Source organism: Paenibacillus sp. NAIST15-1 (assembly GCF_001894745.1).
Taxonomy (GTDB): domain Bacteria; phylum Bacillota; class Bacilli; order Paenibacillales; family Paenibacillaceae; genus Paenibacillus_B; species Paenibacillus_B suaedae.
Window position 1 is genome coordinate 1 of record NZ_BBYF01000019.1, and the last position, 57,671, is coordinate 57,671.

Sequence of the window (57,671 nt, forward strand, 5' to 3'; positions counted from 1 at the left end):
TATCGTAGCCGCTCTTCTGCTTACCTTGATCCGCAATCCATTCCCGCACGAACTGTGCCTCGTCAGATAGAAGCTCCTCACGGGTCAAGAACCAGTTGGACTCCTCTTCCGCGATAAGGACACCAATAAGCTCTGCTTGATGTGGATTGTCTCCATGCGCTTCCACGATGATTGTATCCGCGGAAGCAATTATCTGCTTCAACCCACTGAAATCGCCATTCACGAGCTGCACGTTCAATGTATCCTCAGACAGCTCTTCATCAGCAGGTGCTGATGCAACCGTGCCGCCCTCGATCAGCCCGATCTTCTCCATACGCTCAATAATCGACTTGAACTCGAGCTTCTGCAGCATCGGAATCGCCGTGTCCGCCTTAATGCCATGATACGCCATCTCCTCATGGCTCTTCTCCAGCGGCACCTCACGGAAGATCGTTGCAAGCTTCTTGCTCATGCGTGCGTCTTCAGCATGATTGATGAGGTTCTCCTTCATCTTGCCCTTCAGCTCGTCCACATGCTCAAGCACACTCTCTACGCTGCCGAATTGATGCAGCAGCTTAAGAGCCGTCTTCTCTCCAATACCGGGCACACCCGGAATATTGTCCGAGGAATCGCCCATTAGGCCCTTCATATCAATAATTTGTAATGGCTCAATGCCATACTTCTCCTGCAAGGCTGCCGGTGTATATTTCTCAATCTCCGTCACACCCTTGCGCGTGAGCAGGATCGTAACCTGATCAGAAGCAAGCTGGAGCATGTCCTTATCCCCGCTCACAACCGCCATCTCAATTCCTTGCTCATTCGCTTCGCGAGTCAAGGTACCGATAATATCATCCGCCTCGTATCCGCTCATCTCGAAATGAGGAACACCAAGCGCATCAAGGAGCTGCTTCAAGACAGGGAACTGCTCTGACAGCTCAGAAGGCGTCTTCTCCCGACCGCCCTTATAGTCCTTGTAATCTCCATGTCGGAATGTCTCCTTGCCAGCATCAAATGCAACCAGCAAGTGGGTCGGCTTCTCTTCTTCAATAACGCGAAGAAGCATCGTTGTGAATCCGTATACAGCATTTGTATGTAATCCTTGAGCATTCGTCAGAGGAGGCATTGCAAAGAAAGCGCGGTAAATAATATTGTTGCCGTCAATAATGATCCATTTATCCATTGATTCATGCACCTCAATCCATTCTCTACCTTCATGATAGCATAGCCAGTACTAGAAAAGAAAATGATGATATTATGGGAAAAAAATAACCGACCGGGTGATCCGCGGTCGGTTGGAGGATGGAGAATAAGATGACATATTCATCAATGATTCCGTAAGATTAATTATTCAGATCAGGGCGTTGGTTCGTCACAAGATAGACGACCGCCTCACCGATGTTAGTCGCATGGTCGGCAATCCGTTCGATGTAGCGTCCGACGAAGGTAAGCAGCATCGCCTGAGATGCATTTTGCGGATTCTCCACAACGTACGTCAACAGCTCTCGGAAGATCTGGCTGTACAACTGGTCGACGAGGTCATCGTCCTTCGCCATTTTGTAAGCAAGATTCACGTCTTCCTTAATGTAAGCTTGAATCGACTCCCTGATCATGAGCTGTACCGTCTCCGCCATGCGAGGCAAGTCGATCAACGGCTTCATGAGCGTCTGGCCTTCCATGCGCAGCACAACCTTCGCTACGTCAATCGACAGATCTCCCATCCGCTCCAGATCATTGGAGATGCGGAAGGAAACGAGAATGCGGCGCAAATCCTTCGCAACAGGCTGCTGTGTCAAAATCAACTTCGATCCCAGATCGATAATTTTCTCCTCAATGCGATTCAGCTCAACATCCTCGGAAATGATCCGCTTGGCACGCTCGACATCCATATTTTTCAACGCTTCAATTGATTCCGACAAGGCACGCTCTACTCGCGTCCCCATCTCTTCAAGCAATGTACTTAGTTCTTCTAAGGCCAAGTCGAACTCTCTCCGCTTGATCATTTGCAGCTACACTCCTTATCCTTCTTATCAAATTTAGCCGAAGCGACCTGTAATGTAATCCTCTGTCCGCTTATCAGTAGGATTCGAGAACAATTTCTCCGTATTATCGAATTCAACGACTTCTCCGTTCAAGAAGAACACCGTCTGATCCGATACACGAGCAGCTTGATGCATATTGTGCGTAACCATAACAATCGTGTACTTATGCTTCAGCTCTTGAACAAGCTCTTCAATCTTCAGCGTAGAGATTGGATCCAAGGCCGAAGTTGCCTCGTCCATCAGCAGAATGTCAGGGTTGACTGCCAATGCGCGCGCGATACAGAGACGCTGCTGCTGACCACCAGACAAGCCGAAGGCAGAGCGCTTCAAGTAGTCCTTTACTTCATCCCACAGCACAGCTTGCTTCAAGCTCTGCTCAACAATCTCATCCAGCTTCGCTTTGCTGCGAATGCCATGAAGACGCGGGCCGTAAGCAATGTTGTCATAAATCGACTTCGGAAATGGGTTCGGCTGCTGGAATACCATACCTACTTTTTTGCGAAGTGTTTCCACATCAACTTCGTTGCTGTAGATATCTGTCCCGCCAATCGCAACTGTGCCTTCAATACGCGTGCCTATGATCATGTCGTTCATGCGGTTCAATGTACGAAGCAACGTGGATTTCCCGCAGCCGGACGGCCCGATGAACGCAGTGACTGCCTTCTCCGGAATCGTCATAGTGACATTTTTCAAGGCATGATACGTACCGTAGTACAAGTTTAAGTTCTTAATGTCGATTAACGTCTGTAAGGCAGTCGCTGTGCTCATACTATCGTCTCCTTAAATATGTTTCTGATATTTATTGCGTAGAATAACTGCTGAGATATTCATAATGATAAGCAGCGCCAGAAGCACGATGATGCCTGCTGCAGCCAGTTCATGGAATGCAAGTTGCGGTCTAGATACCCAGTTGAAGATTTGAATCGGCATAACGGTAAACTGATCCATAATGCTCTCTGGCAGAAACGCAACGAAAGTCAATGCCCCAATCATAACGAGCGGTGCTGTCTCCCCGATTGCCCGGGACAATGCCAAGATAACGCCTGTCATAATACTGGAAATCGAAGACGGAAGCACAGAACGGGATACCGTCTGCCATTTCGTTGCACCGAGAGCGAATGAAGCATCCCGGCGCGCCCTAGGTACTGCACGGATGGCTTCCTGTGCAGACACGATAATAATCGGCAGCACGAGCAGCGTCATCGTAAGCGCTCCGGAGAGCAAGCTGCGTTCCAGAGCCAATCCGCGTACGAAAATTGTTAATCCCAATATCCCGTACACAATGGATGGAACCCCGGCCAACGTACTAATATTCAGTTGAATTAACCGTGTTAGCCTATTCTTCTTCGCGTATTCCTCAAGATAGATCGCCGCTCCTACGCCGAGGACGAACGAGATAGGAGCCATAATAAGCACCATGTAAATGGAACCGACAATTGCTGATTTCATCCCAGCCTTCGCAGCCATTCGCGAAGGGTAATTCGTAAATAGATCAAGGTTCAATCGAGACAATCCATCCATCATTATCTGAATCAGCAAGGCCATTAGCGCAATAATACCGATAGAAGTTGCCACTAGGAACAGGATATGAAGCACAAGGTCTACCTTCCGGCGGGTACCAATCTGTTTGCGGTTTGCATCTTGAAACATACTCATTAGCTTAGTACTCCTCCCTGAAGCGTCTTGCCACCCACAGCGCCAAAATATTAAGCAGGAACGTAATCACGAACAAGGTCATACCAACAGCAAAGATCGTTCCATACTCAATGGATCCATGCGGTGTATCTCCCATGCTGACCTGTACAATATAAGCCGTCATCGTCTGGATGCTCTCCAGCGGATTCCAGGTCAAATGCGGTGTTGCACCTGCAGCAATCGTTACAATCATCGTCTCGCCAATTGCGCGCGAGAAGGCAAGTACAGCGGATGATACGATACCCGAGAAAGCTGCTGGAACCACAATTTTCAACGCAACCTCAAATCTTGTTGCCCCGAGTGCATATGCCCCATTTCGCAAGCTGCGCGGTACTGCCGACATCGCATCCTCAGACAAGGAAGAGACCATCGGAATAATCATAATCCCGACAACAAGACCTGCGCTTAACGCATTGAACATTCCCGTCGATGGGAAAATAAATTTCAATAATGGCGTAACGAAGGTCAGAGCAAAATAACCGTAGACAATCGTTGGGATACCAGCCAATACTTCAAGAATCGGCTTCACAATTTTGCGAACACGAGTAGGTGCATATTCGCTCAAGTAGATTGCACTTGCAAGTCCAATCGGTATCGCAACCAGACAAGCAATAACCGTAATCATTAACGTACCACCTAGCAGCGGCAGGATGCCGAAGGACTTCGGTGATATGAGCGGGCTCCACGTTGTACCGAACAAGAATTCTGTAATCTTGACTTGCTTCAAGAAAGAGAACGTTTCAGAAAAGAGCGTGTAAACAATCCCGATGGTTGTCGCTACAGACAAAGCGGCACATAGAAATAATAAAATCGGAACAATTTTATCGGTTACATGTACTTTGCCATTTTTGAATGATATCGTCGTCTCTCGCTGCGGGAGATTACCCTGCATAGCCCTAACCTCTCTTTGCGTTCTTTTACAATTCGTTAACATTGACTTCGTGAAAATGTGATGCCTCAAACATCTGTTTTTGGAGAGACATCACATTTCACTGCTAGTATGATGCTGACTATAACCGAAATCGAAGTCAGTACTTCTCTTATTTCAACAAGTTCATTTGCTCATCGTATTTTTCTTGTGGAAGTGCAACGTATCCAACTTCCTTCGCGATGTTGCCTACATTTTTCATATAGTAATCAACGAATGCTTTCACTTCTGGCTGCTCCAGCTTCTTCTTGTTCACATAGATGAAGAGCGGGCGGGATAGTGGTGCATAACTTCCATCTTTAATTGTCTCTTCAGAAGGAGCGATTGCGCCTTTGCCGCCGTCAACTGGTATTAGCTTCAGCTTGTCTTGGTTCTCTTCGTAGTAAGAGAATCCGAAGTAGCCCATAGCGTTCTTATCACCAGATACCCCTTGCACGATAGCATTCGTATCGGCACTGAATGTGATTTGCTTGTCATTGCGGCTCTCTTGTGCTTTGCCGTTGATTTCTTCAGTGAAGTAGTCGAATGTGCCGTGGTTTGTATCCGGCGAATAAATTTTAATATCTTCTGCTGGCCATCCTGCACGAACGTCAGCCCATGTTTTTACTTTCGAGTTAGGCTCATAGATTTTCTTCAGTTCATCTGTTGTAATGTGATCCACCCAAGTGTTGTCCTTATTCACTACGATGGACAAGCCATCATAGGCCACAGACAATTCCAAGTAGTCGATCCCTTTTTCTTTTGCAGCAGCTGCTTCTTTTTCTTTGATTGGACGAGAAGCGTTGCTGATTGCTGTCTCACTATTAATGAAGCGTTTGAAACCGCCGCCTGTACCTGCTGTACCAACCGATACGCGTACTTCGCCGTTCTCTTTGCCGAACTCTTCTGCAATCGCTTCTGCGATTGGATATACTGTGCTGGATCCATCTATTTCGATCGTGCCTGTCAACTTCTCAGGGCTAGTCGTTTCCTTCGCCGAATTGTTCGTTTCCGTTGTTGCCGCGTTGTTTCCTTGATTTGCAGAAGCATCATCCTTCTTGCCTCCACAAGCAGCCAATACTACTGTCAACGCTGCTACGAGCGTGAGCATCATGATTTGTTTTCCCCATTTTTTCAAGACAATCCACTCCTTTTGATTGATTCCCATGTGTTGTGTTGTAATGTATTCGTTGTTTGTCTCACATCTAGTATGTTAATGGCTGTTTGTTAAGACTGTTTGGTTTATTTGTTAACGGAATGTAAAAAATCAATCTTGCGCTGACATTGTCTGTAACTGTCGATTTGCCTCATTCGCTGTCACAGCCATGCGTGCTGCGTAAGCATCTACCTGATCCAATCGATTGCGATTTTCTGCTATGGCACGGAACAGTTGCTCGAACTTGGACAAGGCAGCGTTCAAGCCTTCAAGCGTCGTATTCACTTCGGAATGAGCTTGATCGCCAGTCGTAATCGTCAGCGTTAAAGCTTCCATCATCTGATGGAGCGTCTCATCGATTTGCTCCGTGGCTGCCTTGGTTAACGAAGCCAACTTGCGCACCTCGGACGCAACCACCTCGAACCCGCGCCCATGCTCCCCTGCACGCGCAGCTTCAATGGATGCATTGAGCGCCAGCATATGACAAGAATCCGACCATGAGCGAATAACGCTGACGGCATCCGCCACCGCTGTTGTATGCTCTGTCAATTTCTTTGTTTGTCTTGCCTGGCTCTCCACACGTATTGACACCTGTTGAAATGCTGAAGATACCTGATCAAGCACAGTCTTTCCCGTCAATGTTTCGTCGATCATCCGATCTGCGTGCGATTTGCCATCTGCTGAAGCTTGGCGGACATGCTCTGTTTCTGTTAATATGCTGTGCAATGCTCCCCGCGTGGACGTAATAACCTCCGATTCCTTCTGCTTCGCTTCGAGTCGTATTTGATTGGATAAGGATGACAGCTGCTTGGAGGTGAGTATTCCGACATATTTACCCCCACGTGTGACCACAATACTGTCGTACATTCGTTCCTCAGAACGGGACGCTGACATATCCAATAGTTGTTCAGTTTCAATACCGCATTCGACAATGAGTGCCTCATTATCCATTACGCGTACAATTGGTTTTTCGTAATAAAGTGCAGGAGAGAATCGCTTGCTCATTTTTTCATGGAATCTCTCGCGCATCACAATGCCAATCGGTTCAGAATGTTCATTTCCTATGACAAGGCAGCGCAGCGAGCCATCCTCCCGAAATCGATGATCCGCTTCTTCAATGGTGGTGCTGGCAAGAATGATCGGTGCGAATTGAATGAGATCCTCATACTCTCTCTTCATTATGGATTGTCGATTCGCTCCCTCTCGTCTTACTTCCATCTTCGTTAGCAACATCGTCATAAGCTCCCACTCCTACTCTAGTCCTGTTATCGGTCTTTAGTCCCAATGTAGCACGGTAATGTTAATGCTGCCATATTGCGTGTTTTAAGATTTTGTAAATCGACTTTTCCTCATTTTCATATCTTGATAAGACTAACTTTCACGATTTCATCATAGACATCGAAAAAACGGGCATCATTTCACTAGGAGCTTTTTCAAGGGCAAACCTATTTTTCGGGGATCGTTCTCTCGGGATAAAAGGGAGGGACTATGAATGGGATCTGATAACAACCATATTGAAAAAATAAGAAAGCAAGAAAAAATGCTTATCATCGTCTGCTTTGTTGTTGGCGCGATCATGCTGCTGTCCTTCTTGCGAAGGCTATTCTGAACGATCGGAACTTATATTTGAAGGAGTGTTGACCTCACATGCTCACCTATGATCCGGTTATTTTCAGCCGCATACTTACCGGGCTAACACTGTTCGTACATATCGTATACGCCACTATTGGTGTCGGAATGCCGTTAATGATTGCACTTGCGGAATGGATCGGCATTAAGCGAGGCGACTCTTATTATCTGCTTATGGCGCGCCGCTGGGCTCGCGGGTTCACGGTTACTGTAGCTGTAGGCGTCGTAACAGGGACATGCATCGGTCTACAATTGAGCTTATTGTGGCCGAACTTTATGAGGGTTGCAGGACAGGCTATCGCTTTGCCTTTATTCATGGAGACATTCGCGTTCTTTGTGGAAGCAATCTTTCTAGGCATCTATTTATACACCTGGGATCGCTTCCCGAACCGCATCTATCATTTTCTTCTGCTCGTTCCGGTCGCTATAGGCTCCTCAGCCTCTGCCTTCTTCATTACGGCTGTTAACGGCTTTATGAATGCACCACGCGGATTTGATTTGGTGAACGGGAAAATGACGAATATTGAACCCATCGTAGCGATGTTCAATCCAGCCATGCCGACGAAAGTTGGACATGTGCTCGCAACCGCCTATGTGACTTGCGCCTTCATTATGGCAGCCATCTCAGCGATGTCTCTGCTGCGCGGCCGCACTCACGCGTATTACAAAAAAGCGCTCCGCATGTCGATGGTGACCGCCCTGCTCTTCTCTGTCGCAACAGCCGTCATCGGCGACTTCTCAGGCAAGTATTTGCATGAATATCAGCCCGAGAAGCTGGCGGCAGCAGAATGGCACTTCGAGACGAAGTCTCATGCTGAGCTCGTCTTCGGCGGCATTCTTACCGAAAATAATGAGGTGAAATACGGATTTCATATTCCATTTGCCTTGAGCATATTAGCGGGCGGCACCCCTGATACTGTCGTGAAGGGATTGAACGATGTGCCCGTTGAGGAGAGACCTCCGCTTAAGGCATCCCACTACTTCTTCGACTCCATGGTGTTTATCGGCATGTATTTAACAGTCGTGTCCCTATGGTATGTCATCTGGTTCATGCGCAATCGCCGGCAAAGTCTGAAAAAGCCGCATAATCGTCTGCTGCTAAGAGCCGTTGTGCTTGGCGCTCCGCTCTCTGTGTTGGCTATCGAATTCGGATGGATGTTCGCTGAGATTGGACGGCAGCCTTGGATTCTATGGAAAGTCATGACCGTAGCCGAGGGCGCAACAACATCCAATCACGTGGATACAATGCTGTGGCTGTTCACGCTGCTCTATCTTGTCATTACAGTGACAGCCATTCGGGTGCTCATTCGCATGTTCAAGCACAACCCTGCTGAAGACGAAATTAAGGCACTTGGCTGGGAAGGAGGAGGGAAGAAATGAGTTACGAATTAGTCGGCATCACCGTTCTATGGATCTTCCTGTTCGGCTATCTGCTTGTTGCGTCCATCGACTTTGGGGCAGGATTCTTCAGTTATGTCAGCTCGGTAACGGGCAAGCGCCATATTATCCATAACGTGATTGAGCGCTACTTGTCCCCAGTATGGGAAGTGACGAATGTGTTCTTAGTCTTCTTCTATATCGGCTTGGTTGGATTCTTCCCAGATTCCGCGTACTACTATGGAACAGCACTGCTCGTCCCAGGCAGTCTAGCGCTCATTCTGCTTGCCATACGAGGATCGTACTATGCCTTTAGCACATATGGGATTAAGAGTAATCGTATCTACCTGTTTCTATATGGAGTCAGTGGATGGCTTATTCCCGCTGCGTTATCCACCGTGCTCGCGATTTCTGAAGGAGGGTATATCACGGAGAGGGCTGACGGCAGCATTTCATTCCAGTTCCTGAGCCTGTTCACTAACATCTACCCCTATTCCGTTATCGTGCTCGCCCTGGTCAGCGTGTTGTACATTTCCGCCATGTTCCTGACGTACTATGCATCCAAAGCTGAGGATGAAGGGGCACTCAACATTGTGCGCAAATATGCCCTGATGTGGTCCGCGCCCACCATCCTAGCCAGCTTGTTCGTGTTCTACGCCATTCAGGGTCATAATGCGGAGCACTTTGCCAATATGTTGGATCGGGCATGGATGTTCGTTCTGTCCTTCCTGTTCTTCGTCATCGCCGTCTATTATGTATGGAGAAGACGCCGTTATGGCTTAGCGTTTCTATGTGTCATCTTACAATTCGGGTTCGCATGGTTTGGATACGGTTCGGCACATTTGCCTTATGTGCTCTACCCCTACATCAATGTCTATGAGCATGTCACGAATCCGGCCATGGCCTATGCGCTGATCGTTGTATTCGTCCTTGGACTGCTCATTCTGCTGCCTTCCCTCTTCCTGCTTCTTCGCCTGTTCCTGTTCGACGCGAACTATGTGAAGGGGATCAAGAATGGCACAGGTGGACGGTCGGGCAAGAAGCATATTTGATAGGATGAGAAGGCATTCATGCAATGCATGCAGCGGATGAAGCGACAGATATGAATGTCGCGCAGTGCTATGTTAAATATAAAGGAGCACAGAGCAGATGAATCAATTTTTAATCTTTTATGCCCCGTTCATTATTGTTATTGCTTTCGTCATTGCCCTATTTTATTGGGGCTCACGAGACATGAATGAGGATGATATTTAGATCGCTGTCTCTCGCATCATCCATGGAGAACCTTGCCACCGTACGGGCAAGGTTCTTTTCATTAATGGAACTGATTAGTCCCCTACGCAATATATCGTCATTTCGACATTTTTTAACTTTTGATCCTATTTAGACAATCCAAACATTCCCGTTCGACATATTGTATGGTAAAATATAGGAGGTTATGATTGAAAATGAGAGTAGGTGCATACAGGATGGCACAGATATTGTCCATCGGCGAATTAATACATAGTTATAGGCGTAATAGCGGCATGACTTTAGCGCAATTATCAGAAACATCCGGCGTTCATAAAGGCACAATATCCAAAATTGAAAACGAAGACGTCAAGAGGCCGGAATATACGACGCTCCGTCCGCTTGTCGAAGCACTGCACATCCCGTTGGATACGGTTGTCGAACTGTACTTAAGCGTGGACAAACGAGCAGAAATGCGGCTGCATATACTGCAGGACGTGATCCAACATTCAGGCTCCGCCGAACTGGCACGAACAGTAGGAGCCAAATTTCTGGAATCACCAAGCGACGACAGCCACTCCTTAGTCGAACGCCTATATAGCTTCACAGCTTCAGTGGAACACAAGGAAATTCGATTGGCCTTGTACCAATTGATCGTTGACTACTCACGCGATCACGGTATTATGCCTTTTTTAGCAAAAGGCTTGCTACAGGTGTACCTCATCGAACGAGATGATTTTACTCGAATGCGAGCAGTTTACAATGGACGCAAATATATTGTGGAATACGCCCATTTTTTAAGCTGCGAGGACAGAATTATTCTGTATTACAAATTAGGAATTCACGCGTTTAATTTATTTTTATACCGGGAGAGCATTGATTTCTGCCTTCATGTACTCCAAGAAGCAGATGCAGACAATTGGTACTACATCAATGCGCTTGGCATATTGCGCGATTCTTATTTCTATCTTGAGGATTACGACAAGTCCGAATATTACTCAATACAATATGAAAAATATGACTACCCACACATCAAGGCGTATTCACTGCTTATGAAGGCATCATTAAACGCAAGAAGGGGAAACTCCGAAGTAGCTATCGAACTGCTTAAGAACTTTCTAAAAACATGCAACCAGGATGATGCTCTTCTAGCAATCAATCAGTTATTAAAAATATATTTTAAAGGAAATCGGTTATATGAAGCCGAACAATTACTTTCATACCCAATATGTCCAAAATCCATTAGTACGAATAACCCCAACATAATCTCGCAGCTAGCCGAATATTATTATCACCGAGCTGAATATTTCATTGCCGTTGACGATCTCGATAAAGGGATATCTGATTTTCTGGAGAGCGCGCTGCACTATTCAAAAATTAATGACACTGATCACGAAAAAGAATGCATAAATCAAATCGTGCATAGCCATCTGCAACAAAACCTTGACATGCCCATATCCACATTAGCTAAATTGAATACATTTTATAAACGCAGCGCAGCTAAAGAACATAAATTGGAGGGGTTCATGTGAAACGTTTCAAAGCAAAGCTATACAATGGTCTCCTTTTCACCGTTATTATCGGACTAACAACATTTTTGTCGACATTGGGTAGTGATAACGGACATCACCCATGGTAAGAGTGCCAACTTGGTACTCTTTTTTTATTTTAAAAAGTTTCCCTTTAATCCCTTTTATTAGAATTCAATAGACACACTATATACTAATAGTTAAGACAGGGCGCCCCATTATTCCCCCTAATCCGAGGTGACGGACTATTATATACTGTGATGATCTATTAAATAAAATCGATGGACTCAGGCAAGAACTAACCTGCCTCGTGAACCAAAAGAATAATCTTATCGATGACGAAGTCGTCCAAATTAGCCAACTTCTAGATATTTACATACTGGAACATCAAAAGAGATGCATGAAAAAAAAAGCATAGGTAAGGTTTAGTTGGCGACCAATTAAATGTGTATTACAAAGCGATGACGAAGTAGCTTCCGCCAATTGCGATTATACCTGTCCTTGAACAAATCGCAGAGTAGTTCGAAAAATAGGATAATGCCAAATCGGCGTCGTTCAGATGCCGGGTTTTACGTATTTTCACAATACTCTTGTCTGGTTCTGCCACAGCTAATGAGCGGGCCGATCAGAAAATTATGAGATTTATAACCACATGCCCTTTTGCCCATGCCACGTGCATGAAAATAGAAGCGTCTTGAACATTATCTGACGGATGTTCAAGACGCTTTCTCATGTCATCTCACTTTATTAGATTAATGCTCTTCTTTGCTTTGGGAGTGTGACAAAATTAAAAGGAAGCATTTTCGCCTGAAAAGTTTCGACTGCCAATCTGCAGATTGATTTCCTCATAAGTAATTTTCTTAGTCTCGTTATCTCCAAACTTACGAACAACAGGTGTAGGATTTTGATTAAAATTCATACTTAAGCTTTGGTTAGAATAGTGACCCGCAGGATCGATGTAATATTTATAATCAATTATTTTCTCTATATCTATATCAGCATAAGCGATTCCTTCTGTTTCTGCAGGGATCATATCGCTAATTGGTTCTCCATCAGGTCCATAAATACAAGTATGTCCGCTCTTGAATGTATCGAAGTATTCTTTTTGTTCAGGTGTTAAACAAATCATATTTTTCATTTCTTCCGAATATATAGATGATGTCATTAAAACAAAGGTTTGAGTTGAAATAGCATAATATCGACTTGAGATTTCATCATCAAAGTACCCTGGCCAGGAGGCTACATGTACTTGTTCATTTTGTGAATTCATTGCAAGCAGATTTAAAGGAACCTGGTGTTCCCAGCACATCAGTCCACCCAAATTACCAAGCTCCGTTTTAAATACTGGCATCAAGCTTCCACTTCCGTCTCCCCATATAAGTCTTTCAGCAACAGACGCTCTCATTTTTCGATGTTTTCCGATTAAATCCCCCTTGGGATTAAACCATAGTTGAGTTAAATATAAAGATCCACCATCTTTTTCACTACAAGAAATACATACGTAAGTTTCGTGTTTTCTAGCTGCTTCACTTATTTTTTGAATAGCTAAGCTAGGAATCTCAACTGCATTTTTGTAGAGATCATGATAGAATTTTCTTGTATATTCTGGATGACCAATAAATGCAAACCAAGGATAACCGGGAAGAAAAGCTTCGGGAAAAGCAACTAATTTTGCATCATTAGATGCTGCTTCAGCAATCAATTTGCAAGATTTTTCAACTGTTGCATCTAAATCCAAGTATACAGGTGCAGCCTGGACAGCTGCTGCGCGATATTTAGGATAATTTCCCACAATAAATTTCTCCTTTTGTAATTATTTATAATTATTTAAGTTCAAATAATTATTTAACTACAAATTAACATTTAAGAATCCATTTGTAACCATCCACTATTTATCGACTTGACCATCCACTTTCCATTTTTGTTAAATTGATTAAAGAGAAATACAAATAGCCTTCAGCATAAACTGGAGTTAATGATTATGTGAACGGGTACAATAAACACCGAAGTCATGGAACACAAGGCTATATGAGCCCAGTTGATTAAAAAAATTGACCCTAAAAAAAGTTGTCTAGTTTGGTGTTGACAGTCCATACAGCCATTTTAGAAAATTTTCATATGGTTGAGGGGAATAAAGGTTAAGTTCTTTCGGAGCGTGACGACCGATTCATTCGTCACTGGGTGTGGATCACAATCAAAAAAAGGAAAACCACATGGAGTTGTTGAACTTGTAACCCGTAAGTGACCTCTTACGGGTTACAGTTCATAGTTACACTCGCATGTGGTAAGAGAAATAAGTACATATTTAATCATCTGTAGTTAATGTTTAAATATTGAAGGAGATACTGAGCTGTGAGAATTACGACCACCCATGCAGATCTACGGTAATTGGTGACAATAAAATTAGTTGATTAACTAATACATCTAAATCCTCTGACTCATTACCATAGTAGTTCAAATCCATTATTTTTCCTTTGTAATAGATGGGCACATCCCACCCATCTGCAATTAATTTTTTTGTGATATTATCGCTCGTTTCTTCGATTCTGTTTGCTGCGTCGAGTAGAACCTTTGATTCTTCAGCAGTCAGTTTCCTTCTTTTTATATCTATAACTTTTCTTAAGTGAAAATCAAACGTTTGATGCTTCCGAACACCTTTTGATACCTCGAGCATTTTATCTGACCTTACTTCAAACAAGTATGTTTCATCGAGTGCTGCTGTAGGATATATTGAAATTTTCATTATTATATTATCGTCAACATCTTTCGAAGTATTCCTTAAAAAATATAATCCTATCAAAAGACATACGATAATCAAAACTAACCCAAAAAGCATATTCTTTTTCACTAGACTAATATGCTCCTCTCAAAGGTAATCCATGCTCTGCTCTTATTTTGTTTTCAGTTATATCGCCATTTCTTACATCTGATAAATATAAGAACCCATCGTTTTATATTCGTATTGCGCTCCACGCATTGCTCAATCAGCGGATTAGATTTAGGATTAAAAAAGACTGTTGCATCAATTCCTACAGTTGTTACACTCGCATGTGGCGACTTTCTTTCATTCATGGCTCACTTTTTTGTCGAAGAAAAATTATTTCTAATTGGTTGGGTGTAATCCCAACTAATTAATTTTATATTGTACTTATTTAGCAACTCATCTGCTAGAATAACTCCCTTCGTTCCGCTTCCATCTTGGTATTGTTCTGAGAATGAAGCGTTTGGGTAAATTGGCTTGTACCCACTACCGCCTTCATCATCACCCATATAATACCAAGCGGGTCCGAGGTCGAAAAATATCTCTTGATTTACGGTTTTTTTGTTTCCGAATGCAATCCCTGAAGTACCATCGACCTTTAATAGCAGAATCTTGGGATTTCCGCTTGCAAAGCGTTCTTTCCATTTGCGATATTTCCCAGTTCCTTCATTTGAACCAATCCCATCATATTCACATATTAAAGTATCTTGAACAACCTTACGTTCCCCGTTTATTTCATATTCCAAACGAAATGGAAATTCACCATAAGTAATTGCAGGGCGCGAAGGATTTGGTTCTTATTGAATGCCAAAGAGCATGAGAAGCCAAGGCAAAGCAAAATACACTATGATTACAATTGGCGGACGACTTAGCTTATAGTCATTCGCCAATTTTACATCCGCAGGTCATTACTCTATTAACTTAATGACATTGACCGCAAGGGGAGCATATCAAACATGTTGGTATCTGATAAGTTCGGGTTAGGTTCTTTCGAGAAATACCGCCCCAAGGTCAATTAAGAAAACATTGCATCAATGCTGCCACGATCATAGTCCAATATCCAAGAATTATACTGCTTGTATACTCCTCTCAATGTTTCCTTGCTTTCAGCCACAATGTCCAAACCTCTATCGTCGTAAAGGTGGAAAATTGTCTTGCTCGTTATGTTTAATAGGTAAATGTCACCATCAACAGTAGGTTCTAGACCTAATATTCGATTAGCAATAGCTTCTACCAAACCTTCCAACTTTAAATGTTGAGATTTCACATTAGCACAGTATCTAATAGTTACTATTCCATCACTTTCATTCGAATCTTTGTATCGGAATTCCTGCTCTTGTTTAATTACACGTCTAAAATCTATCTTGCTGATATAATTGCTAAATACTTTAGTGACAGTATTCTCTATGTCATTAATTGACTCATTGTCCCATTTATCTATAAATAGCACAAAGTAAATATCATCATTAGGTTCATGTAATGCATTAAATATTTTAACCGCTCTCTGTTTCACCTGTTCTACTCTTTTTTCTGGTGTGTCAACATCCCCTCCCATTTCAAATCTAATTGCTATTGAAGCATTGTAAAACAAAGGTTTTTTCAAATAAATTCCTTCAAAGTATTGCAACAAGAAATCATCTAAATATTTTCCATGCTCCATTCGACCATCCCCATCATTTAGCCGTAAAGGGAAAATGACATTCCCTTTACGGCATATTTTTAAACGTATCTATCTCAGCTTTATGACTGTACCCGTTAAACTTTTGTGTTTCCTTTTTATGAAATTCCCATATTCATCTGCATCAGCAAACCAATGAAGTTCATTGCCTCTCCTTTCAAATACCTTAAAAGCGGAGCCACCATGTCCGGTTGTATCTTTTGCCCACCAATAACCTTTCTTCGTATTATCTTGGTAGGCTGTGATTGTATCTCCATTAAATTTATAGGTAACTTTTGCTTTGGCATTTGTTTTTATATCCCATTTTGTTGTTTTATTTGCTCTTACCTTTCCACCGACTTCTCTAGCTTTTCCTATGCCCCAGATTATTGTCCCCAATGAAGCCAAAGCTTCCGCAAAGGAAATTTCCTGATGCCATTTACTGTAATCCTTGGCTAATTCCGCTCTTGCCCAGTCCGCATTTCCTGCACTATTCTTGTATGCACTTGTTTGCGTTAATAAACCAAACAAATAATTAAAACGATTATTATCATACACATCTGCGAACTCTTGACTTAACAAGTTATAAGCGTATGAATATGCTCTACTTTCGGTAGAAGTTATCTTCATAGTCGCTTCGAGAATGGAATTCAACTCTGACGGTATATATCTGTTCCCACTAGGATCGATATATTTCAACGGATTATTTTGCACATACGTATACAGATTCAGCGTCAGCGGGTTACCCAGTTCCCCTTCATACGTATCCTCATTAATAAACCGCCCTATACTTGGATCATACCATCTTGCGCGCAAATATTGCAGATTCGTTGTCGCATCCCAGTATTCGCCCGAGTAACGGAAAATGTTCGGGACTCGCTCCTCCTGAGCCAGTGGATTGCCCCAGATATCGTACGTATAGCGGTTCAATACATTGCCTTGTGCATCCCGAATCTCCGTAATGTCGCCGTGTCCATTGGATACGTAGTACTGCATACCTTGTCCTGGAACCTGACGAGCCAGAATCTTGCCGTAATCGTCATGGACATACGATGCTGTAATCGTGATGCTGCCGTTCCCTTCCACCTTGCCTTCGGCTACGATTTTCGCCCGATCATCGTAGTAGTAACGGGTCGTCACACCGTTTTCGGCGCGCTCCATCATCAGGTTGTCGCCGTTGTAGCGGTAGCTGACGGCTTTGCCGTCTTCCGTCGTTACTTGGGTCAGACGGTTGCGGCTGTCGTATGCGTAGCTGGCTCCCTTGATGTTCGGTACCTGATCGCTTTGTAACGTACTGCGGCCGGAGATTGTACGTATCGCATGTCTCATCGAACTGGCTTGAGGTCGTGTTGTTATGGAACACAAAAGGAACCTTGAACGGTATGAAACCTTTCAAGATCCCCAAGGTGTTTGTTTCACTTTTATGCATTTATATAATATTTAAGTATGTCATGGCGTAATTTATCAATTAATTCATCTTCTTTTAATGAAATAGGGTATAAATCACCATCCTCAAACACAGTATTAGACGCTTCATCATAACTATTTGCAAATTCAATAACAAAAGATCTTAGACCTTTTACAAAAGTTATTTTGTAATATGTTCCTCCATATAATAAAAGCGGAGTACCATTTACGAGAACCTTTTCAAATTTCAACTCTTGAAATAAATTATCGATTTTCTCCTGTATCTCCATAGATCCTCCCTTACGGCTTAAACAAGTTTCCTTCCATATCATAGCGTTGCATACTGTTTTACCTGACGATAATTGAAATATGGTATATCTCCATGATGCCTACTTCTAGGATGATACTGTAATATCCTGTCACCACCCCCAATTTGCTTTAAAACCACCACCATGGGCGATGACTGTCTTCTAATCACCGCTTCCCACTTGTACGTCCACATTTCAGAAAACATTATACGAAGTGGATGAGGGTAAAATTCTTTCGGAGCGTGCCGCCCGATTCATTCGGCACTGGGTGGGTTAAAAAGAAAGCCTTGAAGGACTTATCCCTCAAGGCTGAACATGTGTTACATTGTCATTTATTTACTAAACTTCTCCAGTCTATCTGATTCAAGGAATTGTAACGAAGACTTGTTCACTACACCGAATTTAATAAAGTTTTCACGGGCTTGAGCAAGTGTCATGTGGTTGGGGGAACTATAATAGCTTGGGTCTGTACTTCCATCATCTTCCCAAAAGCATACTGGGCAAATATCGTATTCACCCTTTGTTGGAAGTGTCTTAAATTCACAACACGGACAACTATAAAATTCTTCCTGCACCCCCTCAACCTCCTGATTAGAATCCAGGATAGCTGTCACTCTCTTCGATAAATACTCGTTTCTGACCCCAAGATACTTTTTTCTTAAAGCTACAAGTAACAATGCACTGTAAACTTCATTCATTACATCTTTCTGAGGTTCATCATAATTGAGTATCTCCGATTGCAAAGTTTCCGGCAACTTATCAAATTCGGGATCGTCTTGGTCTATCCCCCACCAGTCAATTAGGATTCCTTCCCGTTCTTCCTTAGATAAATCTTCAATCGTTGTTTTTAAGATAATAGCTATTGCTTCATCTCGATTCATTTTATCACCTCACTTATTAACCGCCACCGAGTGATTTAGCGAGATCAATTGCGGCTTGGAATGGGTCAACAGATCGTCCATCATCTTTGTAAAATGTCCTTATTTGTCGATCTTTAATGTGACCTACAAGTACACGGCCTGATGAAGGGTCATATTTAACAAGGAAATTACCTACAACCTGTTCTTTGAACGAGGAGTTGGTTTCAGAAGAAAAGCCCTTCGCAAGTTTTAGATAATCGTTTTGGGAAATATCACCGAATTCATGTCCATGCTTTTCCCAATGGGGCTTTAATTTGCCACTACTAAACCCTTTCCAGTTTATCTCCGCACATGAGATATTATGAACCCATATTCCCAAACTGCTAACATAATACGTATGGAAATCACCAACAGTAAATTGTATACCTTAACCATCTCAGCATGTATTACTTTGTTGACTTTGTCGATTTTCAAGGTATTCCCGTTACTTTGTTGTAACTTATCCCCCACCTGTAAATCAGCCGCAAGCACCCAACCTTTTCCTTCAACCCAAAACGGATGGTTTTCGGTTGTTTCGATGAGTTGAACTCCTACCGTAAGTTCATAGGTGATCTCCTTATCATTTCGATACAGATGCGTTACTTCCTTGTAAGCCTGTTCGCCTGTTACTTCATTCTTGGAAAGAACCTTATCTCCGACTTCAAGGTCTTCGATATTCTTCTCCCCTTCGTCTGTTAATACTTTCGTCCCTGCAGTAAAGCAATTGCACTTTGCAAGTGCTTTTGTAACTTTACTAACTTTAGTTCCTACTTTAATTAATTTTGCCGGAGGCAAAAATCCCAACAACACAAGTCCCTTATCTGCTAATGAGCTATTAGGATCCAATATGGTATTTACATCATCTAGTACAAAGAAATTAGCGCCTTCAACTGCCAATGTTTTACCTGCTTCGGTCTGTGCTTTTAGAATCGTCTTGCATTGCCCCGGACTCGCTGCACACGTCATTGCAGGTGTTGGTGCCATCGGTATCCCAATATGTCCACTAGGATCGTTATATTTCAGCGGATTGTTCTGTACATACGTATATAGATTCAATCTCAGCTACAGCATTGATGAGCATTAGGTTCTTTCTAGACATTCCGCTCGATTCATTCGGCACTGGGTGGGGGTAAAAGAAAACCCTTGAGAAAGTTGCGTATTCCCCAAGGGTGTAACCTATTACTTATTTTCGTCTAGCTTTGATAATATATCTTTTTCCGTATAGAACTGGATATTGTCATACTCCCAGTTCAAATGACGATTAATAGCTTTTGCGGCTTCTTCCCAAGTAGGTCGAATACAATCTTTGAGTATTTCTTTTATTTCTGTTTCTAACAATTCTAGCTCAAAGTTTTGAACAATGAATGTTGCTCTACAATTTAACATCTTATTTTCATTAAGACTTTTTATCACATACTCAGGTGTTAACACTTGAAAATGAAAACAATCAGAACCGACATCATCTTCTTCAGCAATATAAGCTGTACCTCTTAATTTAGAGCCTTTCAAACCATCTTTAATTTCAATGAAATCAATACCTTTGAGTACGGGAACAACCAACTAATATCTCCACCTTTTTATCATTTGACCTTGATATGAAAATTGCCACCCGTCTGAGTATCCTCTAAATTCAACTCAAGTCCTCCATTTTTCTTAAAACCATACCTTGCTACATATCTGCCATCGGAGCTTACATAAGTTGTATATCCGTTACTAGCAGTACCTTTTGTATAACCTTTTCCTACAAATTCAGTAGCTGCTGTTTGTGCTGTACTTTTTGTTATATAGCCAACTTCTAGACCTGCGTTTCCTGTGTTTGTTTTACCCATAGTAGCGAGAGTTTTAGGGCTTAAGTTACACTCTGTATTATGAACCCAAATACCCAAATCCGTCACATAATACGTATGGAAGTCAGCTACTGTAAAGTTATAAACCGTAACTGGCTCATTCAGTTTAATGAACTCAACCTTTTCAATCGTCAGGTTGCTTCCGTCAGATTTTTGGAGCTTATCGCCCACTTGGAGTTCATAGGCGAAGACCCACCCTTTTTCTTCTACCCAAAATGGATGGTTGTCTGTCGTCTCTATGATCTGCTCCCCAACGTTCAGCTTAATTATATCATCACGTTGGTTGCGGTATAACCCCGTTACTTCCTTATAAGCCAACTCTCCATCAGGGTTATTCTCATCCTTGGAGAGAACCTTATCTCCGACCGCAATGTCTTCGATATTTTTCTCTCCATCGTCTGTTAGAACCTTGGTTCCCGCTGTGAAGCAGTTACATCCGCCAATCGCTCTAACCTTTCCACCAACTTCTCTAGCTTTTCCTATGCCCCCGATTATTGGTCCCAATGAAGCCAAAGCTTCCGCAAAGGAGATTTCCTGATGCCATTTACTGTAATCCTTCGCTAACTCCGCTCTTGCCCAGTCCGCATTTCCTGCGCTATTCTTGTATGCACTTGTTTGCGTTAATAAACCAAACAAATAATTAAAGCGATTATTATCATATACATCTGCATACTCTCAACTTAACAAGTTATAAGCGTATGAATATGCTCTACTTTCGGTAGAAGTTATCTTCATAGTCGCTGCGAGAATAGAATTCATATCTGAAGGTATATATCTGTTCCCACTAGGATCGATATATTTCAGCGGATTGTTCTGTACATACGTATACAGATTCAGCGTCAGCGGGTTACCCAGTTCCCCTTCATACGTATCCTCATTAACAAACCGCCCTATACTTGGATCATACCATCTTGCGCGCAAATATTGCAGATTCGTTGCTACGTCACAATATTCGCCCGAGTAACGGAAAATGTTCGGAACCTGTTCCTCTTGTACCAATGGATTGCCCCAGATATCGTACGTATAACGGTTCAATACATTGCCTTGGGCATCTCGGATTTCCGTAATGTCGCCGTGTCCGTTGGATACGTAATATTGCAGACCATGTCCTGGTACCTGACGAGCCAACAGCTTGCCGGTCGAATCATGGACATACGCAGCTGTAATTGTGACGCTGCCGTTCCCCTCTACCTTGCCTTCCGCTACTATCTTCGATCTATCGTCATAGTAGTAACGGGTCGTTACGCCGCCTTCGGTGCGTTCTACCATCAGGTTATCCCCGTTGTAGCGGTAGCTGACGGCTTTGCCGTCCTCCGTCGTTACTTGGGTCAGGCGGTTGCGGCTATCGTACGCATAGCTAGCTCCCTTGATGTTCGGTACCTGATCGCTTTGCAGGGTTCTGCGGTTATCCCGATTATCGTATGTGTATGCCTCGTTGAACTGGCTTGAGGTCTTGATTCGGTTCAGTTTATCGTAGCTAAATAGATAACCTGCTCTATTATCATTTTTAGCCGTAATATTTCTGTTGTTATCATAGGTATAGCTGTAGTTCGCGAATGCTTTTTAGCACTTGTGCGTCAGTTCGTCCTGACTGTTTCCACTTTCAGCTTTGTTTCTTATTTCTCTATCGAGATAATAACACTCAGCTATCTGTTCTCTAACCGATTCATACTATGCTTGAACTTGTAAAATTAAACCTTCTTTTCTCTCTACTTACTGTACATGCTTTTCCATTTTTCTTATCCTCTTTTGATTTAGGAATGCAAAAGTAGGCTTATTCCTCCTTATCATTCAAGTAGAAATAAGCCTTTGAGAGAGTTTGTCAAGTTGTTGTATTGTACGATCTTCCTCTATGTTATTGATTACATTCAAATATTGTTCGATCACATTATGAATCAGCTATTTCATACCTCATTCTATTAATCAGCTCATCCTCACCTAATGATACTGGGAACAAATCCCCATCTTCAAATAGATTTTTTTCTGCTTCATCATAACTATCCGCATACTCAATTACGTATGATTCTAGTGTTTTAATGAAGGTTACTCTACAGTATTTCCCATCACGTACAAAAACATTTGTGTTGTTGAGTATTTCCTTCTCAAATTGTAATTCTCTAAATAACCCCTCAATTTTTTTCTCAATTGAATTCATTTCACACCTCGCCATTTATTCAATTAGATGGCCATTCATATCATATCTCTTTGTTCCTGACTTACCTGAGGATAGTTTATAGTAAGGAATATCACCATGATGTCTACTTCCCGGATGATATTGTAATATTCTATCTCCTCCCCAGTGAACTCTAAAACCTCCTCCTTCTTCAAAAGGTATTCCTTTATATTTTTCACTCTTATTTAGCGCTGTTGGATTATACCCGTTATCCTTTAGATACTTATGAAGCTCATCTGGTTTAATCCCTTTTAGTTTACTTGGGTCATTCAGGATATCATCTAAACCATTAATATTTCTTACTGCCTTTCCACCAACTTCTTTACCTTTTCTTATGCCCCCGATTATTGGTCCCAATGAAGCCAAAGCTTCCGCAAAAGAGATTTCCTGATGCCATTTACTGTAATCCTTGGCTAATTCCGCTCTTGCCCAGTCCGCATTTCTTGCACTATTCTTGTATGCACTTGTTTGCGTTAATAAACCAAACAAATAATTAAAACGATTATCATCATATACATCTGCATACTCTCGACTTAACAAGTTATAAGCGTATGAATATGCTCTACTTTCGGTAGAAGTTATCTTCATAGTCGCTGCGAGAATAGAATTCATATCTGAAGGTATATATCTGTTCCCACTAGGATCGATATATTTCAGCGGATTGTTCTGTACATACGTATACAGATTCAACGTCAGCGGGTTACCCAGTTCCCCTTCATAAGTATCCTAGTTTATAAAACGGAACTTAGAATAAAGAAGGTGGCAACTGGCTCTCTCAACCAATTACCACCAATTATATCATCCTACTTGCACTCTCGGAATCGTTGGCATCTCATAAGCTGATTTCTTCTTCATCATTGCGTAGATGATATTAATCAGCTTCCTCATGATACATATAATGGCTTGCTGCTTTGTTTTCCCCTCGGACATCCGCTGTAAATAGTAAGCATGAAAATAGGGATTCCTCGGCACTCTTTTAGTGCGAGTAACGGCGATCTGACGGATAGCAAGGCTTTTGATGATGTCATGCAACTCTCGGTTTCCTTGCTTACTTTTATAGTTGCGCGACTTATTTCCTGAACCAACCATTACTGGAGCAACACCAGCAAAACGAGCCAGCTTATCCGCTGTTGGAAAACGATGAATATCACCAATCTCTGCCACAAGTTCCGCTGCTGTCACAATATCTATCCCTGTCATGGATTCTAGTTGGAAGCCAAGCTGTCCCATCAACTGCTCGATTTCAACTTCAACCCTAGCAATCTCTTTCTTGAAAAAGCTAGCTGACCTCACCTGACTGACCACAACCGAATCACGTGAATCTTGAAAGTCACGATACGTATCACCATCAACGGAAATAAGAGATAATATTTGACCAGCCTTCTTATGGGAAAGCCCATTATTGCTATGGCTTCGCAGAAACTCAGCTAATTTTTCCTCTGACAAGTCTTTCAATTTGTGCGGTGAAGGATAGGCTTCCCAGAAGGCTAACGCCGTTTTACCATCAACTTCAGAGAAGAACTTCTTATAGCTTGGATATGGGTAACTAATCTGTTGATGTAGTTTCTTTACCGTTGCTGTCAGGCTTTTGGCAAACCATTTCCGCTGCGTGACAAGCTGACTAATCGCCCAGTACAAATCGATCGGCTTAGCATCAGGTAATCGCTCCAGTTCATCTCTCAATACCTTTGCAACACATTCAGCGTCCCAACTGTCAGACTTCTGAACCGTCACATGGCTCTGTCTTCTAGCATTTGCTAGTTTGGCATTGACCTCTTTCACCCAGCATTGATTTTCTTTAAGATAGACAGCCAACCCTCTGCCGTAACCTCCTACATCCTCAAGCCCATAGACAACCGACAATCCTTTTTTGGCATACTTCCTAACTTCCTTAACGAGTAAGGGAAATGCAGACGGCTTATTATCGAATTTAATTTCTCCTAACTTTTTGCTCCAACAGTCAATAATGACGGCTGTATGATGCTGTTTATGTAGGTCAACTCCTACATAAACAAGATTCTGCTGCTCAATCATTTTCCTCCGCTCCCTCTGTATTTGAATTGTTACTAATGAGTTTGATTCCAGTTCAATCAAGACTCGTTGCTACTCAGACACTTGCTCCGTATGTATCAGCCCATTAGTAACCACTCAAACGAGTGGCTAGAACAACAATGGTTAAATAAGTTTGCATCCTCAGTTCGAGCGGTCACTGCCGCAAAGACACGTTAGCAATATCTCATTTATCTTCAATGCGTTCCTTGACTAAATAATTGCTTGATGCACTCCATCTGCTTCGATCTGTCCGTAACGATACTTTCCCTGATAAAATGCTTTACGGTCTAGGATTCGCTTCACCTGTACCTTGGTGAACATCCTTCCTTGCTCCGTAGAGAACCCTTCTTCATTCAATTTCTCAGCTAATGCCGATAATGACCATGTAGGATACTGCTCTTTAAGACAGAATAATCGTTGAACAATGGCTGCTTGCTTCTCGTCAATAACGATTTTCTTTGAACCTCGTTTCCCCTTATAACCAAAAGGAATGCCGCCACCTGCAAACTTGCCTTCAGATGCTTTCTTATTTCGCCCTCTACCTAATTTCATTGAGATTTCTAATCGCTGGTATGCATCCAACAACTCCATAAGACCGTTAATCAAAAAGTCTGATGGGTCTTTCTTGAATATGCTGTATGTTGGCTGCTCGATGCTTTGGATGTCAATGTTGTGCCTTTTCAATTCACGATGAACAAGCACTTTAACTAGATCACTTCGCCACAATCGGCTAGTGTTTAGAACAACCACGTAATCAACCTTATTGCTAGCTATGAACGACATCATATCTTGAAAACCCTCACGTTCGACTTCTAAGGCTTCTTCATCCACCTTCGCACCGCTTATGCCTTCATCGGTAAAGACATGAACCAGATGCCATCCTTGTCGCTCACAATAGGCTTTGATCTCATCTTGCTGGTAAGACAGGCTGTAGCCATCCTTCGCTTGTCCTTGTGTACTAACCCGAACATAACCTATGACATTCATTGGATTACCTCCCTGTTAACCCTAGCGTTACACGAATTAGAATTAATGTTACGCTAAAGAGTTATACCCTTAAAAGTATATAACTATTGTATTACCTTTAAGCGTATATATCAATGCTAGGATGGATAGAATATGATATAGTACGGTTAACAGTATGATGTATTTAGTGGAGGATTACTTTCCCATGAGATTAAAAATTAGATTGAAAGAAATACTAGCCGAAAAAGGGATTTCCCAGCGGCAACTCTCTTTACAGATGAATATTCGACATGCAACGATTAACCATCTATGTTCCGACTCTGTTGATCGGGTTTATATCCGAACGTTAGAAGCCGTTTGTGAAGCTTTAGACATTTCGATTCATGAACTAATTGTTGAAGATCAGGAAGCATAGACATTTGAAAATGCAACCATAGTCGGTCGCTGGATGTGCTATGCCCTTTACTCCAATTCATTTCAAGCCTTTGGGTATAAACCATCCCCCCGATAACAGTTATCGTGATGGTAAACATTTTTTATGTAGTGGATTGATTTCTCTTAGTTTTCACGTACAATTATAATTATGTTATTTTTATTTCATCCATCATCATGGACTTTTTATCGTTATCGGCAAAATAACGTGTCCCTGTCTGAGAGGATGTGTTTCCTAGCTGTTTATAGCTAATGGACTTAGGCAGTTCCCTTTGGGAATTGTCATTTTTTTTGCCGTGCTCTTGCGGATGGCATAGGTTGACGGTTTATATATCTGCCTTAGCGTTGATTCATCAAACATGTGTTGCAGCATTTGGAAGCCAAGCATGGTTTCGATCTTGGATATGTTCCCTTTGTTTTCCATCAACCAAGATAAACCTATGTTACTAGCTTCTGCTGGATATTCGATCTGACCAAGCACCTTGTCTGTCATGTAGTTAAAGAATGGCTTGGCAATCAATTCAATGGCTTTCCTTGTAGGTGCATACTTTTTCATATCGCTATCGCTCGGATTGACTTCAAGTCGCAATATTCCTTTGGCACGCTCGATAATGTCACTTGACTCCTTAGCTTTCGTGACTTGCTTATGCTTGTCATAGAACATGATTCCACTACTTTTATTCCAATATTTTACAGTTTGATCTTGGTTGTACATAGTCGTGTTCTTATAGGCTAACTGTTGTTTGCTTAGTAACCTCACGTAATCACCAACATTCTTACCAACTTGAAAATTCCAGCAAACATCACATCGACTGACCGTCCATTCGAAATGTGGAATATGAATATAAAATAACTGCTGTATTCTTTCTTGCAACCTATCGAAGAATAGTGGTATATCTTCTTCTTCTAATATTGTTACATTGTCTCCATATAAGAACTTGGGAATAGAGACTTGGATATGTAGGGTTTGACTACTCTCGATATATTTCATATATGGAATTTGTTTATCGTGAAACGTATAACTTGTATTTAACGCACCTGTTTCCTTGCTTAAAAATGTAACAGCCTTACCAGTGAGCTGATTCAATGTGCCTGAATCAATGGCAACGGGTCTTACTTTCAATCTTACGGTGTCAAACATATGTAACCTTCTTTCTATTTTTAAGATAATCTAGAATCTTGGATGTAATTAGATATGTTATAAGAATGGGCGACATTAGTCCTCTTTCGGCTGAAACTTGTTTTTATGCTTCTGATAGAACAATTCTACATCGTCCAAGAAGCCATTCTCGCTCAATTGCTTGTACTTAGGCTTGTAACCTCCAAACATACTGTTTCGTTGAGCTAAGTGATACACCAAGGCTTTCATCATCTCTGCTTCTTGCTTTCCTTGACACAGAAGCTTAACGACATCTTGGAAGACTTCAGAATTTTCACCATACTCGTCTTCATTAATAGCTTTTCGAATGCTGTCTATTAACTTGGTTTCTTTGCTTTCCTCAAGATAGTCAATAATTCCCTTGTTCTGAGATACAACCTCTGATGTGGTGAACTCTTCACCATTTTCATCAATGCGAGATACCTTAACCTCATCAAATACATCCATTTCTCGGAAGTATTGAATCTGAATATCGATCTTTTCGGATTCAGTAAGCTCCTTCTGAAACAGATCAAACTCCTTGATTCCAAAGAGATCAGATAACCGCGCTAAACGCTGCTGCGGTATCTTCCTTCTGCCCTTAATCCAATCTTGAAACGTTTGCTTAGATACTCCAACTTTCTCGGCAACTGTCTTATACTCCATTTGCCATGTATCTGATATAAATTGTAGTCCAACCATCTCATCACCGCCATACTAAGTATGTCTTACGGTAATATTATATTATTGCATACCAAGTATGTCGACAACAAAAAAGGCCACATGGAGTTGTTACACTCACATGTGGCACCTATTGTTATTATCAAGAGCTTAATATTTTCTGTTCGAGCAACTTCCGCAACTTCCCGATCCGAATGATGTGAAAGCACTGGACAAGCTGCTTCCGTGGTCGCCATCGCTCCCATTGACTTATCATGTCTTCAAATCCTGACAATAGTATATCTGGTCCTCATCTGTATAACAAGGTGTGGGCTATTTGACGCTTACGGACATGCAAAAAAAGCTCATTCCTACTCATAAAACAAGTGGGAAAGAGCTTTGAAAGTTTATCAAGTGTTTAAGTTATTTAGTGCTTGGTTTGTTGGTTGTATTGTACGAACCAATTGTCAAGAAGTAAATCCTCTGCTCTTTTGTAAGTGTTATTCGTTTATTGAGGTGATATTTCATGCTGTTAACCCTAAATTAGGTATGCAGACCTTAAAGTTTCTGAATGAAAATTACTCAATATTATTCCTTGGTAATTCTTCTTCCAACGGCTCTCTAACCATATTTTTATATTGAAGTTTGCATACGCCAAATTGTTTATAATTCTCTCTGGCTTGATTCAACGAAATATGGTTTGCTCCTATGTTTATGTCGGGCTTAGCATGAGCTACAACATCAAACTGCCAAAAACACACATCGCAAATATCTACAACCACTTCATCCTCACTTTCAATAGTAAAATTACAGCAACATGGACACTGTAATCTCTTCATATTTCCACACCCTCTCTCACTTAGGAGCATACAATCCGATTTGCTCCTTCCAATATTTAATTCCATCAATTGGCTTATAGTAAGTTGATATTCCACCATACTGATTTATAATTCCAAATTCATTCGTTGCTGTATCATACCTAAAATATGTGCCTTCTTTTGAAACAAAAGATTGCGTTGTTGAGGTTGGAGATTTCTCAAGAAAATTTCTTGCACCTTTAAGATATTGAGCCTCAGTAGTAAAACCAAAATCACCTTTATGGTCATTAAAGTGTTTTGTTAGAGTACTCTTACCATTACCTCTCGTAAAATCAGAAGCGGTATTTCTTGTACCTGAATATGACTTTCCAATATAACCCGTTCCCTTAGGCTTCAATGCTTTTTCAATATTCAGTTTGTTAAATGATTGTGCTTGATTCCATGAAACTTCAAATTTCACATTGGGCGAAGCACGTGTTATTTTCGGAGGAGGTGCAGAGTTACCTCTAACAACTGTACTTCCCACATAGCCGTTACTGGCAGAACCACCTCCACCACCTTTGCCGTTCCCAACGCATTCCATTGCAGTTTCTGTAAATGCACATTTGCTATTACCTGTAGGATCAATGTACTGTAACGGATTATTCTCCACATACGTATACAAATTCAAACTCAGCGGATTCTTGATTTCCCCTTCATACGTATCCTCATTAATAAACCGCCCTATACTTGGATCATACCATCTTGCGCGCAAATATTGCAGATTCGTTGCTGCGTCCCAATATTCGCCCGAGTAACGGAAAATGTTCGGGACTCGCTCCTCCTGAACCAGTGGATTGCCCCAGATATCGTACGTATAGCGGTTCAGGACATTGCCTTGTGCATCCCGGATTTCCGTAATGTCGCCATGCCCATTGGAAACGTAATAGTGTATGCCCTGTCCTGGAACCTGACGAGTCAGTAGCTTGCCGTAATCGTCATGGACATATGATGCTGTAATCGTGATGCTGCCGTTCCCTTCCACCTTGCCTTCGGCTACGATTTTCGCCCGATCATCGTAGTAGTAACGGGTCGTGACGCCGCCTTCGGTGCGTTCTACCATCAGGTTGTCTCCGTTATAACGGTAGCTGACAGCTTTGCCATCTTCTGTTGTCACTTGGGTCAGACGGTTGCGGCTGTCGTAAGTATAGCTTGCCCCCTTGATGTTCGGTACCTGATCGCTTTGCAGGGTGCTGCGGTTATCCCGCTGGTCATACGAATATGCCTCATTGAACTGACTTGATGTCTTGATTCGGTTCAGCGGATCGTAGCTAAATTGATACGCCGCTCCGTTATCATTTTTAGCCGTAATATTTCGGTTGTTATCATAGGTATAGCCATAATCCGCAAATGGTGCCTCGCCTAGCTTCTGCTGGATGCCGACCATGTTCAATCCGTCATAGGCATAGCTTATATTCAAGCCCTGCGACGATTTCAAGTCCGTAATCCGATTATAGGATTCATCATACGAATAGTCGAATCGGGCCAGTTCTCCTCCGGCTCCTTCCACTACTTTCATGCTCCTTGGCGCTGAAATCGGGATGAATCGTTCCGTCTGGCTTGCCAGGCGGTAGCTGCCCGACGTTAAGGCTTGCTCTTCGCGCAATCCCCGCTGATCGTAATTGAATGACAACACCGTCTTATCTGGATACGTGATGGATGCCAGTTCGCCTGAAGGATAGTACGCGTAGCCCGTCGTCCCTGTCTGATCCGTCATTGCCGTCCGCTTGCCCATCGCGTCGTAGCTGTACGTAATCCGCTCGTCCGGAGCAGCGACGGCCGTCAGGAAATTCCGGTTGTTGTATTCGTATTGTTGAACCTGTCCTTTCCGGTCGATGCTTTTGATCACATTGCCGTTACCGTCATAATAGAAGCGTTTGCTTTGCTTGTTCGGATCGGTTTGCTCCAGCAGGCGGCCGATGCCGTCATGCCGCTTCTGAACCGTATTTCCGTCCGCATACTTGACTTCGACCATATCACCCGACAGATTATACCGATACCGCGTCGTCTTCCCTTCAGCATCCGTAACGGCGATCAATCGTCCCAGTACATCATACTCGTATTTCGTCGCATTATGGTTTCCATCGTAAGCAACCTTGACGTTGCCCGCATAGTCGTATTCATAACGAGCCAACAAGACTTCTTGACCCGACGGCTTGATTTCTTCCTTCTTGATGACCCGATTCATGATGTCATACGTGTCGCGAATGCCGTTATTCGTCCCGTCGAAGATCGTTTTCGAGTTGGCCACATCGTCATAGACAATGCGCTTTATTCCATTCAGGGGGTTTTCCTTTATGACCCGATCCCAGGCGTCATATTCATATTGAATTTCGGATCCATTAAAGTCCCCTTTGCGGATCAGCCGGCCGTTCTCGTCATACGTGTGCTGGGCCATGCCTCGTCCATTCGTTTCAGCGATCAGGTTGCCAAGCGGATCGAAATGCTTCTCGATTTGCAGTCCATTCGGATCGGTAATGAACATCTTGTTGTTCTGATCATCATAGACGACTGCCGTCTTCGTTCCGTCGGGATGAATTTCGGCTGTTATTCGTCCCAGCTTGTCATACGTATAGGAGATGCTGTTGCGGTTGCCGTCCGTATATTTCGTCGGGAGTCCGGTCTCTGGAATATACTCCATCCGGCTTTCCACGAATTCATTCTTGCCGTCAGCGTTCTGTACCCCTACGCTTTGTCCGCTTAGATACATGCTCTTGAATTGAGAGCTGAATTCTTGGGAAATGACCGTGTCCGCCGTATCTCCCTTTATCCGAATCTTGACCGGATTTCCCACATAATCATACTCATAATTCTGCTGCTGAACGATGTCTCCCCTGCTATTTTTGGAGACGGCTTGCTTTAACTTTCCGCGAATTGTCTCGTACTCGTACTCGGAATGCAGGGTCATATCCCGATCTATCGGCACGCTGCTCTTTATCATGACGAAGAGTTCGTTCGGCAATATGTCTTTGTACTCATAATGGCTTGTCGCGCCGAGCGGATTCGTTTCTGAGGTCAGTTGCCCCCGATAATCATACTCCCGCGTCGTCACGCGAGGCACGGACGCGCGTCCCCCCTGATAATTCGCCTCCTCGATCTGGGTCGGATTCGGATTTCTTAGGTCTCTATTATACGAGTACTTAAATACCTGACTATCATTTGTCTGTTTACTTCGAACTTCCGTTTTCGTGTTATAGATTGCCGAAGGCGCATCATACGCAACAAACTGCTTTTCGTACGTATAGGTCGTTGTTTTGAAATTATCGTACACGTCCACGGAGAACTCGAAATTCCGCTCGATGTACTTACCGCCATCCCCGATTCCGTCTCTATCTTGTTCGTTATTCATATCTTTCGTATATCTTAGGTTCAACTCGTTTTTTCGGGTATATCTCGGCGAACTATAGTAATTGCGGCGCGATTTATATCGCACCACATTTTCCTTTGCGAAATCTCCGATCGTTCGTTCAATTGCGCCGTCAAATCCGAATTCCGTAATGGCCTTGGTCGGGTGTTCGATGACGCCAAGCGCGATCATCTCGTTCTCTCCCCAAAATATTCTGCGATCATTCGAATATTTAGGAAGATTTTCATAAGACCGGACCAAATTGAATTGCAGGATGTTCCATACGCCATACTCATACTTGGTCGAGCGGCCCAGCGGATCGATCACTTCCGTTAAAATATCTTGCTCCCGGTACAAATAATCGTTCTTTATTTTTTTAACCCTTTCTTTCCAATAGATCACCCTTCGATCCCCGTTTTGAATCGTAACTGCACGATTACCGTGGTAGGTAATATTCATCTCATTACTATAGCGGCGATCGCTGGTCCAGCTTTGGATCCGATGCAGAACTCTACCCACTTCAGATTCATAGGTATACGAAAATTGAATCCAGTTTTTGTCTTGATCCTCGATCAAGATGAGTTCGCCGATATGATTAAAATATTGCTTGACTCCCGTCGTTCTATTAATGAGTTCATATGAGGCCATCTCGCCGGACGGCAATAATTTGTTCGATTCCCAAAAGTCGATATCTCCAAGGGGGTAGCCTTTTAAACGGTTATCTTCAAGCGCATAGGTGCCTGCACCTGAAATATAGATGTAGTCATTATGATTATTTATCGATTTAATATATGAAATATCCCAAATCCATCCCTTGCCAAGATGGAATCTCTCCTCTTCCTGGGTCTCCCGCGTTCTATTTCTACCATATTCGTTCACATAAATATCGTCCTTCGCCAAGTTGCTGTCATAAATTCTCCGCAGCGCGAAATCCATGCCGTTTGGTCCAGGCATTACCATATCCGTTACTTCCACGCGCAAGGAGCCGTCGACAGGCGAGATATGGTCGCTAAAGGATCCGACGGAGTAAGGCGCTTGATCCAACCGGATTGGACGATTGCGGAGCGCTTTCTCATCGTATAGATTATTCCCAAGGAAGGCTAACGAGCGCTTCTCCCATAATCCATACACTTGATCCGTCACCGACGGTTTCCCTTTCCCGTAGACCTGCTCCGTTACGCTGGCTTGATACACAGCCTCCGATACACTTTTCATTTTTTCCTGATGCTCAATTAACGGATCTGGAGCAGGCTTCAAATAAGTGCTGTTCATGAATTGCTCATAGTCTCTTCCCTGCTGCTTGGCTTTTAGACCTTGATAGATTTGATGAAGCTCGTAGCCCTTGAACAGCTCCTCCGTTACCCAATCCCTCGTTACGCCAAAGGTTTCGGTTAGGGAGGTAATCGTAATAAGCTCGTCTGGATTAAAATCCGTGAACGTTGCGTGCGGACCATATACACTGGAGGTTACCGATGGATAGATTTCTTTCACCGATTTCTTAGATGCAATAGCTTCTTCTGCAGAAGCGAAAGGCACGCTTGTAATCAATAGTACACATGCGAGAATAAGTGATAGCCATCTTTTCAACATGATCTCTCCTATCAATTATCTTTCCTTGCACATCAATTAGACATCGGTTGAAAAAGCCTTCATCTGATGTATGCTCCGTCTAAACTCACTTCATTTCATTCCATCTCTTCCGGAAGGAACATTTCTACCGGCCCTGAAGGGTTGTAGGTCGGGTTAAATCGTAAATTATGAATTACGATGTTTTCTCCCCATGCCTCGTTGCGAACTATCGGCAATAAACGGACAGAAACCGATATTTCTCTAGTATTTGGTGCAATATCTCCTCGTATAGTAATCACTTGTCTACCATTGCCTAATATATAAGTCTCTTTATACGTTTTTTGGGGAAAACTACCGATTCTCTTAGGAGGCCCAACCTCAACTTCCAATTTTGCATTACTGCTGCTTAGAATCGAAATCTCGCCGTATAAGGCGAATTTCCCTTTCTCAGAACTCGGCTCCAGTGAAATGTCTTGGTAAATTTCAGCCGAAAGATTCCCCCATATTCCAAATGGTACGGATATGTTTTGGCCTCCATCACCACTACTCTTCCCATAAATAGCTCCTACATCCGCTCCACTACTTCTTTTTGCCCAGCCTTGTGCGATATCGCTTTTTCGATCAAACAACGTAAATAACGAGTTCCATAATGCCTGCGGTTCAGTACTATACTCAATTGAAACCTGAGCAATGTAAACATTGTTGATGTTGATGTTGACATTGCTTACTCCACTGTAACGCGCTCCCACGTACACAGTTGCATAGACTGCACCTTTTGGAATATTCCCTCTTAGTGATGCAGTCTGGTCAGTTATACTATCTGATGTTGTATAATTCGTTCCTAGCAATGTCCCCTTCTCATTAAAAAACAAAATTTGAAAATGAGTATTTACATTGCCAAGTCGATTAAATATCCCTCTCAATTGATAATTTCTCGAATCATCAATTAATAGATGCTGTATCAGGTATGATTCTTTACTAGTGCCGTTAGAATTATAAGAGATGACCTGCCTTTTCTTATAGTCACTAGTAGTCATCAAGTTAAACTTAGCAGAACCATTATCCCCTGAGATTTCCCAATAATCTGGAATTGTTCCCTCCGCGACTTGAATTTCTCTGCCCTGAAAATCATGATTCATGAGCAAATTAAAATAATAATCTAAACCATAGGAGACATCGACTCCCTTAATTACTATCGTGCCAGCCGCATTATTGCCACTTGAATGGATCGCGATTTGCACAATCGCTCTTTCTGCTTTTTGAGGAATACTCTCTCTGAGGCTCATCGTGAAGAAGAAATCTCTCTGCAGCGTGCTTTTTTGGCTCGCATTACCGATAACCTTTCCTGTGTTATCTACAAAATCGACCATCATCACAACCTCTGCATTCTGTAGATGTTCAATCTTTAAGGAAGCTTTCAGATCAAACCCACGGCTGGATTCCTTCGTAATCCACAGTGCCTGCTTGATTCCAATGAAATCTCCTACTGGAATATTACTCGCTTGAATCTGTTGATGATTTCTTGATCCTATTTTTTGGATGTTAAAGCTCGATGCAGCCTTGTCATCCGTCATATATGACCAGCCTACCGCTTTGCCACCATTGTTTACTTCATGAAAATCTCCGTTTTTCAGCTTATCCTTATATGTCCTCTCTCTTAAACTTTTACTTGTCAGATTTCCATTGCTATCTGCCTGATAGACGACTTCCTTTTCATCTTGCGTGATCACCGATAGATTCCCATTCTTGTCATAACGATATTCCGCTTGATGAGCACTTACGCTAGTTACGGAAAACGTCAAAAATGATAGCACTACGAACACAATCGCACACCTCATGTTTCGCCCTTCCTTTCTAAAATATATGACCGTCCCTCTCTTTCAAAAAACCGTTCTCCCCCCTTCATTATTCTAGGACTTACAATAATAATATCCTATTTTTCCTTGATTTTACTATTTTAAATTTTGGGGAAACTTTTTCTCCGTGAAATTTTGAGTGAATATTTATCTGCCCCGAATAAAAAAAGACTTACTCGGTTAGAGTAAATCTTTTTTGGCAATTTATTTCGGAAGACAGCCGGAATCTGCGCTTCTTCGCATGACGAAGTACAATTTCCGCTGCTTGCAGGCGATGCTCCGCATGTTCGGATTCCATCATCTCTTGCATGCGGCTCACTTAACCCGATCTCCGGTTCCAAGTCCGAATCATCAAATAACGACTCATCAATTTCAACCTAAATTTCCCCTAAAGGAATCTCTTCTCATCAGCACGTAGACTTCGTTCAATATAAAAAAGCTGTCTCCTATGTAGTGATCCACTACAAGAAAACAGCCTTCGAACATCCTGCTCTTGAGGCGTTGCTTCATCATGTCGTACGATTCCAGGTATCGTATATCAGCGAGGCCTCGTCAAAATCGCGACTTACATCCCCGCCATTCTAGGAAATACATATTCGTATCTCCTACATTCCCTAACCGTCGATTAACCGTTACTGAATAAGCCAGCTCTCCGCATCTGCTCGCGTTTCAAAAACCCCGAAATGATTGCTGCGATTGGATTCTCCCACCATTTCCTTAAAGCGGCCTCTATTTAACGATGGATGGGGAATGATGACAGCTGTCTTCACATGGTAGTTCGTAAACTTTTGAATCATTCTTCCCGCTACGCCCGTTCTAAGACTAAAGAACTCCCCAGCAAGAGCTTCCCCGTGCACCAGAAGCAGCTCAACATCATTCTCCTTGCACAAGGCAATCAAATCTACAGCATCCTGCTCCGTACTTAACGGCGTGTCGCTTGCAATCAATTCGATATATGGCTTCGTTTCGTTTTCGACGAGTTTATAGTTCATAGTCATTCTCTCCTTCATTTGTTTTCTTGCCTTAAGCTCCTTGCGAATTCCCTGCACCCATTTCAATTCATTGAGATAGTTGGACAATAGATTCTCAGAAATTTTATTCCACAAAAAGGCTTCCCGCTCATTTCGATTCGGCTCTTGGAGTCCACGATTCATTTTTTCTTGCTGATAGACGAGCTGCATGTTGATCCTGTCCTCATACCGATCCAGCAGATCATCTAATTCCTCGTCGTCTAGTTGGTCTGCCCATGCCAATTGGATAAGGAATGTATTCTTAAGCTCGGGAAGTTCAGGTTCCTCGAGCACCCATTCTTTTAATCGGAGCATTCCCTCATCTGTAATGCTGTAAATTTTTTTGGATGGGGAACTTTCCTGATGCTTGATTTCGTTTGTGACTAGGCCATCATCCAATAGCTGAACAAGCGACTTATAGATTTGATTGTTATTGCCGGACCAATACATCGCTGATGAGTCCTCAAAAATCTTCTTCAATTCATAGCCGGAAGCCGGCTTCCAGCTCAGAAGCCCCAGAATGGCATATTTGATCGACATCGAAAAACACCTCATTAGGTTACTAATAACATAGGTTAATAATAATCTATATCATTGATAATGTAAATACTGGATGGTTGATTAGATCAATAAAAGAAAAATAGGGCTGCCCCATAATCACATCGGATGTGACGGGACAGCCCTACTATATTAAAAATTCCATATTCTCATTTTCATGCAACCTAAGATGGAAGCACACCCTGCTTCTTATGAACGACAAGCTTGTAGCCCACGCCACGAATCGAATCAATCTGCACAGATTGTTGATTCATCTCCAGCTTCTTGCGAAGAGAGCTGACATGCACATCTACTGTCCGCTGTCCGCCAATATAGTCAAACCCCCATACGGCGTTCATCAGGTCATCTCTTGTTACTACGGTTCCAGGGCGCTGTACTAAATATAACAATACTTCAAATTCCTTAGGCCGCAGTGGAATGAGATCATTATGAAGCGTAACCTCATACTTCTCTGGATAAATCCGCAGATCGCCAAGTGCAATCATCTTGTCATCAGACTCTTCGGACAATGTCAATCCGGTTCCGTCACTCGATGTCCGTCTTAGCACCGCTCCCACTCTTGCCAACAGCTCTGCAACACCGAAAGGCTTCGTAATATAGTCATCAGCACCACACTTCAGACCTTGTACGACCTCTTCCTCCGCATTTCGAGCAGTTAGAACAATCACTGGGGTACGAATCCCTGCCTGTCTTACTCGCGACAATATTTCGAAACCGTTCATTCCCGGAAGCATAATATCTAGAACGATAAGATCAAATTTGCGATGGAGCGCCATCTGCAAGCCCTGAGTCCCATGATCGACAACCGTTGTCTCATACCCTTCCAAAGTCAGGTTGTAGGACAGCAGTCGCGCCAGTGTCGGTTCATCTTCAACTACCAATACTTTAATCTCTGACATAATCTTCCTCCGAAAGTCGAATCGATTATACGTAATCGTCTTTCTTCATCGTTTCTCAACATTATCGTAACATATATCATGTGATGTTGACCAAGCATTTTTTGAAAATGTTGAAAATTAATGAAAGGCAGCCGATCTCATCGCGTGGCCTACTTTACACTATTCGATAGCATCTGAATATCTTGCACGACTGGCAACTCGATCGTGAACGTCGTACCCACCCCAAGTTCACTGTCTACGCGAATTAATCCATGATGAGCATCAACGAGATGCTTCACGATGGACAAGCCTAGGCCAGTTCCTCCGGAACTGCGAGACCGTGCCTTATCAACACGATAGAATCGTTCAAATATGCGCGGCAAATCCTTCTTCGGAATACCGATGCCAGTATCGGATATAGTCAGACGAATCCACTCTGCTTCCCCGTTCTCGCTATGTTCAATCGGCATTGCTATAATTTTTACGTGACCGCCTTCTGGCGTGTAATTAATCGCATTCGACAAGAGATTCAGTACAATTTGACGGAAGCGATCCTCGTCAGCCTCTACATACATATCTTGTTCTGTACTCAGAAGAACATCTATTCGCTTCTTGTCAGCTTCCTTCTGGAGCATCTCCACCGTCTTCTCCAAGAATAGATCGACCTGAACCGGGGAATATTGCAGCGGCACCCGCTTCGACTCTATCTTAGACAGCTCCAATATATCGCCGATTAGGCGATTCAACCGCTCACTCTCATCATGGATGATCTGCAGGAACGACGTTGCTATCTCTGGGTCATTCATCGCGCCATTCATTAAGGTCTCCGCGAATCCCTTCACCGCAGCAATCGGTGTCTTCAATTCATGGGACACATTGGCCACGAATTCACTTCTCATTCGTTCAAGACGCCGAATTGTAGATACATCCTGCATGACAAGCAGTACACCTGCCCATTCATTGTCTGTGAAGTAAACGGGCACTACACTCACATCAAGCAGACGTTCTTCTGGATAATACAGTGTAATTTCATCATGACTCGCTACTTTGCGTTCCAGCACCTCTGCAGTCATTTGCTGCATCTCATGTGGCGCTCGAACATCCTCGAAGGTACGTCCGATCCACTCGGTGCTCTTAATGCCCAATATATGCTCCGCCTTGCGATTCAACAGACCAACTTGGCCCTGAGCATCAATCATAACAATGCCATTAATCATATGTTCAAGCACTGCCTGAAGGCGGCTTTCCTTCTCGCGAATTTCCGACATTTGAACCTGCAGACTATCAGCCATCGCATTAATCGCAGATCCAAGCTGCCCGATCTCATCTTTCCCGACAGATTGAGTTCGTGCCCGATAGTCCATCTGTGCGATACGCATCGCGACGCGGGTCATATTCTCAATTGGCCGTGTCATGTTATACGCTATTCGATAGCTGACAATAGCTGCGACAAGGAACAATATAGCGAGCCCTATCGACAGATAAGCCCACAACTCTCGTACACTGCTCTCTACATCTGCCAGACTCATCGCTAAGCGTACGTAGCCATCGAAGTCTGGAGTATGAACAGGACTAGCAACATACAGCATATTTTGCCGAAGGGTATCGCTATAGCGAATTTTGGAGCCTAGTCCATCCTTCTTCGCAGCAGCGATCTCCTCTCTGTTCAAGTGATTATCCAACTCAGCTACTGGACGGTCAGAATCTCCGACAACGGTTCCATCCTTCAGTATGAACGTAACCCTTGCATCAGCACTATCATGAAGCTTGCGAGCCCAGTCTGTGTAGTAGCTGGCAAGCTCTTCGAAGCGGTTTCCCTGCTTCCAGACCAAGGTCTGTTCGATGAGCATAATTTCCCGGGACATATTTTGCTCAAGCTGCCGAATATGACTCGTCTTGAATGTAGATGCCATATAAATGCCCGCTGTTAGCACTGAAATACCGATAAGCAAGACAAACACAAAGGTCAACCTTGTGCGAAAACGTGACATGGTTCTACTCCTTCTCTCTGCTTCAATTCATTGTTGTTACTGTCTACGTATTAATCCTACTTATCCCTTTTCCGTTTGACCAGCAGAAAGTTTATTAATCTTTTGTAAAATTGCGTGATACACGGTGGCAGCTGGCTGCTGAATCAATATGGCGAGTACAACAGCAACGGCTGTTTCCGGCCCGAAGTACCTCATCGCTAGCACTAGACCAAGAGAGATATTGCGCATCCCTGAAGCGAAGCCCAATGTCCCCTGAATTGCTGTGCCGCTGCGCTTGAACATAAAGCTCAATCCCCAGCCTAGTGCATAACAGACGGCAACGAGCAGCAGCACGACGAAGAACAGCCCTATTGCCTCACTCCCCCATGCCCGCACATAGGGGCCAATCGCTGCTGCATTCAAGAGTACAACACCAACAAATGCAGCCTTCGATGCAGGCAGAAGCACGGGCGCAGCAGATGCCTTGGCCTTGCCTCCTGTCCATTCATATATGCAAATGCCTGCTGCGGTCGGAACCACAATAATCCACAGCAAATCAAGCAGCATCGCCCATACATCGAATGCAATGGTAGCCCCGAACATCGCAGACAGCGATGCGGGAACAACGATGGGGCTAAGCAGTGAGTCCATGACCACTAGAGCCAACATCAGAGGGACAGATTCTCTCGCCATCTCCACCCACAGCACAGAAGATATCCCTAACGGGATAATCGTGAACAGAACGAGTCCAGCCGTATAAGATGATCCTGCACCGAACAGAAGCGTGCCTATCCCATAGGCTGCGATCGGTGAGATGATATGCGTCAGAATGAATACGGCCGCGAATAGAACCGGATGCCGAAAGGCTCCCATCACATCACGGCGTCCACATCCTAGCCCCATAACGAAAGTAACAAGTCCGAACATCCACGGAACGTAGGGCACGAACGGAAGCAACGGCTCACTACAAAGAACCCCCAGCACCAAGCAGCTGGGGATAAGCAAGTACATATACCGTTCGAACCAATCGTTCACGATCAGACCGATATTACGATCGAACTTTATTTTTCGATTCATTAGAATACTGGAGCCTTGAACTGAGACAGCTTCTCAAGCGAACTCCGATCTACATCTGCATGCAAGCTGTTCCCATGGGAATCCATCGTAACAATTGCTGCAAATCCTTCTACGTCCAAATGCCACATCGCTTCTGGAATACCAAATTCCATATAGTCAACGCCATTTACACGCTTGATGCACTCTGCATAATATTGCGCAGCACCGCCAATTGCATTCAAGTACACCCCGCCATGCTCCTGCAAGGCGGCCAGAGTCTTCGCTCCCATCCCGCCTTTGCCGATAACAGCACGGATGCCGAATTTCTTCATAATATCACCTTGGTAAGGCTCTTCGCGAATACTCGTCGTCGGACCAGCAGCCTTGACATGCCAGCCTTCCTCATCCTTCAGCATGACAGGACCGCAGTGGTAGATAACTGCCCCATTCAAATCAACCGGAGCATCATGATCCATCAAGTACTTATGAAGGGCGTCACGGCCAGTGTGCATCTCCCCATTTATAATGACAACATCGCCCACACGCAAGGAACGAATCGCTTCCTCCGTAATTGGAGTTGTCAGCACGACTTGACGACTCTCTCCTTGCTCAGAGGCAGCTGCGACTTGTCCAGAGTTCTCTGATTTCTGTGAAGCTGCCATAGCTACCTCTGTTCCGCGCTCATATATCCATTCGCGGATCGCTCCCGAATCGCTGTCGATAATCACGCCCTGACGACGGAATGCCCAGCAGTTGTACGCAACAGATACGAAGAAGCTTGCTGGAAGACGGTTCATCACGCCAATTTTACATCCGAGCAGGGTGACCTCACCGCCGAAGCCCATCGTTCCAATCCCGAGTTCGTTAGCTTTCTCCATAATATATTGTTCCAGCTGTGCCAAATCAGAATGAGGATTCACATCATCTGCCTTGCGGAACAGTTGATGCTTCGCAAGCTCGTATCCAGTCGTTCGGTCGCCACCGATGCCAACACCGATGAAGCCTGCACTGCAGCCCTGCCCTTGAGCCTGATAGACAGCATGCAGGATACACTTGCGAATGCCGTCCAGATCACGGCCTGCCTTGCCGAGCCCTTCCAATTCCGCAGGGAGGCTGTATTGAATGTTCTTATTCTCACATCCGCCACCCTTGAGAATCAGCTTCACTTCAATATCTTCACGATCCCATTGCTCGAAGTGGATGACCGGCGTGCCCGGTCCTAAGTTATCTCCGCTGTTCGCTCCTGTTAAGGAATCAACTGAATTCGTACGAAGCTTGCCCTCTTTCGTTGCACGGCTAATCGCTTCGCGAATGTCTTTCTTCATTTGGATTTGATTCGCTCCAATGGGTGTATGTACAATAAAGGTTGGCATGCCTGTGTCCTGACATATCGGCGACACATTTTTCTCAGCCATGGTGATATTCCGAGCGATTGTGCTCAAGGACAAGCCGGAACGCGTTGCAGCATCCTCTTGTGCCTGTGCCTCTTGAATCGCGCGCCGTACATCCCCTGGCAAATTTGTAGACGTTTCTACAATTAAATCATACACACTCTGCAAAAATGATGTCATCATGAACTTGCTCCTCTCATCTCTAATCATCCCGGGAAATGAGTGTTCTTGATGCAGATCTCGGAAGCAACGGGAAGTAGTCTTTGTTACAATTTCGTCAAATGAGTTCCAATGCTATTATAATATCACAAGGCGTGCACCTAATCGAAGCATTTTCCACGCCTATCTCCTGCGACAATCCGCAGTCAACTGATTGCTGCAATTGTAGAGCGTCTAGATATCCCCTTGAAAGGAAGGATCCTATGAGTACAACTGAGAATTCAACAACCAAACCCCATCATTTTCTCGCCTATATGTACCGGCTCAAGCATATCGAACGCTGGAGTCTCATGCGAAATACAGACAAAGAGAATGTTGCGGAGCATACCTTCCATGTTGCTATGACTACCCATATGCTGTGCACGATTGCTAATGAGGTGTTCCATAAGCAAATAGACACCGGGCAAGCTGTAGCATTGGCCTTATTTCATGATGCTACCGAAGTATTTACAGGCGACATTCCTACTCCTGTCAAGCACCACAACAGCCGACTGCTGAACAATTTCCGTGAAATTGAACAGTTGGCCGCCGAACGCTTAGTCGGCATGATTCCTCCCGAACTGCAAAGCATCTACACGCCCCTCATTGATCCGCAAGGAGATCATGAGTTGCGGAGTTATGTGAAGGCAGCCGATCTGCTAGATGCTTACGTTAAATGCATCAGTGAGCTAGCTGCAGGCAATCGCGAGTTCGAAGTCGCCAAGCGCCAGACGGAACAGAAGCTGAAGCAGCTGAATATGCCAGAGGTACAATATTTCCTGACTACGCTCGCTCCGAGCTTCAACATGACTTTGGATGAAATATCTCTATCGGATGAAGAAGAGCATACCTAAGAGCTGATGTCATAGACACATATGTGAAGTCGAGTATGAATTCATGTGTTTGTTACAATAATGGAAATACCAACACCACAGATTGATTTCATAGAAAGGAAGTCATGAATGCCTATTTTTAATCCTACTCTCGTTCACCGCATCTTCCGAGCAACATGGGTGCTACTGATTATTGCTGCGTTTACAGCGGTATTCTATTTCGGTTTTTCGATCATTTGCCCGTTTCTGATTGCCTGGCTGCTTGCTTACATGATGAATCCAATCGTTCGTTTTTTGGAGAAGCGTTGGAAGTTCCGCCGTGGATTCGCCGTGATGACGGCCCTACTGCTCTTCGCAGCCATCATCGTAGGAATTCTGTACCTATTCACGACGAAGATCATTTCCGAATCATGGCATATTATGGGGATCGTACAGAATCAGATTGTGGAATGGAGAATACAGGCTGAAGCCTATTTCTATTCTGCGGAGTTCCAGCATTTTCTCACCGACATGAATGATACATTCAATTTTGCAGATTTGAAATCATCGCTGTCAAAATACACAGGAACGATTGCTAGCGGAGGCACGTTAATTGTCGCCTACTTGTTTCATTTCTTGAAAGCTACCGTCTTATTCCTGCCTAAGCTTGCGGTCATCACAGTCATTGTCTTGGTAGCTACATTCTTAATCAGCAAACAGTGGAATACGATTTCATCCAAGGGCAACACACTCATTCCTGAACGGGTACGCCGCTCTCTTGGAGTCGTGACAAGTGATTTGCAGAACGCCGTGTTCGGATATATTAAAGGGCATATTATTCTCTCCAGTATTACCGCATTTGTCTTCTTTCTTGGCTTGCTTGTACTAGGAGTAGAATATGCTTTTACCATCGCGCTTATTGGCGGCATTGTAGACCTGATTCCATTAGTCGGCATCCCTGCTATCGTTGTGCCATGGGCTGTATTCGCCTATGTTGAAGGAAATGTATTTTTAGGAACAGGACTGCTCATTATGTGGCCTATTATTCTCGTTACTCGGCACGCCTTTGAACCGAAAGTATACGGGGACAGCATTGGACTGAATCCGCTTCTGCTTCTCATTTTTCTTTATGGTGGTTTGAAGCTGTTTGGCGTACCCGGCATCATTATTGGGATCCTCGCTCTCGTCGTGCTTACTGCGTTGCAGAAAGCTCATGTGTTCCGGGATGTATGGCGCTATATTATGACCGGCTCCTTTTTCAGTAAAGAAGACGATCAGGCTGTATCGCTCATTGACTAAGGTTGGATAAGTACGCGTAAACGATCTTAGACCATTCATCAGGTGATTCAAACAAAAAAACAAAAAAATCGCCCGGCTAGACGTAAGTCTGACCGGGCGATTCTATTATCCTGCCGTTACCGTAATGAACTTATAGCTATAAACCATCAGAAGTACAATGACGATGAACAATACGAAGATAAGCGTACTGAAAGTGCGAACCTTGCCTGTAGCTGCTGCATCCGCTTTACCGCTTTTTGCGGACTGCGCTGCAAGCTTAATTTGCTTGCCCATGATGCCGCTAAATGCAGCAATCGCCAGGAAGACAACCGTTGTCAATACCATCCAGAGCACACTGTACTTCGCTTGGCTCATGAGATAACCGCCTGTTATGAACTGAACGATTAAGAAATACTGTCCCAGACGATTCGCCGTTCCCACGCCCACGAGCAGCCCCTCTTGTCCTGCTGTAGACAACTTGTTTAATTTCCCTACGATAAATGGAACAATGGCATAGAACCCCATTGCTACTGCACCTAAAATGTGCAAAAGACTAAAGGCACTGTACATGAAATACATTCCCTCCATAGACATGATATGGTTCAATCTTCGTTCCATTATACTAAAATTTACTTACTAACACAAAGAAAGACACCGAAATATTCGATGTCTTTCTTGATATTTCTATGAGATTTGTCACAATGTTCATAAATAATGGAATCATTGCATTATACACGTTCTCCAGCGACCACTTGAATAACGTTACGGACAGATTCGGCCGACTCATCCAGTGCAGCCTTCTCTTCTGGCGTCAGTTCGATCTCGATCACTTTCTCTATACCATCTCCACCGAGTACAGCCAGTACGCCCATAAATAAAGCGTCATAACCGTATTCCCCTTCGAGGTATGCGATGACCGGGAGAATCCGTTTTTTGTCTTTCAAAATGGCTTCCGCCATTTGCACGATGGAAGCAGCTGGTGCGTAGTAAGCACTTCCGTTGCCAAGCAAATTGACAATTTCACCGCCGCCTACACGTGTACGCTGTACAATTTCTGCAATTCGTTCTTGTGGAATGAGGCTCTCAATCGGTACTCCGCCTGCGCTCGTATAACGAACGAGCGGTACCATATCATCCCCATGACCTCCAAGCACAACGCCGCGCACATCTTCTACGGATACGTTCAATTCTTCTGCAATGAATGTACAGTAGCGAGCGGTATCCAGAACGCCGGATTGGCCGATTACGCGATTTTTAGGGAATCCAAGTGCTTCAAAAGCAGCAAATGTCATTGCATCTACCGGATTACTCAAAATAATCACGTAGGCATTCGGGCAATAAGCCTTCACATTCTCACATACCGACTTCACAATGCTCGCGTTCGTAGTCACCAAATCATCACGGCTCATACCAGGCTTGCGAGCTATCCCTGCTGTAATGATGACGATATCGGAATCTTGCGTGTCTGCATAGTTCGATGTTCCTGTAATTCGGCTGTCAAAGCCTTGAACCGGGCCAGCCTCCAACATATCAAGCGCCTTGCCCTTCGTCGGATTCTCCAACTGAGGAATATCTACTAATACAACATCTCCAAGTTCTTTCTGAGCCAACATAAGAGCAGTTGTCGCTCCAGTGAAACCAGCACCAACGACTGTGATCTTGTTGCGTCGAATAGCCATTCGGATTCGACCTCCTAGTTCAAATGATTGATGATGTGGTCAGCAAACTCCGAGCATTTTACTTCTGTCGCGTTTTCCATCAGACGCGCAAAATCATAAGTGACAGTCTTGCTGTTGATGGCGTTTGCCATGCCTTTATAGATGAGGTCTGCAGCTTCCTGCCAGCCAAGATGCTCAAGCATCATAACACCAGACAGAATAACAGAACCTGGGTTTACTACGTCTTTATCTGCATATTTCGGAGCAGTTCCGTGCGTTGCTTCGAAGATCGCATGTCCTGTCACATAGTTGATGTTCGCTCCAGGTGCGATGCCGATGCCGCCAACTTGAGCAGCCAATGCATCAGACAAGTAATCGCCGTTCAAGTTTAATGTCGCGATGACATCGAATTCCTTCGGACGAGTCAATACTTGCTGCAATGCGATATCTGCAATTGCATCCTTAATAATGACCTTGCCAGCCGCTTCAGCTTCTGCTTGCGCCTTGTTAGCCGCTTCCGTGCCTTCAGCCTCTTTGATGCGGTCATATTGTCCCCATGTGAATGTGTGCTCTGCGAATTCTTGCTCCGCCACTTCATAACCCCAGTTCTTGAACGCACCCTCGGTGAACTTCATAATGTTCCCCTTGTGTACGATCGTCACGCTCTTGCGGTTATGCTTGATCGCATATTCGATCGCAGCACGGACAAGACGCTTGGAGCCATCGGAGGATACAGGCTTAATGCCGATACCTGATGTCTCAGGGAAGCGGATCTTCTTCACTCCCATTTCTTCTTGGAGGAATTGAATCACTTTCTTCACGTCTTCCGATCCGGAAGCATACTCGATGCCAGCGTAGATGTCTTCCGTATTCTCACGGAAAATAACCATATCAACCAGCTCAGGATGCTTAACAGGAGAAGGAACACCATCGAAATAACGTACTGGACGCAAGCACACGTACAGATCAAGCTCTTGGCGAAGTGCAACGTTCAGAGAGCGAATGCCGCCGCCGATTGGCGTCGTCAATGGACCTTTAATCGCTACAATGTACTCGCGAATGGCTTCCAGCGTATCATTCGGCAGCCATTCACCGTATTCATTGAATGCCTTCTCGCCAGCGAATACTTCATACCATGCAAGTTTGCGTTCGCCGTTGTATGCCTTCTCAACAGCTGCATCCAATACACGCTTGGATGCGCGCCAAATATCACGACCTGTGCCATCCCCTTCAATGAACGGGATAATTGGATGAACAGGAACTTGGAGCTTGCCATCCTCAATCTTAATTTTCTCGCCTTCGGTTGGTGGTGCAAATTTGTCCAATTGAATCACAGATGTTCCTCCTTCAATTTCATTGTCACACAAACAGCTAACGGGAGCTACTCTTCTATTGTAGCAACCCGTCAATTTGTAAGACAACCTATGTTTTCAAAAACTTCTACATTTATCTCAATTGAGTTGATAATTACCGTTCTTGAATCGGGATAAATAACTGACTGGATGGGCCTGTATACTCTGCACGCGGTCGAATGATACGGTTATTGTCCAACTGCTCCAAAATGTGCGCTGTCCAGCCGGATACGCGGCTGATTGCAAAGATTGGCGTGAACAAATCTCTCGGAATGCCCAGCATGGTATAGACAGATGCTGAATAGAAGTCAACGTTCGGCTTCAGTCCCTTCTGTCCAGTAACGAGAGACTCAATGCGTGTCGACATATCATACAGCTTCATATCTTGACACGCTTCTCCAAGCTCACGGGACATCTTCTGCAGATGCTTCGCCCGAGGATCCCCGTTCTTATACACACGGTGTCCGAAGCCCATAATCTTCTCCTTGTTGTCAAGCTTGGACTGAATATAATCATCAACACGATCAAGGTCAGCAATCTCCTCCAGCATCACCATAACCGCTTCATTGGCTCCCCCATGCAGCGGCCCCTTCAGCGCGCCGATTGCCGATACAACACCGGAGTACATATCCGACAAGGTGGCAACCGTAACCCGGGCAGCGAATGTAGAGGCGTTCAGTTCATGATCCGCATGAAGGACAAGCGCCTTGTCCATAGCAGATACAGCGCTATCGGAAGGCTCCTCGCCAGTTAACATATATAGGAAATTATAAGCGATGGAATGACCCGGTTTCGGAGAAATCGGCTCCTTCCCTGCACGAACGCGTGCAAAAGCCGCGACCACAGTTGGTAGCTGTGCTTGCAGCGCAATGGCTTTATGTACATTAGCGTCATGCCCCGTGTCATTCGCTTGCTCATCATACAGAGCCAATGCAGAAATCGCAGTTCGGAGAACAGCCATCGTATTCGCGTCTGACGGATACAATTTCATTTGTTCAACAACGGCTGAAGGAATTGCAGCGCTCTTCTCCAGACGAGTGCGTAACTCCGAAAGTTCCTCTTGATTTGGCAGCTTGCCGAACCACAATAAATGAACAACTTCTTCGAATGTCGTATGATCGGCCAAATCGTCGATATTATAACCGCGGTATGTTAGCACACCATCGATGATTGAGCTAATAGAAGAAGTCGTTGCAACTATGCCTTCCAAACCTTTCGTTGCTGTCATCTGCCCTCTCTCCTTTGCATATGTAACCTAATACCATCCCATCTTTCTTTTCCCTGTGTTATCTCGATGTGTTTCGAAGTATTCCGCCCCGGAAAAAAAGGCAAGTTTTTCTATTAAGATGATAATGGATAATGTCGGAAATGTGAACGGTTTCAGTTGAAAAATATGGATAGAAATGCTTTATCAGAGGTATAAACGTTTTTTAAACTCCTTGAAATCATTGAGGATAAAAAGAAAAAATCAAGGAAATTGGGTATGGCGCATAGCATATAGAAAGGGTCGTCCTCCCAGATCGGACGTGCTGGGAAACCGAGGATTTACAGTAGGATTCATGGAGGTGATTGAGATCATGGAGCAGCACATCATCAAGCGTATTCTTCGCGGAGGGTGGGTATTGACCGTTGGTATACTTATACTCTTATCCTGCTATCTATTAGTCCCCCTGCTCTATCCGTTTCTCATTGCCTGGCTGATCGCTCTAATGCTCAATCCCGTTGTTGAGTGGATGTCAGAACAGTTCCGCATGCCGCGCTGGCTAAGTGTTACGATATGCTTGACCCTGTTCATTACGTCGATGCTAACGGTTGCGGCAGCGGTAGTTACGCGTGTGGTGAGAGAGGTTTATAATCTGTCCAATTCTATGGATCATTTTCTCCGTCTATGGAGGGAATTCTTTATTCAGCTGTTCGAAAATGATAAGGTTCGCACATTTCTTGAAACGCTTGGCTCCTTATACAAAGATAATCCAAATCTTCAAGGCTCGATCAACAGTAACTTATCGAGCACTGCAGAAAAGATAACGACAGTGATCACCAACTTCATCACCTCTTTTCTGGATGCGATCGTCCGTCTCTTGTCCAGTCTTCCAAATGTGGCATCCATTTCAATCATCATTCTCTTATCCGCCTTCTTCATAAGCAAGGACTGGTCGCGTTGGATGGGCATCCCTGCACGTGCCATGCCTGCCTCCATTAATCAATCCATGCGTACGATCTGGGGCGATCTGAAGCAGGCCCTATTCGGTTACTTGCGAGCCCAGTTATTTCTGATTTCCATTACGATGTTCATCATTACAACAGGACTCATTGTTCTGCGCGTGGATTATGCAATCACCATAGGCCTTCTCGTCGGCATTATCGATTTGCTGCCGTACCTTGGTGTCGGTGCTGTCATGATTCCATGGATTGTATACTGCTTTGCCGTTGACCAAGGTTCGCTTGGCATCGGCTTACTTATCGTATATGCCATCGTCCTGCTCACGAGGCAGATTATGGAGCCGAAGGTACTGGCGTCAACAGTCGGTCTTGATCCGCTCCTCATGCTAATTGCCATGTTCGTCGGCATGCAGTTGTTCGGCTTCCTCGGACTTATTGTCGGTCCCGTCTCCCTCGTTCTGCTGTCTGCCATGAAGCGAGCAAATGTCTTTCTGGATTTACAGACGTATATTATCAGCGGCAGAAAATAAAAAACGCACTGTTCAAATGTACACAAAAACGCCCGCCACATGGTTCTTCACCATTCAGCGGGCGTGTATATTTCAAGTTTAGAAACGGCGGAAATAAATAAAATTTCCGTCCTTCATCTTTTTCTCCAACCACTTAAGCAGATAGTGCCGATAGATCGGTCTAGTCAGCGGAAATACAAGTGTGAAGCCAATAATATCCGTAAAGAATCCCGGTGTAAGCAGTAAGATTCCTCCTGCAAGAATACATAGGCCTTCTACCGCAGAACGTCCTGGAATTTGCCCTGCCTGCATCTGCTTCTGAGCTTCTGCCAACACTTGATTCCCTTCGTAGCGCGCAATTACTGCTCCGATAACCCCGGTAAGCAATATCAACAGGAACGTATTCCAGCCCCCTACCCAGTTGCTCATCAGTACGAAACCGTACACTTCCAGTGCAGGAATTAATGTCAGAGTAATGAGTACCCATACCATCGGATTCAAGAACCATTCCCTCCCTTGCATAATGACTTATGCATTGCATCTTGCATTACAATCATGCAACTCTCATAGATGACATTCTAAGTAGAATCATTCCCATCCATCTCTTGAAATGGAGAAATCAACATCCTTCATACTGAAGATGAATTAAGAGGTCGGGCGCATTCGCTCCAGCAATGACCATACATCTTCCGCTTCCCGCTCAAGACGAATAGGCCGCCAATCCGCATTCAGCCAAGCAAGAGTAGTTGTTCCTTCTACGAGCAGCTTGCCGGATGGCTTAGAGACCCAGCCTGCTTCAGGCAGGCCTGTGTCTGTACCGCCCTCTATCCTGCATACTTGTGACTCAAATGTCAACCGGAGAGGCGACAGCTGCATCAAACGAGTATATACCATCACTCGATCATCATAGTATGCGGGACGCTTGAACTTCACCTGCAAATCGACCACAGGGAGCAGCAGCCCTCTTGCTTCAAGATCCCGATAGTTCATACCGAGAGCTCGAATCCATTCCGTTCTTCCGACTTCGAACCAAGTCACATAGTTGCCGTGGAATACGACATTCATTCGATCTGTCTCTTGATAGCGAACGCGCAGCGGATTACCAAACCATACCGATTGATCTTCTTCCCTAGCGTCATGATACATCTTCTTTCCTCCTCCATTGTAGCGCATTCGAGGGTACGTTCACAAATACAGCAAGAGCAATGGTTCAACCATTGCTCTTGTCTGGTATTGCTTCTATATTCAATTGGATAGGCCTATTCTTATTAGCAACGGCCTTGTCCGATTTGGCTTACTTTAACAAGGTTTGTAGAACCTGCACAGCTTGTAGGAACACCAGCTGTGATCACAACCAAGTCGCCTTCTGCAACGATGCCTGTCTTCACGCCGCCTGCAACAGCAACGTCGAACATTTCGTCTGTAGAAGTAGCTTGATCGACTTTAACTGGAGTAACACCCCAAGTCAAGGACAAACCACGCATTACTTGCTCAGAAGGAGTCACAGCGATGATTGGAGCTTTCGGACGGTATTTAGATACCATACGCGCTGTGTAGCCTGTTTGTGTAGAGCTGATGATTGCCTTTGCATCCAGATCAAGAGCTGTGTTAGCAACTGCTTGGCTGATTGCATCAGTAACTGTAGCTTGCTGTCTCGAGCTTTGTTTTACCAAGATTTCACGGTATTCAAGCGCAGATTCAGCTTTTTCAGCGATACGGGACATTGTCAATACGGATTCAACTGGGTATTTACCAGCAGCTGTTTCACCGGACAACATGATTGCATCCGTACCGTCGAAGATTGCGTTTGCCACGTCACTTGCTTCCGCACGTGTAGGACGTGGGTTGCGTTGCATGGAATCAAGCATTTGTGTAGCTGTGATAACTGGCTTGCCAGCCAAGTTGCACTTCTCGATCATACGCTTCTGAACGAGTGGAACTTCTTCAGCTGGAATTTCAACGCCAAGGTCACCACGAGCAACCATCAAGCCGTCAGACGCTTCCAGGATTGCATCCAGGTTGTCTACGCCTTCTTGGTTTTCGATTTTGGAAATGATTTGGATATGAGTTGCATTGTGCTTCTCAAGCAATTCACGAATTTCCAAAACGTCTTGCTCTTTACGAACGAACGAAGCAGCGATGAAATCAACGCCTTGCTCGATACCAAAACGGATGTCGTTCGCGTCTTTTTCTGTAATACCTGGCAAGGAAATTTTCACACCAGGAACGTTAACGCCTTTTTTGCTCTTGATTGTGCCGCCGTTAACGATTTTACATTTGATTTCTGTACCTTGAATCTCAACAACCGTCAAACCAACGAGGCCGTCATCGATCAAGATTGTGGAACCGACTTCAACGTCACGAGGCAAGTTCTCGTAAGTTACGGAGATGCGGTCTTTATCGCCAAGGATCTCTTCTGTTGTCAATGTGATGAACTCGTCTTCAACGAGGTCAACGGAGTCAACAGCAAGCTTACCTGTACGAATTTCAGGGCCTTTCGTATCAAGGAGAATTGCAACCGTTTTGTTCAATTCTTGGGATGCTTGACGAATGTTTTTGATTCGGTTGCCATGCTCTTCAAAATCACCATGTGAAAAATTGAGACGAGCAACGTTCATGCCAGCCATGATCAATTTTTTAGTGTTCTCTAAAGATTCGCTGGAAGGACCGATAGTACAGACGATTTTTGTTTTACGCATATGGGCTTCCTCCAATTATGTGTGTCTCTCTGTATCTCTATATTGTATTGCTAAAAACAAGGCTCTCAACTATCTAATTTACTATACTCAATAAAATTTGTATATGAAGATAATCATATTTATAAGTTTTACCAGTGAACGATATTTTAAGTCAATTGACTTATGAAAACCGTGTCATCCCTGTCAGGACGCGGGATTCAGGACACAGACGCCACTGAACTTATCCGTGCTGCAGAATGCCGAACTCGCCAATATTGCGAAATTTGTCATATCTATCTTCGCGAAGCTGCTCTGGGGACATCCCCATCAGCTCGGTCAGATGACGCCAGAGCGCATCTTTCATGTTGGCAGAGGCCGCTTCAACATCCTTATGCGCACCGCCTTGAGGCTCTGGAATGATCTCCTCGATCACATTGAGTTCCTTCAGGTCAGAAGCTGTGATCTTCATCGCTTCTGCTGCTTGGTCAGCTTTGGACGCATCCTTCCAGAGGATAGATGCAGCACCGTTCGGGGAAATGCATGAATAGATTGCATTCTCCAACATAAGAACTCGGTTGCCTACGCCGAGCGCGAGCGCGCCGCCGCTTCCACCTTCACCGATAACGACGCAAATAATTGGCACACCGAACATGGCCATATCCCGCAAATTGCGTGCAATAGCTTCTGATTGTCCTCGTTCCTCAGCTGTATTGCCTGGATATGCACCCTTCGTATCGATGAAAGTAATGATCGGACGACCGAACTTGTCCGCTTGATGCATGAGCCTAAGTGCCTTACGGAAGCCTTCTGGATGCGGGCTGCCGAAGAATCTTGCAATGTTGTCCTTAGTATCCTTGCCCCGCTGATGTCCGATTACCGTTACCGGCACCCCGTTCAGTCGCGCCAATCCGCCCACAATAGCAAGATCGTTGCCGAACAGTCGGTCACCATGAAGCTCAATGAAATCAGTAAATATATGCTGGACAAAATCCAGTGTGGTTGGTCGCTGTTGGTGTCTCGCCAAGTGCATTTTCTGCGATGGGGAGATGCTAGCATAGATCTCTGCCGCTAACTTGGCGTAACGCTCCTCCAACCGGGCGATTTCTTCAGTAAAGTCAATTTGCTTCTCGTCGCCGAACCGTTTTAATTCAGCAATCTTCTGCTTCAACTCCACCAAAGGTTGCTCGAACGGAAGTTCATTCGCCATGAGCTACATCCCCTTTCACCGTATGCAGATCGATAAGTTTCGCCAACGTGGACTTCATGTCCTTGCGCTGCACGACCAGATCGATTTGTCCATGCTTCTGATTGAATTCAGCCGTTTGGAATTCTTCCGGAAGCTTCTGACGAATCGTCTGCTCGATTACGAGACGGCCAGCAAAGCCTACTCTTGCCCCAGGCTCAGCTATAATGATGTCGCCAAGCATAGCGAAGCTTGCAGACACTCCACCCATAGTCGGATCCGTGAATACCGAAATATAGAACCCGCCTGCTTCATGGAATTTCCCAAGCGCTGCACTTGTCTTGGCCATCTGCATCAGACTCAAGATGCTCTCCTGCATTCTTGCGCCGCCAGATGTAGAGAAGATGACTAACGGATATTGTTTCTGCATAGCAGTTTCAATAGCTCGTGTAATTTTTTCTCCTGTTGCCGAACCCATGCTGCCAGTAAAGAAATCGAAGCTCATCACAGCTACGACAACCGGAAATCCTCCAATTGTCCCCTCGCCCGTAATAACAGCTTCATCCATGCCGGATTTCGCTCTTTGCTGTTCCAGCTTGTCCTTATATTCTGGAAAAGCAAGCGGATCTGCGGATACGATATCCGCATCATATTCAAAAAATCGGCCTTCATCCAAAGTCATCTCAATGCGCTCCCTTGCATTCAAGCGCATATGATGCCCGCATTGCGTACATACCTTCAGGTTTTTCTCCAGCTCTTTATGATATTGAATCGAGCCACATTTTGGACATTTATTCATCAAACCTTCGGGTATTTCGCGTTTGGGACGGTCATCGTGTACAGATCCGGACGGCACCGTTGCGTACTTTTTCTTTTGAAATAAGTCTTTAAACACCCGATACACCTCTTTAGGCGTGATTTCTCCAGTTGAAATACAGGACATCATCCTATTGCTTCAAACTAGAGATTGTCCTAACCATAGACAACAAAAATCGGCTGTTTGAACGATAACATCGTCATTCATCAGCCGCATCATGCATGCAAGATCGAATTAAGCACTTCCTGAACCTCTTCAACTTCTCCGGAAGGCACTAGAATTTCAAACTGTTGTTTAGACAGATGGATTGGACGGATCTGAATAAGGAATCCTTCCTCGGTCAGCTTGCGCTGAATCTTATCTGCTAAATTGGCAGTCGGTGCGATGTAGATAACTGTCCACACGCGCGATTGACCCCCCTAACGTTCCAGAAACGGCTCATATAATGCCATTATGATATCATAATTGTCAATTTCATCGCAACAAATTCCAACAGACTTGCTGCAATGCGCTGCCCAATAAGCAATGATGAACCAGCGCCAAGCCTTATCCTATCTCGGCTATTCGTATTCTTTAAGAATTTGCATTCATATCGTCAAGCTTGCAGGCTCCACCCTCGCCATACTGCTGAGCACGCTTGTCGTGATGGGCAATTCTTGCTGACGCCGCAGCAGCTAATCCAGCTACAATATCATCTAGAAAAACATGAATTCGCGTACGATCCGAATTGAGCTGATTAATGATGCCAAGTTTGGCCTTATCCAAGTATCCGAAGCTGGTGAGGCCGATCATTCCATATACGCTCGTAATGCCAAGTGCAAGTGTCTCATCAACACCATACAAGGATTCATCCGTCTCCATAATCGCTTGAAGCGGCTCCGGCAGCAGCTTCTGCTCGGCAAGCAAATCCAATGCAATGCCTGTAATGAGCGTGTATTGAACTTCGCGCTTGCGAGTTACGGCTCGTACGCTGTCCAGACAATCCTCCAGCGTCAACGCTGCATTGTATGGCTGCTGAAGATGGAGCACAATCTCCGCGATGGATTCAAGTGATACGCCGCGCTTAACAAGCCATTGTTCCGCCATATTGAATGTCATGGCGTCCCCTCCCTTCGCCCCTTCAACTTCACCTACCCGTGAATAGGGCGTATGACCACTCTATGCGAGATGATAAGGAATTGTGCTACTTACGGGAGGAGATTCGATCCCTGACATTTGTTATTTGACGCGTACGGTTCCTGCACCGAACATTGATTCGATCCGCTTGAACAGATCCGGCGACGGCTTCAGCGAATATGCCTCGCTAAGCGCCCGCAATTGCTGTTCTCGCTCATAGAACAATACAGTCGGCAGCGGCCCTGGCTGCGACTTCAAGAGTTCCTTCAGCTGTTGCAGCAGATCTGGCCGCTCATGATCGGCTGTAATCTTAATATATACTCGCTGTCGCTGTGGTTGGCGCCCACTCGTTCTGGAAGCAGGAGCTTCGGTTCCCCCACCCTGTGCTGTGTTCCGCAGACGAGCTGCGGATGAACTCCTATCCGTCCTATCCGCAGACATGCTGCCCGCATCTCGGTTCATGTCGGCAGCCGCTTCAGCACCACGTTGTAGGTTGACCGCCGCCTCTCGTTGATTCGGGCTTCGTCCAGACGGTTGTTCGCCGACCATGCGCGACTGAGAAGCTTGTCCACCACGCGTCTCAGAGGAGCGTCTGCGATGGGCAGCACGCTTCGTCAATGCAGCAATCGCATGGGGCTCAAGAGGTACAACCTCGTCAGCAAGCAGCTTATAGCCTTCATCCTGACGCTGCACCTTCGCCCGCAGCGCAATCAATGCTCCCTTCCCAATCAACGGCTCTGATCGGCGCCACACTTCGGGGAACAGCACCACTTCAGCCCGCTCGATCCGATCCTCAATTTCAATGAATGCCATCGGCTTGCCCTTCTTCGTCATTATCGTTCGAAGCGACACAACCATCCCGGCAACGGTACATTCACTCTCGTCCGGCACCTCATGCAAATCAACAAGCCGATCCGTCTCGGAGGACTCCAGCAGCTGTGCATGGTCATCCAGCGGATGACCGGATAAGTATAATCCAAGCAGCTCGCGCTCCAGCTCCAGCTGCTCTGCCATGGCGAACGGCGGTATATTCGGATAATCAATCGTCCAATTGTTTACTTCGACGAAGCCAAACAATTGAATTTGAAGATCCTCTCTTTCCTTACGCCATTTCGCAGCCGCATCCAAGGCCTCATCCAGCATGGCCAATAGCTGTGCCCGATGCCCTGGAAGTGAATCGAATGCCCCCGCTTGAATAAGCGATTCAATGACTCTGCGATTGCACACCCGAAGATCAACTCGCTGACAGAAATCGAGCAAATCTGCAAATGGCTTTTCCTTCCGCTGTTTCAATATGCTTTCTATCGCAAGCGTACCCACATTCTTAATCGCGCCAAGGCCGAAGCGAATTGCGCCATCAACGGGCGTAAAGCGAACATAGCTTTCATTAACATCCGGAGGCGATACCGTTATGCCTATTCTTCGACAATCCTCAATGTACTCTGCAATCTTCCGATGGCTTCCCATATTCGCTGTCAGCATGGACGCCATAAATTCTGTCGGATAGTGAGCCTTCAAATAGGCAGTTTGGAAGGCTAGCACGCCGTATGCAGCTGCGTGAGCCCGTGGGAATCC

52 protein-coding genes and 2 pseudogenes (1 of these 54 running past the window's edge) are annotated in these 57,671 nt (G+C 44.4%); 9 read left to right on the forward strand and 45 right to left on the reverse strand.

The features are described 5' to 3' along the window. The 7 genes from PBN151_RS25700 to PBN151_RS25730 form a co-directional block, all read right to left on the reverse strand. Window positions 1-1,159: 5'-3' exonuclease H3TH domain-containing protein (locus tag PBN151_RS25700; RefSeq protein ID WP_275936827.1), on the reverse strand; the 1,159-nt coding region annotated here is incomplete at its 3' end. A gap of 160 nt (window positions 1,160-1,319) precedes the next feature. Further along, window positions 1,320-1,979, reverse strand: a complete 660-nt coding sequence (gene phoU / locus PBN151_RS25705; RefSeq protein ID WP_072731434.1) for a phosphate signaling complex protein PhoU — start codon at window positions 1,977-1,979, stop codon at window positions 1,320-1,322. A gap of 33 nt (window positions 1,980-2,012) precedes the next feature. Further along, on the reverse strand, window positions 2,013-2,786 hold the full coding sequence (gene pstB, locus PBN151_RS25710; RefSeq protein WP_072731436.1) for a phosphate ABC transporter ATP-binding protein PstB: 774 nt from the start codon (window positions 2,784-2,786) through the stop codon (window positions 2,013-2,015). Window positions 2,787-2,798: 12 nt separating this feature from the next. Next, window positions 2,799-3,674 carry a phosphate ABC transporter permease PstA gene (gene pstA, locus PBN151_RS25715; protein ID WP_028533817.1) on the reverse strand — a complete coding sequence of 292 codons (876 nt, stop codon included), beginning with the start codon at window positions 3,672-3,674 and terminating at the stop codon, window positions 2,799-2,801. Between the two features lie 4 nt (window positions 3,675-3,678). After that, window positions 3,679-4,605, reverse strand: coding sequence for a phosphate ABC transporter permease subunit PstC (gene pstC, locus PBN151_RS25720; protein ID WP_021252120.1), 927 nt, complete (start codon window positions 4,603-4,605; stop codon window positions 3,679-3,681). 148 nt (window positions 4,606-4,753) lie between these two features. Beyond that, entirely contained in the window at window positions 4,754-5,758 is a 1,005-nt protein-coding gene (locus PBN151_RS25725) for a PstS family phosphate ABC transporter substrate-binding protein (RefSeq protein ID WP_028533816.1), read from the reverse strand. A gap of 129 nt (window positions 5,759-5,887) precedes the next feature. Then, window positions 5,888-7,015: a methyl-accepting chemotaxis protein gene (locus PBN151_RS25730; RefSeq protein WP_072731437.1), complete on the reverse strand. Its 1,128-nt coding sequence runs from the start codon at window positions 7,013-7,015 to the stop codon at window positions 5,888-5,890. 408 nt (window positions 7,016-7,423) lie between these two features. Here PBN151_RS25730 and PBN151_RS25735 point away from each other — a divergent pair, with 408 nt between their 5' ends. The 5 genes from PBN151_RS25735 to PBN151_RS25750 all read left to right on the forward strand — a co-directional run bounded on the left by PBN151_RS25735 (window position 7,424) and on the right by PBN151_RS25750 (window position 11,959). Further along, window positions 7,424-8,785: a cytochrome ubiquinol oxidase subunit I gene (locus PBN151_RS25735; RefSeq protein WP_065293587.1), complete on the forward strand. Its 1,362-nt coding sequence runs from the start codon at window positions 7,424-7,426 to the stop codon at window positions 8,783-8,785. Beyond that, a complete protein-coding gene (locus PBN151_RS25740; protein WP_072731439.1) occupies window positions 8,782-9,834 on the forward strand; it encodes a cytochrome d ubiquinol oxidase subunit II in 1,053 nt (350 codons plus the stop codon). Before PBN151_RS25735 ends, PBN151_RS25740 begins: the two co-directional genes overlap by 4 nt. Before the next feature lie 97 nt (window positions 9,835-9,931). After that, on the forward strand, window positions 9,932-10,036 hold the full coding sequence (gene cydS / locus PBN151_RS32670) for a cytochrome bd oxidase small subunit CydS family protein (RefSeq protein ID WP_394358340.1): 105 nt from the start codon (window positions 9,932-9,934) through the stop codon (window positions 10,034-10,036). 194 nt (window positions 10,037-10,230) lie between these two features. Further along, complete coding sequence (locus tag PBN151_RS25745; protein WP_227775109.1) at window positions 10,231-11,544, forward strand: helix-turn-helix domain-containing protein; 1,314 nt, start codon at window positions 10,231-10,233, stop codon at window positions 11,542-11,544. Window positions 11,545-11,818: 274 nt separating this feature from the next. Beyond that, window positions 11,819-11,959, forward strand: a complete 141-nt coding sequence (locus PBN151_RS25750; protein WP_227775110.1) for an aspartyl-phosphate phosphatase Spo0E family protein — start codon at window positions 11,819-11,821, stop codon at window positions 11,957-11,959. Window positions 11,960-12,328: 369 nt separating this feature from the next. On the opposite strand, the gene PBN151_RS25755 is transcribed toward PBN151_RS25750, so the two are convergent. The 15 genes and pseudogenes from PBN151_RS25755 to PBN151_RS25825 all read right to left on the reverse strand — a co-directional run bounded on the left by PBN151_RS25755 (window position 12,329) and on the right by PBN151_RS25825 (window position 25,632). Beyond that, window positions 12,329-13,336, reverse strand: a complete 1,008-nt coding sequence (locus tag PBN151_RS25755) for a carbon-nitrogen hydrolase family protein (protein WP_072731440.1) — start codon at window positions 13,334-13,336, stop codon at window positions 12,329-12,331. 564 nt (window positions 13,337-13,900) lie between these two features. Further along, complete coding sequence (locus tag PBN151_RS25760; RefSeq protein ID WP_072731442.1) at window positions 13,901-14,389, reverse strand: hypothetical protein; 489 nt, start codon at window positions 14,387-14,389, stop codon at window positions 13,901-13,903. 227 nt (window positions 14,390-14,616) lie between these two features. Then, window positions 14,617-15,048, reverse strand: coding sequence for a hypothetical protein (locus PBN151_RS25765; protein WP_227775084.1), 432 nt, complete (start codon window positions 15,046-15,048; stop codon window positions 14,617-14,619). Between the two features lie 269 nt (window positions 15,049-15,317). Beyond that, window positions 15,318-15,962: a DUF3885 domain-containing protein gene (locus PBN151_RS25770; RefSeq protein WP_072731443.1), complete on the reverse strand. Its 645-nt coding sequence runs from the start codon at window positions 15,960-15,962 to the stop codon at window positions 15,318-15,320. A gap of 69 nt (window positions 15,963-16,031) precedes the next feature. After that, window positions 16,032-17,304: pseudogene (locus PBN151_RS25775) on the reverse strand (RHS repeat-associated core domain-containing protein); the annotation flags it as partial. 76 nt (window positions 17,305-17,380) lie between these two features. After that, window positions 17,381-17,656: a hypothetical protein gene (locus PBN151_RS25780; protein ID WP_072731446.1), complete on the reverse strand. Its 276-nt coding sequence runs from the start codon at window positions 17,654-17,656 to the stop codon at window positions 17,381-17,383. Window positions 17,657-18,006: 350 nt separating this feature from the next. Next, entirely contained in the window at window positions 18,007-18,555 is a 549-nt protein-coding gene (locus PBN151_RS25785) for a CPCC family cysteine-rich protein (protein ID WP_072731448.1), read from the reverse strand. A 318-nt stretch (window positions 18,556-18,873) separates the two neighbouring features. After that, window positions 18,874-19,629: a polymorphic toxin-type HINT domain-containing protein gene (locus PBN151_RS25790; protein ID WP_227775086.1), complete on the reverse strand. Its 756-nt coding sequence runs from the start codon at window positions 19,627-19,629 to the stop codon at window positions 18,874-18,876. A gap of 123 nt (window positions 19,630-19,752) precedes the next feature. Next, window positions 19,753-20,133 carry an Imm8 family immunity protein gene (locus tag PBN151_RS25795; RefSeq protein WP_072731451.1) on the reverse strand — a complete coding sequence of 127 codons (381 nt, stop codon included), beginning with the start codon at window positions 20,131-20,133 and terminating at the stop codon, window positions 19,753-19,755. A gap of 20 nt (window positions 20,134-20,153) precedes the next feature. Next, window positions 20,154-21,056: a polymorphic toxin-type HINT domain-containing protein gene (locus tag PBN151_RS32590; RefSeq protein ID WP_072731452.1), complete on the reverse strand. Its 903-nt coding sequence runs from the start codon at window positions 21,054-21,056 to the stop codon at window positions 20,154-20,156. 39 nt (window positions 21,057-21,095) lie between these two features. Next, window positions 21,096-21,959: pseudogene (locus PBN151_RS32595) on the reverse strand (RHS repeat-associated core domain-containing protein); the annotation flags it as partial. Window positions 21,960-22,308: 349 nt separating this feature from the next. Next, complete coding sequence (locus PBN151_RS25810; protein WP_072731547.1) at window positions 22,309-22,575, reverse strand: hypothetical protein; 267 nt, start codon at window positions 22,573-22,575, stop codon at window positions 22,309-22,311. Between the two features lie 15 nt (window positions 22,576-22,590). Then, a complete protein-coding gene (locus tag PBN151_RS32115) occupies window positions 22,591-23,133 on the reverse strand; it encodes a hypothetical protein (protein WP_227775088.1) in 543 nt (180 codons plus the stop codon). 258 nt (window positions 23,134-23,391) lie between these two features. Next, window positions 23,392-24,627 carry an IS110 family RNA-guided transposase gene (locus PBN151_RS25820; protein ID WP_072731455.1) on the reverse strand — a complete coding sequence of 412 codons (1,236 nt, stop codon included), beginning with the start codon at window positions 24,625-24,627 and terminating at the stop codon, window positions 23,392-23,394. A 228-nt stretch (window positions 24,628-24,855) separates the two neighbouring features. Beyond that, window positions 24,856-25,632: a recombinase family protein gene (locus PBN151_RS25825; protein WP_072731456.1), complete on the reverse strand. Its 777-nt coding sequence runs from the start codon at window positions 25,630-25,632 to the stop codon at window positions 24,856-24,858. 184 nt (window positions 25,633-25,816) lie between these two features. Between PBN151_RS25825 and PBN151_RS25830 the strand changes: the two genes are divergently transcribed. After that, window positions 25,817-26,026 (forward strand): helix-turn-helix domain-containing protein, encoded by a 210-nt coding sequence (locus PBN151_RS25830; RefSeq protein WP_072731458.1) that lies wholly within the window; start codon window positions 25,817-25,819, stop codon window positions 26,024-26,026. Window positions 26,027-26,278: 252 nt separating this feature from the next. Here the strand turns inward: PBN151_RS25830 and PBN151_RS25835 are convergent, their stop codons facing one another. The 11 genes from PBN151_RS25835 to PBN151_RS25885 form a co-directional block, all read right to left on the reverse strand. Next, complete coding sequence (locus PBN151_RS25835; RefSeq protein WP_072731459.1) at window positions 26,279-27,184, reverse strand: hypothetical protein; 906 nt, start codon at window positions 27,182-27,184, stop codon at window positions 26,279-26,281. 75 nt (window positions 27,185-27,259) lie between these two features. Further along, window positions 27,260-27,883, reverse strand: coding sequence for a helix-turn-helix domain-containing protein (locus tag PBN151_RS25840; protein WP_072731461.1), 624 nt, complete (start codon window positions 27,881-27,883; stop codon window positions 27,260-27,262). A gap of 536 nt (window positions 27,884-28,419) precedes the next feature. After that, window positions 28,420-28,680, reverse strand: coding sequence for a CPCC family cysteine-rich protein (locus tag PBN151_RS25850; RefSeq protein WP_036619503.1), 261 nt, complete (start codon window positions 28,678-28,680; stop codon window positions 28,420-28,422). A 16-nt stretch (window positions 28,681-28,696) separates the two neighbouring features. After that, window positions 28,697-33,634, reverse strand: coding sequence for an RHS repeat-associated core domain-containing protein (locus PBN151_RS25855; RefSeq protein WP_072731463.1), 4,938 nt, complete (start codon window positions 33,632-33,634; stop codon window positions 28,697-28,699). Between the two features lie 95 nt (window positions 33,635-33,729). Beyond that, the gene (locus PBN151_RS25860; RefSeq protein WP_139295426.1) at window positions 33,730-35,436 is read right to left on the reverse strand and encodes a hypothetical protein; all 1,707 of its coding nucleotides are present in this window, start codon (window positions 35,434-35,436) and stop codon (window positions 33,730-33,732) included. 205 nt (window positions 35,437-35,641) lie between these two features. Further along, on the reverse strand, window positions 35,642-35,788 hold the full coding sequence (locus PBN151_RS31540) for a hypothetical protein (RefSeq protein ID WP_175560802.1): 147 nt from the start codon (window positions 35,786-35,788) through the stop codon (window positions 35,642-35,644). 313 nt (window positions 35,789-36,101) lie between these two features. Continuing rightward, window positions 36,102-37,019 carry a PadR family transcriptional regulator gene (locus PBN151_RS25865; RefSeq protein ID WP_072731466.1) on the reverse strand — a complete coding sequence of 306 codons (918 nt, stop codon included), beginning with the start codon at window positions 37,017-37,019 and terminating at the stop codon, window positions 36,102-36,104. 182 nt (window positions 37,020-37,201) lie between these two features. Beyond that, complete coding sequence (locus PBN151_RS25870; protein ID WP_021252150.1) at window positions 37,202-37,936, reverse strand: response regulator transcription factor; 735 nt, start codon at window positions 37,934-37,936, stop codon at window positions 37,202-37,204. Window positions 37,937-38,085: 149 nt separating this feature from the next. After that, window positions 38,086-39,906: a two-component system histidine kinase PnpS gene (gene pnpS / locus PBN151_RS25875; protein WP_072731467.1), complete on the reverse strand. Its 1,821-nt coding sequence runs from the start codon at window positions 39,904-39,906 to the stop codon at window positions 38,086-38,088. Between the two features lie 60 nt (window positions 39,907-39,966). Next, window positions 39,967-40,962, reverse strand: coding sequence for a bile acid:sodium symporter family protein (locus tag PBN151_RS25880; protein ID WP_072731469.1), 996 nt, complete (start codon window positions 40,960-40,962; stop codon window positions 39,967-39,969). Further along, window positions 40,962-42,515 (reverse strand): fumarate hydratase, encoded by a 1,554-nt coding sequence (locus PBN151_RS25885; protein WP_370510457.1) that lies wholly within the window; start codon window positions 42,513-42,515, stop codon window positions 40,962-40,964. The genes PBN151_RS25880 and PBN151_RS25885 overlap by 1 nt, the downstream gene beginning before the upstream one ends. Window positions 42,516-42,754: 239 nt before the next feature. On the opposite strand from PBN151_RS25885, the gene yfbR reads away from it, so the two are divergent. Next, on the forward strand, window positions 42,755-43,384 hold the full coding sequence (gene yfbR / locus PBN151_RS25890) for a 5'-deoxynucleotidase (RefSeq protein WP_065292126.1): 630 nt from the start codon (window positions 42,755-42,757) through the stop codon (window positions 43,382-43,384). 108 nt (window positions 43,385-43,492) lie between these two features. Beyond that, window positions 43,493-44,641, forward strand: a complete 1,149-nt coding sequence (gene ytvI / locus PBN151_RS25895) for a sporulation integral membrane protein YtvI (RefSeq protein WP_072731470.1) — start codon at window positions 43,493-43,495, stop codon at window positions 44,639-44,641. 105 nt (window positions 44,642-44,746) lie between these two features. Here the strand turns inward: ytvI (PBN151_RS25895) and PBN151_RS25900 are convergent, their stop codons facing one another. The 4 genes from PBN151_RS25900 to citZ all read right to left on the reverse strand — a co-directional run bounded on the left by PBN151_RS25900 (window position 44,747) and on the right by citZ (window position 48,858). Further along, complete coding sequence (locus tag PBN151_RS25900; RefSeq protein ID WP_227775090.1) at window positions 44,747-45,214, reverse strand: hypothetical protein; 468 nt, start codon at window positions 45,212-45,214, stop codon at window positions 44,747-44,749. Between the two features lie 134 nt (window positions 45,215-45,348). Further along, window positions 45,349-46,299 (reverse strand): malate dehydrogenase, encoded by a 951-nt coding sequence (gene mdh, locus PBN151_RS25905; protein ID WP_072731472.1) that lies wholly within the window; start codon window positions 46,297-46,299, stop codon window positions 45,349-45,351. A 14-nt stretch (window positions 46,300-46,313) separates the two neighbouring features. Next, the gene (gene icd, locus PBN151_RS25910) at window positions 46,314-47,612 is read right to left on the reverse strand and encodes an NADP-dependent isocitrate dehydrogenase (protein ID WP_021252158.1); all 1,299 of its coding nucleotides are present in this window, start codon (window positions 47,610-47,612) and stop codon (window positions 46,314-46,316) included. A 133-nt stretch (window positions 47,613-47,745) separates the two neighbouring features. After that, window positions 47,746-48,858 (reverse strand): citrate synthase, encoded by a 1,113-nt coding sequence (gene citZ / locus PBN151_RS25915; RefSeq protein WP_072731473.1) that lies wholly within the window; start codon window positions 48,856-48,858, stop codon window positions 47,746-47,748. Between the two features lie 349 nt (window positions 48,859-49,207). On the opposite strand from citZ, the gene ytvI (PBN151_RS25920) reads away from it, so the two are divergent. Then, window positions 49,208-50,323, forward strand: a complete 1,116-nt coding sequence (gene ytvI, locus PBN151_RS25920; protein WP_021252160.1) for a sporulation integral membrane protein YtvI — start codon at window positions 49,208-49,210, stop codon at window positions 50,321-50,323. Between the two features lie 78 nt (window positions 50,324-50,401). On the opposite strand, the gene PBN151_RS25925 is transcribed toward ytvI (PBN151_RS25920), so the two are convergent. From PBN151_RS25925 to PBN151_RS25960, 8 genes are all read right to left on the reverse strand, one after another. Further along, the gene (locus PBN151_RS25925) at window positions 50,402-50,794 is read right to left on the reverse strand and encodes an FxsA family protein (protein ID WP_036590083.1); all 393 of its coding nucleotides are present in this window, start codon (window positions 50,792-50,794) and stop codon (window positions 50,402-50,404) included. A 153-nt stretch (window positions 50,795-50,947) separates the two neighbouring features. Beyond that, the gene (locus tag PBN151_RS25930; RefSeq protein ID WP_072731475.1) at window positions 50,948-51,448 is read right to left on the reverse strand and encodes an acyl-CoA thioesterase; all 501 of its coding nucleotides are present in this window, start codon (window positions 51,446-51,448) and stop codon (window positions 50,948-50,950) included. 122 nt (window positions 51,449-51,570) lie between these two features. Continuing rightward, complete coding sequence (gene pyk / locus PBN151_RS25935; RefSeq protein WP_021252163.1) at window positions 51,571-53,001, reverse strand: pyruvate kinase; 1,431 nt, start codon at window positions 52,999-53,001, stop codon at window positions 51,571-51,573. Window positions 53,002-53,221: 220 nt separating this feature from the next. Then, window positions 53,222-54,187 carry an acetyl-CoA carboxylase carboxyltransferase subunit alpha gene (locus PBN151_RS25940; protein WP_021252164.1) on the reverse strand — a complete coding sequence of 322 codons (966 nt, stop codon included), beginning with the start codon at window positions 54,185-54,187 and terminating at the stop codon, window positions 53,222-53,224. Then, a complete protein-coding gene (gene accD, locus PBN151_RS25945; protein WP_021259003.1) occupies window positions 54,177-55,058 on the reverse strand; it encodes an acetyl-CoA carboxylase, carboxyltransferase subunit beta in 882 nt (293 codons plus the stop codon). Before accD ends, PBN151_RS25940 begins: the two co-directional genes overlap by 11 nt. 137 nt (window positions 55,059-55,195) lie before the next feature. Continuing rightward, complete coding sequence (locus PBN151_RS25950) at window positions 55,196-55,384, reverse strand: hypothetical protein (RefSeq protein ID WP_021252166.1); 189 nt, start codon at window positions 55,382-55,384, stop codon at window positions 55,196-55,198. Window positions 55,385-55,553: 169 nt separating this feature from the next. Beyond that, window positions 55,554-56,078: a phosphatidylglycerophosphatase A family protein gene (locus PBN151_RS25955; RefSeq protein ID WP_065292118.1), complete on the reverse strand. Its 525-nt coding sequence runs from the start codon at window positions 56,076-56,078 to the stop codon at window positions 55,554-55,556. Window positions 56,079-56,198: 120 nt separating this feature from the next. Then, window positions 56,199-57,671 carry the final stretch of a DNA polymerase III subunit alpha gene (locus PBN151_RS25960; RefSeq protein ID WP_072731476.1) on the reverse strand. Its footprint extends 2,238 nt past the window's final position, so 1,473 of the gene's 3,711 nt are visible here — the last part of the coding sequence; its start codon lies off the right edge, out of view; it ends in the stop codon at window positions 56,199-56,201.

What these genes read in the sequence shown, in the direction of transcription:
- phoU (WP_072731434.1), bottom strand. Translation starts at nt 1,979, where the DNA reads ATGATCAAGCGGAGAGAGTTCGACTTGGCCTTAGAAGAACTAAGTACA.
- pstB (WP_072731436.1), bottom strand. Translation starts at nt 2,786, where the DNA reads ATGAGCACAGCGACTGCCTTACAGACGTTAATCGACATTAAGAACTTA.
- pstA (WP_028533817.1), bottom strand. Translation starts at nt 3,674, where the DNA reads ATGAGTATGTTTCAAGATGCAAACCGCAAACAGATTGGTACCCGCCGG.
- pstC (WP_021252120.1), bottom strand. Translation starts at nt 4,605, where the DNA reads ATGCAGGGTAATCTCCCGCAGCGAGAGACGACGATATCATTCAAAAAT.
- PBN151_RS25730 (WP_072731437.1), bottom strand. Translation starts at nt 7,015, where the DNA reads ATGACGATGTTGCTAACGAAGATGGAAGTAAGACGAGAGGGAGCGAAT.
- PBN151_RS25735 (WP_065293587.1), top strand. Translation starts at nt 7,424, where the DNA reads ATGCTCACCTATGATCCGGTTATTTTCAGCCGCATACTTACCGGGCTA.
- PBN151_RS25740 (WP_072731439.1), top strand. Translation starts at nt 8,782, where the DNA reads ATGAGTTACGAATTAGTCGGCATCACCGTTCTATGGATCTTCCTGTTC.
- cydS (WP_394358340.1), top strand. Translation starts at nt 9,932, where the DNA reads ATGAATCAATTTTTAATCTTTTATGCCCCGTTCATTATTGTTATTGCT.
- PBN151_RS25745 (WP_227775109.1), top strand. Translation starts at nt 10,231, where the DNA reads ATGAGAGTAGGTGCATACAGGATGGCACAGATATTGTCCATCGGCGAA.
- PBN151_RS25770 (WP_072731443.1), bottom strand. Translation starts at nt 15,962, where the DNA reads ATGGAGCATGGAAAATATTTAGATGATTTCTTGTTGCAATACTTTGAA.
- PBN151_RS25780 (WP_072731446.1), bottom strand. Translation starts at nt 17,656, where the DNA reads ATGGAGATACAGGAGAAAATCGATAATTTATTTCAAGAGTTGAAATTT.
- PBN151_RS25785 (WP_072731448.1), bottom strand. Translation starts at nt 18,555, where the DNA reads ATGAATCGAGATGAAGCAATAGCTATTATCTTAAAAACAACGATTGAA.
- PBN151_RS25810 (WP_072731547.1), bottom strand. Translation starts at nt 22,575, where the DNA reads ATGAATTCAATTGAGAAAAAAATTGAGGGGTTATTTAGAGAATTACAA.
- PBN151_RS25820 (WP_072731455.1), bottom strand. Translation starts at nt 24,627, where the DNA reads ATGATTGAGCAGCAGAATCTTGTTTATGTAGGAGTTGACCTACATAAA.
- PBN151_RS25825 (WP_072731456.1), bottom strand. Translation starts at nt 25,632, where the DNA reads ATGAATGTCATAGGTTATGTTCGGGTTAGTACACAAGGACAAGCGAAG.
- PBN151_RS25830 (WP_072731458.1), top strand. Translation starts at nt 25,817, where the DNA reads ATGAGATTAAAAATTAGATTGAAAGAAATACTAGCCGAAAAAGGGATT.
- PBN151_RS25835 (WP_072731459.1), bottom strand. Translation starts at nt 27,184, where the DNA reads ATGTTTGACACCGTAAGATTGAAAGTAAGACCCGTTGCCATTGATTCA.
- PBN151_RS25840 (WP_072731461.1), bottom strand. Translation starts at nt 27,883, where the DNA reads ATGGTTGGACTACAATTTATATCAGATACATGGCAAATGGAGTATAAG.
- PBN151_RS25850 (WP_036619503.1), bottom strand. Translation starts at nt 28,680, where the DNA reads ATGAAGAGATTACAGTGTCCATGTTGCTGTAATTTTACTATTGAAAGT.
- PBN151_RS25855 (WP_072731463.1), bottom strand. Translation starts at nt 33,634, where the DNA reads ATGTTGAAAAGATGGCTATCACTTATTCTCGCATGTGTACTATTGATT.
- PBN151_RS25865 (WP_072731466.1), bottom strand. Translation starts at nt 37,019, where the DNA reads ATGTCGATCAAATATGCCATTCTGGGGCTTCTGAGCTGGAAGCCGGCT.
- PBN151_RS25870 (WP_021252150.1), bottom strand. Translation starts at nt 37,936, where the DNA reads ATGTCAGAGATTAAAGTATTGGTAGTTGAAGATGAACCGACACTGGCG.
- pnpS (WP_072731467.1), bottom strand. Translation starts at nt 39,906, where the DNA reads ATGTCACGTTTTCGCACAAGGTTGACCTTTGTGTTTGTCTTGCTTATC.
- PBN151_RS25880 (WP_072731469.1), bottom strand. Translation starts at nt 40,962, where the DNA reads ATGAATCGAAAAATAAAGTTCGATCGTAATATCGGTCTGATCGTGAAC.
- PBN151_RS25885 (WP_370510457.1), bottom strand. Translation starts at nt 42,515, where the DNA reads ATGATGACATCATTTTTGCAGAGTGTGTATGATTTAATTGTAGAAACG.
- yfbR (WP_065292126.1), top strand. Translation starts at nt 42,755, where the DNA reads ATGAGTACAACTGAGAATTCAACAACCAAACCCCATCATTTTCTCGCC.
- ytvI (WP_072731470.1), top strand. Translation starts at nt 43,493, where the DNA reads ATGCCTATTTTTAATCCTACTCTCGTTCACCGCATCTTCCGAGCAACA.
- PBN151_RS25900 (WP_227775090.1), bottom strand. Translation starts at nt 45,214, where the DNA reads ATGTCTATGGAGGGAATGTATTTCATGTACAGTGCCTTTAGTCTTTTG.
- mdh (WP_072731472.1), bottom strand. Translation starts at nt 46,299, where the DNA reads ATGGCTATTCGACGCAACAAGATCACAGTCGTTGGTGCTGGTTTCACT.
- citZ (WP_072731473.1), bottom strand. Translation starts at nt 48,858, where the DNA reads ATGACAGCAACGAAAGGTTTGGAAGGCATAGTTGCAACGACTTCTTCT.
- ytvI (WP_021252160.1), top strand. Translation starts at nt 49,208, where the DNA reads ATGGAGCAGCACATCATCAAGCGTATTCTTCGCGGAGGGTGGGTATTG.
- PBN151_RS25925 (WP_036590083.1), bottom strand. Translation starts at nt 50,794, where the DNA reads ATGGTATGGGTACTCATTACTCTGACATTAATTCCTGCACTGGAAGTG.
- PBN151_RS25930 (WP_072731475.1), bottom strand. Translation starts at nt 51,448, where the DNA reads ATGTATCATGACGCTAGGGAAGAAGATCAATCGGTATGGTTTGGTAAT.
- pyk (WP_021252163.1), bottom strand. Translation starts at nt 53,001, where the DNA reads ATGCGTAAAACAAAAATCGTCTGTACTATCGGTCCTTCCAGCGAATCT.
- PBN151_RS25940 (WP_021252164.1), bottom strand. Translation starts at nt 54,187, where the DNA reads ATGGCGAATGAACTTCCGTTCGAGCAACCTTTGGTGGAGTTGAAGCAG.
- PBN151_RS25955 (WP_065292118.1), bottom strand. Translation starts at nt 56,078, where the DNA reads ATGACATTCAATATGGCGGAACAATGGCTTGTTAAGCGCGGCGTATCA.